This is a genomic window from Bifidobacterium sp. ESL0775, from assembly GCF_029395475.1.
Taxonomy (GTDB): Bacteria; Actinomycetota; Actinomycetes; order Actinomycetales; family Bifidobacteriaceae; genus Bifidobacterium.
On the sequence record NZ_CP113917.1, the window covers coordinates 1,267,920 to 1,325,590 of the forward strand.

Annotated in this window: 45 protein-coding genes (2 of these 45 cut by a window edge); 9 read left to right on the forward strand and 36 right to left on the reverse strand. The window is 56.5% G+C overall.

Going from position 1 to position 57,671, the window contains the following annotated elements; translation table 11 throughout:
* A protein-coding gene (locus OZX73_RS04630) for an alpha/beta hydrolase (protein ID WP_277147993.1) crosses the window boundary here: on the reverse strand, window positions 1-312 show its beginning. Its footprint begins 486 nt before the window's first position; 312 of the gene's 798 nt are visible here — the first part of the coding sequence; its start codon is at window positions 310-312; its stop codon lies off the left edge, out of view.
* A 1,346-nt stretch (window positions 313-1,658) separates the two neighbouring features.
* Between OZX73_RS04630 and OZX73_RS04635 the strand changes: the two genes are divergently transcribed.
* Window positions 1,659-2,789, forward strand: a complete 1,131-nt coding sequence (locus tag OZX73_RS04635) for an IS1249 family transposase (RefSeq protein WP_277147995.1) — start codon at window positions 1,659-1,661, stop codon at window positions 2,787-2,789.
* Here the strand turns inward: OZX73_RS04635 and OZX73_RS04640 are convergent.
* The 12 genes from OZX73_RS04640 to uvrA all read right to left on the reverse strand — a co-directional run bounded on the left by OZX73_RS04640 (window position 2,786) and on the right by uvrA (window position 19,218).
* Entirely contained in the window at window positions 2,786-3,418 is a 633-nt protein-coding gene (locus OZX73_RS04640; RefSeq protein ID WP_277147997.1) for a C39 family peptidase, read from the reverse strand. The genes OZX73_RS04635 and OZX73_RS04640 overlap by 4 nt on opposite strands.
* A 67-nt stretch (window positions 3,419-3,485) precedes the next feature.
* Window positions 3,486-4,370, reverse strand: coding sequence for a hypothetical protein (locus tag OZX73_RS04645; RefSeq protein WP_277147999.1), 885 nt, complete (start codon window positions 4,368-4,370; stop codon window positions 3,486-3,488).
* Window positions 4,371-4,885: 515 nt separating this feature from the next.
* Window positions 4,886-5,767, reverse strand: a complete 882-nt coding sequence (locus OZX73_RS04650) for an HAD hydrolase family protein (protein WP_277148001.1) — start codon at window positions 5,765-5,767, stop codon at window positions 4,886-4,888.
* Window positions 5,768-5,848: 81 nt separating this feature from the next.
* On the reverse strand, window positions 5,849-6,100 hold the full coding sequence (gene secG / locus OZX73_RS04655; RefSeq protein WP_277148003.1) for a preprotein translocase subunit SecG: 252 nt from the start codon (window positions 6,098-6,100) through the stop codon (window positions 5,849-5,851).
* A gap of 75 nt (window positions 6,101-6,175) precedes the next feature.
* On the reverse strand, window positions 6,176-6,979 hold the full coding sequence (gene tpiA, locus OZX73_RS04660) for a triose-phosphate isomerase (RefSeq protein WP_277148006.1): 804 nt from the start codon (window positions 6,977-6,979) through the stop codon (window positions 6,176-6,178).
* 199 nt (window positions 6,980-7,178) lie between these two features.
* Entirely contained in the window at window positions 7,179-8,384 is a 1,206-nt protein-coding gene (locus OZX73_RS04665) for a phosphoglycerate kinase (protein WP_277148008.1), read from the reverse strand.
* Between the two features lie 250 nt (window positions 8,385-8,634).
* The gene (whiA, locus tag OZX73_RS04670) at window positions 8,635-9,588 is read right to left on the reverse strand and encodes a DNA-binding protein WhiA (protein WP_277148010.1); all 954 of its coding nucleotides are present in this window, start codon (window positions 9,586-9,588) and stop codon (window positions 8,635-8,637) included.
* Window positions 9,589-9,794: 206 nt separating this feature from the next.
* Window positions 9,795-10,736, reverse strand: coding sequence for an RNase adapter RapZ (rapZ, locus tag OZX73_RS04675; protein WP_277150928.1), 942 nt, complete (start codon window positions 10,734-10,736; stop codon window positions 9,795-9,797).
* Window positions 10,737-10,774: 38 nt separating this feature from the next.
* A complete protein-coding gene (locus tag OZX73_RS04680) occupies window positions 10,775-11,740 on the reverse strand; it encodes a shikimate dehydrogenase (protein ID WP_277148012.1) in 966 nt (321 codons plus the stop codon).
* 195 nt (window positions 11,741-11,935) lie between these two features.
* Window positions 11,936-13,399 (reverse strand): PrsW family glutamic-type intramembrane protease, encoded by a 1,464-nt coding sequence (locus OZX73_RS04685; RefSeq protein ID WP_277148014.1) that lies wholly within the window; start codon window positions 13,397-13,399, stop codon window positions 11,936-11,938.
* Between the two features lie 185 nt (window positions 13,400-13,584).
* Window positions 13,585-16,239, reverse strand: coding sequence for an excinuclease ABC subunit UvrC (gene uvrC / locus OZX73_RS04690; protein ID WP_348519473.1), 2,655 nt, complete (start codon window positions 16,237-16,239; stop codon window positions 13,585-13,587).
* Between the two features lie 42 nt (window positions 16,240-16,281).
* Window positions 16,282-19,218, reverse strand: a complete 2,937-nt coding sequence (gene uvrA, locus OZX73_RS04695; RefSeq protein WP_277150929.1) for an excinuclease ABC subunit UvrA — start codon at window positions 19,216-19,218, stop codon at window positions 16,282-16,284.
* A 371-nt stretch (window positions 19,219-19,589) separates the two neighbouring features.
* Between uvrA and OZX73_RS04700 the strand changes: the two genes are divergently transcribed.
* The 4 genes from OZX73_RS04700 to OZX73_RS04715 all read left to right on the forward strand — a co-directional run bounded on the left by OZX73_RS04700 (window position 19,590) and on the right by OZX73_RS04715 (window position 24,957).
* Window positions 19,590-21,191, forward strand: coding sequence for an ABC-F family ATP-binding cassette domain-containing protein (locus tag OZX73_RS04700; protein WP_277148019.1), 1,602 nt, complete (start codon window positions 19,590-19,592; stop codon window positions 21,189-21,191).
* A gap of 42 nt (window positions 21,192-21,233) precedes the next feature.
* A complete protein-coding gene (locus tag OZX73_RS04705; RefSeq protein ID WP_348519449.1) occupies window positions 21,234-23,219 on the forward strand; it encodes a bifunctional ADP-dependent NAD(P)H-hydrate dehydratase/NAD(P)H-hydrate epimerase in 1,986 nt (661 codons plus the stop codon).
* 73 nt (window positions 23,220-23,292) lie between these two features.
* The gene (locus OZX73_RS04710; protein ID WP_277148021.1) at window positions 23,293-23,958 is read left to right on the forward strand and encodes an HAD family phosphatase; all 666 of its coding nucleotides are present in this window, start codon (window positions 23,293-23,295) and stop codon (window positions 23,956-23,958) included.
* 75 nt (window positions 23,959-24,033) lie between these two features.
* Complete coding sequence (locus tag OZX73_RS04715) at window positions 24,034-24,957, forward strand: LysR family transcriptional regulator (protein ID WP_277148023.1); 924 nt, start codon at window positions 24,034-24,036, stop codon at window positions 24,955-24,957.
* An 87-nt stretch (window positions 24,958-25,044) separates the two neighbouring features.
* Here the strand turns inward: OZX73_RS04715 and OZX73_RS04720 are convergent, their stop codons facing one another.
* From OZX73_RS04720 to OZX73_RS04735, 4 genes are all read right to left on the reverse strand, one after another.
* Window positions 25,045-25,854: an SdpI family protein gene (locus OZX73_RS04720; RefSeq protein WP_277148025.1), complete on the reverse strand. Its 810-nt coding sequence runs from the start codon at window positions 25,852-25,854 to the stop codon at window positions 25,045-25,047.
* Entirely contained in the window at window positions 25,835-26,212 is a 378-nt protein-coding gene (locus OZX73_RS04725) for a metalloregulator ArsR/SmtB family transcription factor (RefSeq protein ID WP_277148027.1), read from the reverse strand. The genes OZX73_RS04720 and OZX73_RS04725 overlap by 20 nt, the downstream gene beginning before the upstream one ends.
* A 294-nt stretch (window positions 26,213-26,506) precedes the next feature.
* Window positions 26,507-27,268, reverse strand: coding sequence for an SdpI family protein (locus tag OZX73_RS04730; RefSeq protein WP_277148029.1), 762 nt, complete (start codon window positions 27,266-27,268; stop codon window positions 26,507-26,509).
* An 82-nt stretch (window positions 27,269-27,350) separates the two neighbouring features.
* On the reverse strand, window positions 27,351-27,605 hold the full coding sequence (locus OZX73_RS04735; protein ID WP_277148031.1) for a metalloregulator ArsR/SmtB family transcription factor: 255 nt from the start codon (window positions 27,603-27,605) through the stop codon (window positions 27,351-27,353).
* Between the two features lie 224 nt (window positions 27,606-27,829).
* Between OZX73_RS04735 and OZX73_RS04740 the strand changes: the two genes are divergently transcribed.
* A complete protein-coding gene (locus tag OZX73_RS04740; RefSeq protein ID WP_277148033.1) occupies window positions 27,830-28,375 on the forward strand; it encodes a hypothetical protein in 546 nt (181 codons plus the stop codon).
* Window positions 28,372-28,572: a helix-turn-helix transcriptional regulator gene (locus OZX73_RS04745; protein ID WP_277148035.1), complete on the forward strand. Its 201-nt coding sequence runs from the start codon at window positions 28,372-28,374 to the stop codon at window positions 28,570-28,572. The genes OZX73_RS04740 and OZX73_RS04745 overlap by 4 nt, the downstream gene beginning before the upstream one ends.
* Window positions 28,573-28,671: 99 nt before the next feature.
* Here the strand turns inward: OZX73_RS04745 and OZX73_RS04750 are convergent, their stop codons facing one another.
* The 9 genes from OZX73_RS04750 to OZX73_RS04790 form a co-directional block, all read right to left on the reverse strand.
* Complete coding sequence (locus OZX73_RS04750) at window positions 28,672-30,486, reverse strand: AMP-dependent synthetase/ligase (protein ID WP_277148037.1); 1,815 nt, start codon at window positions 30,484-30,486, stop codon at window positions 28,672-28,674.
* 99 nt (window positions 30,487-30,585) lie between these two features.
* Window positions 30,586-31,278: an orotate phosphoribosyltransferase gene (gene pyrE / locus OZX73_RS04755; protein ID WP_277150931.1), complete on the reverse strand. Its 693-nt coding sequence runs from the start codon at window positions 31,276-31,278 to the stop codon at window positions 30,586-30,588.
* Window positions 31,279-31,581: 303 nt separating this feature from the next.
* Window positions 31,582-32,547 (reverse strand): dihydroorotate dehydrogenase, encoded by a 966-nt coding sequence (locus OZX73_RS04760; protein WP_277148039.1) that lies wholly within the window; start codon window positions 32,545-32,547, stop codon window positions 31,582-31,584.
* A gap of 38 nt (window positions 32,548-32,585) precedes the next feature.
* On the reverse strand, window positions 32,586-33,404 hold the full coding sequence (locus tag OZX73_RS04765; protein WP_348519474.1) for a dihydroorotate dehydrogenase electron transfer subunit: 819 nt from the start codon (window positions 33,402-33,404) through the stop codon (window positions 32,586-32,588).
* 68 nt (window positions 33,405-33,472) lie between these two features.
* On the reverse strand, window positions 33,473-34,549 hold the full coding sequence (gene pyrF, locus OZX73_RS04770) for an orotidine-5'-phosphate decarboxylase (protein ID WP_277148042.1): 1,077 nt from the start codon (window positions 34,547-34,549) through the stop codon (window positions 33,473-33,475).
* A 99-nt stretch (window positions 34,550-34,648) separates the two neighbouring features.
* A complete protein-coding gene (locus OZX73_RS04775; RefSeq protein WP_277148044.1) occupies window positions 34,649-36,157 on the reverse strand; it encodes a dihydroorotase in 1,509 nt (502 codons plus the stop codon).
* 126 nt (window positions 36,158-36,283) lie between these two features.
* Entirely contained in the window at window positions 36,284-36,703 is a 420-nt protein-coding gene (locus OZX73_RS04780) for an aspartate carbamoyltransferase regulatory subunit (RefSeq protein WP_277148046.1), read from the reverse strand.
* Complete coding sequence (gene pyrB, locus OZX73_RS04785) at window positions 36,703-37,659, reverse strand: aspartate carbamoyltransferase (RefSeq protein ID WP_277150932.1); 957 nt, start codon at window positions 37,657-37,659, stop codon at window positions 36,703-36,705. The genes OZX73_RS04780 and pyrB overlap by 1 nt, the downstream gene beginning before the upstream one ends.
* A 258-nt stretch (window positions 37,660-37,917) precedes the next feature.
* Window positions 37,918-41,046 (reverse strand): bifunctional [glutamine synthetase] adenylyltransferase/[glutamine synthetase]-adenylyl-L-tyrosine phosphorylase, encoded by a 3,129-nt coding sequence (locus OZX73_RS04790; protein WP_277148048.1) that lies wholly within the window; start codon window positions 41,044-41,046, stop codon window positions 37,918-37,920.
* Between OZX73_RS04790 and OZX73_RS04795 the strand changes: the two genes are divergently transcribed.
* On the forward strand, window positions 40,999-41,619 hold the full coding sequence (locus OZX73_RS04795) for a hypothetical protein (RefSeq protein WP_277148050.1): 621 nt from the start codon (window positions 40,999-41,001) through the stop codon (window positions 41,617-41,619). The two genes, OZX73_RS04790 and OZX73_RS04795, sit on opposite strands and share 48 nt — an antisense overlap.
* Window positions 41,620-41,663: 44 nt before the next feature.
* Here OZX73_RS04795 and metF read toward each other — a convergent pair whose 3' ends face one another.
* The 4 genes from metF to OZX73_RS04815 all read right to left on the reverse strand — a co-directional run bounded on the left by metF (window position 41,664) and on the right by OZX73_RS04815 (window position 47,306).
* The gene (gene metF, locus OZX73_RS04800; RefSeq protein ID WP_277148052.1) at window positions 41,664-42,515 is read right to left on the reverse strand and encodes a methylenetetrahydrofolate reductase [NAD(P)H]; all 852 of its coding nucleotides are present in this window, start codon (window positions 42,513-42,515) and stop codon (window positions 41,664-41,666) included.
* A 78-nt stretch (window positions 42,516-42,593) separates the two neighbouring features.
* Window positions 42,594-44,933 (reverse strand): 5-methyltetrahydropteroyltriglutamate--homocysteine S-methyltransferase, encoded by a 2,340-nt coding sequence (metE, locus tag OZX73_RS04805; protein WP_277148054.1) that lies wholly within the window; start codon window positions 44,931-44,933, stop codon window positions 42,594-42,596.
* Between the two features lie 206 nt (window positions 44,934-45,139).
* Window positions 45,140-46,357 (reverse strand): tRNA (adenine-N1)-methyltransferase, encoded by a 1,218-nt coding sequence (locus OZX73_RS04810; protein WP_277148056.1) that lies wholly within the window; start codon window positions 46,355-46,357, stop codon window positions 45,140-45,142.
* Window positions 46,358-46,433: 76 nt separating this feature from the next.
* Window positions 46,434-47,306: an ATP-binding cassette domain-containing protein gene (locus OZX73_RS04815; RefSeq protein WP_277148058.1), complete on the reverse strand. Its 873-nt coding sequence runs from the start codon at window positions 47,304-47,306 to the stop codon at window positions 46,434-46,436.
* 89 nt (window positions 47,307-47,395) lie between these two features.
* Between OZX73_RS04815 and OZX73_RS04820 the strand changes: the two genes are divergently transcribed.
* A complete protein-coding gene (locus tag OZX73_RS04820; RefSeq protein WP_277148060.1) occupies window positions 47,396-47,572 on the forward strand; it encodes a hypothetical protein in 177 nt (58 codons plus the stop codon).
* Window positions 47,573-47,712: 140 nt separating this feature from the next.
* On the opposite strand, the gene glgA is transcribed toward OZX73_RS04820, so the two are convergent.
* The 6 genes from glgA to OZX73_RS04850 form a co-directional block, all read right to left on the reverse strand.
* Complete coding sequence (gene glgA, locus OZX73_RS04825; RefSeq protein ID WP_277148062.1) at window positions 47,713-48,936, reverse strand: glycogen synthase; 1,224 nt, start codon at window positions 48,934-48,936, stop codon at window positions 47,713-47,715.
* A gap of 57 nt (window positions 48,937-48,993) precedes the next feature.
* Entirely contained in the window at window positions 48,994-49,446 is a 453-nt protein-coding gene (locus OZX73_RS04830; protein ID WP_277148065.1) for a tripartite tricarboxylate transporter TctB family protein, read from the reverse strand.
* Window positions 49,447-49,516: 70 nt separating this feature from the next.
* Window positions 49,517-51,058: a glutamate synthase subunit beta gene (locus OZX73_RS04835; RefSeq protein ID WP_277148067.1), complete on the reverse strand. Its 1,542-nt coding sequence runs from the start codon at window positions 51,056-51,058 to the stop codon at window positions 49,517-49,519.
* Window positions 51,058-55,644 carry a glutamate synthase large subunit gene (gene gltB, locus OZX73_RS04840; RefSeq protein WP_277148069.1) on the reverse strand — a complete coding sequence of 1,529 codons (4,587 nt, stop codon included), beginning with the start codon at window positions 55,642-55,644 and terminating at the stop codon, window positions 51,058-51,060. Before gltB ends, OZX73_RS04835 begins: the two co-directional genes overlap by 1 nt.
* A 175-nt stretch (window positions 55,645-55,819) precedes the next feature.
* The gene (hemW, locus tag OZX73_RS04845) at window positions 55,820-57,274 is read right to left on the reverse strand and encodes a radical SAM family heme chaperone HemW (protein WP_277148071.1); all 1,455 of its coding nucleotides are present in this window, start codon (window positions 57,272-57,274) and stop codon (window positions 55,820-55,822) included.
* Between the two features lie 96 nt (window positions 57,275-57,370).
* On the reverse strand, window positions 57,371-57,671 hold the 3' portion of the coding sequence (locus OZX73_RS04850; RefSeq protein WP_277148074.1) for an ABC transporter permease. 980 nt of this gene lie beyond the right edge of the window; 301 of the gene's 1,281 nt are visible here — the last part of the coding sequence; its start codon lies off the right edge, out of view; its stop codon occupies window positions 57,371-57,373.

The window sequence follows — 57,671 nt, forward strand, 5'->3', positions numbered from 1 at the left end:
TTCACGTGAAAGTGTATCACGAACCAATGCCCCACCCATCGAATTGCCTAGCAAGGCAAAGCGCCTGCTGCCACCAACCAATTCGTTCACGGCATTCGTGAACCATTCTGCAAGCTCAGGAAGTCCTCCAATACCCTGCAAAGCCGGAGTCTGACCGTATCCCGGTAAATCCATATAAATGCGTTGCGTGCCCTCAGGAAACGCGTCGTCAAGCATAATCAGCGAACGATGGTCAACTCCCATGCCGTGGGCGATAATGATGGGCAGCCCCTCCCCTTTAACAACCGTATACGCTTCAGGCTGCGTGACCATGTGATTGCTACTTCCATTAAAAATTTTCAGCGTTCACGCTGTTCTAAAAAGCGCGGAAGCCGGGCCCCATGAAACACAGGGACATCCGGCTTCTGCTTCCAGACCCTCAGCGAGGGAAAAGCATGAATATATTATAACTCACACAGTTGGTTATACCAAATATTTCTCTTTCTTCACTCAGGGCATATAAAGACGAACTGTCACAGCGATATTGAAAAACGCTCTAAATCATTGACGACAAGCCGTTCCGATTCGCATCCCTCTGATGCACCTAGAATCTGATCCGGCAACCACAGTCTGGAATCCGACCCTCCAGGTAATAATTCATAACGGAGCGCTCTCACGAATTATTTTGCATGCAGAGTCTGAATGAAACGTAGCTCATTATGGTCTTGTTTGACGTTTCGTGATTCCATGAAAAGGTGAGTCACTCCATATTGGATTTCCAGTATTGGAAGCAGCGTTTTAAGGCATTTTCTTCGCGCACGTTCCGGCCTCATGGTTTTAAGCAAAGGTTCCGCTGAAATTGAAACATGATGAAGCTTGAGTTCGTTGATCAATGAGATAGATTTTTCATGCTCTCGAGAGTCCATATCATACCAATGGACCTTTTTGCCTTTCAATAACTTGGCTTTTTTAAAATTGAGAACGAATCATCGACTCGTCAAGATTACATATCGACACACCAATAACATATCTGGACGGTCTGGTGTCCTGTGTACGGATGCTTTCATCTCCCCACGCAATTCGTTCCTTTATTGCCATTCGGTCCTCCGCATCGTTGCATTCTCAAGGAAAAAACTGTAGTAGATCGTCAAAAAGTTTCACTTCTCTCCAATTTCAGCAGGCTTCCATCCCGTGCCCGCATATTGCGCTCCAGCTCGTCAAGACTGGTCACCAAATGTGAGTGGAAATCCTTGCCGCTGGGAATTTCTCGTCAGACTGGTCCATGGCGATAAAGGTGTCAATGTTACTGTTATCAATGACCAAATGCCCTCCCTCGGATAACATCATCTCCTTCCACGCTCCCGAAAAACATGTATTTCAACCTGTAACGCCTAATATAGCATCAACTGCAAGCCAAACCGAGAATCTTGATATCAAGGTCTCAAGATTCAACCGTTACTCAAATTTTGAGGGCAGTCAGAGAAAACAAAACCGGGGATACTGGCCAGAATGTGTGTCTGTTTTGGGGTGTGAGGTGTTGTCCCGCATGGCCTGACTGGTGTTTGTGATACGGGGGCGGCGATCTCGGGGTCGGCCAGAATGTGTGTCCGATATCGGGCCGGAGACGTTGCGGCGCAAGGGCTCGCCGGTGTTTGAGATGCCGTGGTTGCATAAGGGGCATGAGAGAACCCTTGTGCGCCGCGTGCGGCGGGAAGATGAAAAGGAACGGGACGACCAGCGCGGGCAGGGCCCGTTGGAGGTGCGTGGGATGCGGCGCGTCGCGCACGCAGGGGCACGACCGCGGGGCCATCGACCTGAAGGCGGGCCTGGACTGGCTGTTCTCCAAACGGTCGCAGGCGGAGTCGGCGGTGCCGGACCGCACGCAGCGCCGGCGCAACCTGACGATGTGGTCGCTGAACCCGCCCACGCCCCTGCCCGCACAGCGGTACGACGTGGTGCACGCCGACGGGATCTGGCTGCACCGGCGGGCCGTCGTCCTGATCGCCATCGCCGGCGGCCATGTGGCCGGCTGGCACGTCGCCCGCAGCGAGAACGGCCGGGCGTGGGCGGCGCTCATGCGCCAGATCCGGGCTCCCAAAGTGCTGGTCTGCGACGGCGGCAACGGCATCGGCAAGGCCATGCGCGCCGTCTGGCCCGGCACCAAAATGCAGCGCTGCCTGTTCCACATCTGCATGAACATCACCACGCTCACCGGCAAGCGGCCCAAGCTCCAGGCCGGCAAGGAGCTGCTCAAGCTGGCCCAACGGCTCAGCCGCGTCAAAAGCGAGGCGATGATGCGCGACTGGCTCGTGGGCTACAACCAGTGGGAACAGGACTACAAGGATTTCCTCGACGAGAAGAGCAGATACGCCGACGGCAGCCTCAACGACGCCCACCAGAGGCTGGCGCGCGCCCGCACCATGATCCGGCGGCGCATCTCCGAACACGTCATGGACACGTTCATCACCATGCAGGAGGAGTGCGCCGAGCCGGTCCCGCCGGACAACAACCTGTGCGAGTCATGGAACCGGCAACTGCGCGACATGCTCCGCGAGCACAACGGCCTGCCCCTCATCCGCGAGATCAAGGCCATCTGCTGGTGGTGCCACATGCACACCGAACACCCCGAAAGCCCGGCATGGCTCGCCCGCCACTGCCTCACCGACCAACAGGTCGAACAGCTCAGCCAACAGGCATGGCAGCGCTCCCCGGAAGGCAGGCTCGCCACCACCGGAGAACCCACCTGGGGCACCGGCATCGACTGGGACGAGTTCCACACCCCGACCCGATACCCCAACCAGGCCGACTAAAAACCAAAACCACCAGAAGACACACAATTTGGCCGGTATCCCCAAAACCGGACCCATGAAATACATGGATATCCGGTTTGAACTTTGTATATTTGCATGAACATTCGTTCGGGAATTTTCAATATCGTTTCGATCAGACTCTGCCGATAAACTGCGGTCGTGGCGTCGTTCATTTGTCTAATAAGTTTAGCCGGTTTATATGAGCGATTATGGTCCAGATGACCGCGAGTAAAGGCTGAATCAAAGACCAACCACCGACCGCGTTTAGTTCGACCGCGAATACCAATGCTGTGACCGTAGTCGGTAAATGGCGGATGACCGTGTCCACATGTCCAAATTAAGCCACCAGAATCGAGAATCTGATTAATTATACTAACGTCATTAGGAACACGGTGAACATCAATTGGATATTGATATGATAATCGCTCAGCTAGGTCATGATAACAACCGTGGCCTGTACAAGCATCGGGTACTTTAGTAGCTACCTTGTCGGCAGCAATTGGTCGATCTAATAGATAGGTTAATATCATCGCCATTGATGATGGGCCGCAGCCACTATCTGTAATTGGGTATTGACCGAATAGTTTATTTGCCCATCGTGGGTCATTCTGTCGATAGTAGACTAACATTAAAATCTATTATATCTAAAAATATCCTAACTGCAAAATACAAATGGTATATTATACTATCGGCGAACTATTTATTTACTAGCTCATCGATGACGATTTTTTCGGCCTCCTTGGGCGTTGGAAAGTAATCAGATTTTGTCTTATGTAGACCGTTATTGTTTGAAGAATGGTTTTGCTTCATATAATCTATGTCAAATTCATCACTATCATGATGAGTGCGTACAATTACTGTACCGCTAGTAGTATTACCATTAAATTCGCAATCAATATCTATACCATCATGACTAACTTCATAGTCACTATCTATTGTGCATTCGTGATATCCAATTTCTTTTGCATGCATATTTATAAGTTTATCCAAATCTTCCCGATCTTGAATGCCAGCTTCGCCAACGGTTTTATAGCCAAGCTCTTTAGCTATATCACTAGCGTAAATACCTTTTTGCCTATCGTCTTTATTTTGCTTATTGTCGGGCTGCTGCGGTTTGGCCGTTGGCTTATTAGCGTTATGCTCAGGTGCTGGGGCTGAATTAGACTGACTCTGCTCTGGTCCTTTGTTTGAGGTCTTGCTATTCCCAAAATAGGCACCTGCTAGAATCACAGCACCTGTTGCGAACGTTGCAATTCCGCCAATGACTAAGCCTTTATGTGACTTTTTGGGCTTATCTTTTTCGGCATCCTTTTTATCCTTGATGCTATTTTTGCTGTCATTCTGGTTATTATCTGTTTTCTTATCTTTGTTGTCATCTGATTCAACTTTTGAGTCAGCTGTTTCTTTTTTAGTCTTGTTGTCAGGTCGTGGTGGCAGGTCTGGTTTTACTGTGTTGTTGACCTTTATGCTAGTGGTCTCCTGAGCTAAATCAGCTAATGATGAATCTCCATTAGGCTGAGAGTTGTCGTAGCTCCAATCCTGCTTGTTTACGTTGTCGTTATCTACTGGACTCTTTTCCATAGACTGTATCCTTTCCCATAATATGTGATAATTAATTTAAACCTAAACACACAATAGATTTGGTATTACTTTTCATTCAAATACAGAGCAAAAAAATAAAGGCTTTGTCGTTCCACTGTCTATTGAGAAACCTATATGTTGTCATCAACGAAACACCTTTCGCCACCATTGCTGAGAAGCATTCCTCTCAAGTCTTTTATCGTCTGCATTGAACGTCGTACATGATGGTATCCTACACAAGAGGTCAGTTTGACGCAACCACTATGCCAAACAAAATATGGCTCATAACCCGACTTCTAACATAGTTAAAAAAGACAGAAGCTGGGTCCTGTAAAACTTGAGAAACATCCGGCTTCTACTTCCAGACCCTCAGCGAGGGAAAGGCATAAATATAGATATTATCCGACAATGAGGTTTAGACCAAATGCGAATCGATTTTCAGCGTCAGAAGTATGCTTTCGTTCGGTGTTTGTCGAAGATTAATAAAGAATTGTTGCGAACCAATCAAAACCTAATTACAAATGCTCTTCAATCCATTGGGCCACACCGTCATCGTTGTTTGATGGGCAGATTTCGTTGGCAATGGCTTTGACCTCGGGCTTGGCGTTGGACACGGCCACGCCACAACCCGCGTGTTCCAACACATCCATATCAATCAAGTCGTCGCCAAACGCAATGGTGTCGCTAGGCGAAATTCCGAAACATTGGCAAGCCAAGTTCATCCCGTTCAACTTCGTGGCTTTCGGATTCATCAACAGCCAGAGGACATCTTCGGAAATCAGCAGGGCCATATCGTCCGGTATCAAAGCTCTTACTTCTTCCTTTTGCACGTCCGTGGGAAACATCATGATCTTTTCGGCTATTCCAGACGGCATATCACTGAAATCGGTTAACTGGTACTCCTGCGAAGGCCAGATGTCGGTCAAAGCGAAATTGGTATAACGGGTGTCATTGAGCTCGATGCCTATCCGAAGATCCGGAATCTTGGCCAACAACCGGAGACAGATTTCCACACAACGCTCAACAGGGACGCCGAACCTCAGGATGTTGCCATTCGTGGTGTTTTGATCGTCACCCAACTCCTGCAACGACGAATATTGGGCGTCAAGATCGACGACACCACCGTTGTGATACGCGCACGCCGAAGCGCCTAGACGATTAACCAAATCGAACGCGGTCAGTGGCGGCCTGGCCGTAGCCACCATCACCGCGTTACCGGCCTTCCTGGCCGCGGCGAAAGCCTGCTCGCTACGTTCAGACAACCAGCGTCCGTCATAGTCATCTCCACGCAGCACGGTCAGATCCAAATCGACCACGAGCAGTTTGTCCCCAGTCGATAGGTCAATATCGGTCATATTGGTTCCTTGATGAAAATCAGATGAAAAAGCCGCGAACAATCAACATATACTCCGCAACCACACAAAAAATGCGTTTCATGAAATTTCTCATGAAACGCATTCTACGAAATATCTAAATGATCACTTGAACAGGTTGAACTTGGTCATCAGGCCCAGAGCGATGATGATGGCGACCCAGAGGAGGGCAATGATGATCGTCCAACGGTTCAGGTTCTTTTCCGCGACGCCGGAGGTGCCCGCGTTCTGGGTGAGGCCGCCGCCGAACATGTCGGAGAGGCCGCCGCCCTTGCCCTTGTGCATGAGAATCAGCAACGTCAACAGGATGCTGAAGATAACAAGGATGATTTGCAGAACCAGCTTGACGATTGCCATTGTCGACACAGTTGAACCTCCAGTTCGAAACACTAGTTATTCAGTATAACGCAAAGTGCGGAAAATGTCCGATTGTCAACGGGAGGCAGTCACGGTTTTCAACGTGAGCCTGCAGATCCTGGCCAGTTCCTCCGCGTCAAGGGAGGCGCCGCCGATGAGGAACCCGTCAACGTCTGGCTGGCTGATGAGTTCGACCGCGTTCTTCGAGGTCACGGAACCGCCGTAAAGGATGCGAACCGCGTCGGAGACCTTGCTGCCGAAGGTCTGATGGAGATCGGTGCGGATGGCCTTGGCCGCGTCCTGGGCGCTTTCAGGGGTCGCCACCAGGCCGGTGCCGATGGCCCAGACCGGTTCGTAGGCGATGACCAGCTTGGCGGCCTCCTCGTCCGAAAGGTCGCGGGTGACGTCATGGACCTGGCCGACGGCGTAATCGAGCTCGATGCCCTTGCGGCGCTCCTCCATGCTCTCGCCCACGCACAGGATCGGCTGCATGCCGGCGGTCAGGACGGCCCGCACCTGGTCGACGATGTTGGCGTCGTCCTCGGGATGGTACTTGCGGCGCTCGGAGTGGCCGACGATGACGTATTTGCAACCAAGCTGGGCGAGCATATCGGCGGAGACATCGCCGGTGAAGGCTCCCTGATTGGTCACGGAAACAGTTTGGGCGCCGTAATTGATTTTGAGGTGGTCGGCGTCCACCAACACCTGGATGCTGCGAAGCGAGGTGAATGAGGGCATCAGCGCGACCTCACAGCGTTTGTAGTCGAAATGGGCGTCACGCAGGAGCCAGGCGAGTTTCTGCACGAAATATGTGGCTTCGAGATGATCGAAATTCATCTTCCAGTTGCCAGCCACCAACGGAATACGCGCAGAGGACATTACTTTCCTTCCATTCACTACGGAGCTTGAGTCCATGGACCAAGGCCTGACATGACCATCTGTCGACGGCCATGAAGGGCCTCAAGTCAAAAAGAATGCGGACATACCAAACGGCATGTCCGCAAACATTCCTGTTAGTAGTGTAGCGCACCTCGGCTACTCAACTCCGAAGCGCTGCACTACCAACAATCTCGTATGATTACTCAAGCACCTTGAGTCCAGGAAGGGTCTTGCCCTCGAGGAACTCGAGGGAGGCGCCGCCACCGGTGGAGATGTGCGAGAAGCCATCCTCCGGGAAGCCGAGGTTGCGCACCGCGGACGCGGAGTCGCCGCCGCCGACGATGGTGAAGGCACCCTTGGCCGTGGCGTCGACCATGCCCTGGGCGACTGCCTTCGTGCCGGCCTGGAACTGCTCGACTTCGAACACACCAGCAGGACCGTTCCACACGACCGTCTTGGAGTCGACAATCTTGTCGTGGAAGAGCTTCTGGGTCTTCGGGCCGATGTCAAGACCCATCATGTCGGAAGGAATCTTGTCGGCGTCGACAACCTTGGGGTCTACGGGCGTATTGCCGTCCGGGAAGCCCTTGTTGACCACGACGTCTACGGGGAGAATGAGCTCGACGCCGTTCTTCTTGGCCTCTTCCATGTAGCCCTTGACGGTCTCGATCTGGTCCTTCTCGAGCAGGGAGGTGCCGACCTCGTAGCCCTTGGCCGCGAGGAACGTGTAAGCCATGCCGCCGCCAATGAGGAGGCGATCGGCCTTCTTCAGCAGGTTCTCGATGACACCGAGCTTGTCAGAGACCTTCGAGCCGCCGAGCACGACGGTGAACGGACGCTCCGGGTTCTCAGTGGCGCGGGACAGCGCCTTGACTTCCTTCTCGATGAGCTTGCCGGCTGCACTCGGCAGATCGGCGGCCACATCGTAGTCGGAACCCTGTGCGCGGTGCACGACGCCGAAGCCGTCGGAGACGAAGACATCGCCCAGAGCGGCGATTTTCTTGGCATAGGCGGCGCGCTCGGCGTCGTCCTTGCTGGTTTCTTCGGGGTTGTAACGGACGTTCTGCAGCAGCACGACGTCGCCGTCCTTCATGGCGGCGACCTTGGCCTGGGCATCTGGGCCGTAAGTGTCCTCAGCCAGCGTCACGTTGACGCCGAGCAGCTCGCCCAGGCGCTTGGCGACAGGCGCCAGCGAAAGCTCGGGAACGACCTTGCCCTTCGGGCGGCCGAGATGGGCCATCAGGATGACCTTCGCGCCATCGGCACGCAGTTCCTTGATCGTCGGCAGAGCGGCGCGGATACGGCCGTCATCGGTGATGGTGGTGCCCTTCAGCGGCACATTGAAATCAGCGCGGACAAGAACCTTCTTGCCTTTCAGATCTCCTAAATCCTTGAGTGTCCTCATTGGTATCCTTTCCTTGAAAAACCACTCCCGGCCGAACTTATCAGCTTTTCGACCGAGAAAAGAGTACAAAGTTGTGACCTATGTCACTTGCCATGGTACATTCCTCGCCCAACAACACAACGGTTTTAGGCAGGGTATAACCCCTAAATACCCTCAAAATTGTGAACGTTAACAGTGTTCATTCAACTAATGAAGAACGCAAATTCGGTTGTCCAAACAGGCTCAGAACAAAATTGATATGAGATTTCGATTATTCGGCTTGCTGCTGCGCCTGAGCCCTTTGTGTCTTGGCGGCCAGCTGGAGCAGGCGGCGGATACGACCGGCGATGGCGTCCTTGGTGATGGGCGGATCGGCCAGGCGCCCAAGCTCCTCCAGGCTCGCGTCGGTGTGCTTGAGTCTCAAATCGCCCGCGGCCTTGAGGTTCTCAGGGATGTCATCACCCAGGATTTCGAAGGCCTGCTTGACCTTCTGGGTCGCCTCGGCGGCGGCCTTGGCGCTGCGGCGCATGTTCGCGTCATCGAAGTTGGCCAGACGGTTCGCTTTGCCCCGGGCCTCGCCGTCGCTGCGCTTTCCTGTCCATTCACGCGCGGAACGTGGGGCGCCCATCAGCATCAGCATCCGTTCGATGGAATCGGAATCCCGAAGCGTGATGCGCTCCGAACTGCGGACCTTGCGCGCCTGGGCCGTGATGCCGAGCCTGCGGGCGGCGCCCTGAAGCGCGGTGACGGTCTCATGCGAAGGGCAGATGATCTCGAGGTAACTTGACTTGCCTGGATCGGAAATCATGCCACGGGCGAGGAACGCACCGCGCCATGCGGCCTTGATCTGGGCGATGTTGCCGCTGACGACCTCAGCTGGCAAACCTTTGACCAAATGCATGCGACGGTCGAGCAAACCGGTCTGCAGGGCCAAAGCGGTGGCCCCGCGCTCGACGAGAAGATCATAACGTTGCACGATGCCATTCGGCGTCTGGCGGGTGACCCTGGTCACTTTAGCTTCGCGCTGAAAATAATGGGAGATGGTCTTTCGCAGCCATTCGGTCGCCTCAAGCGAATCGAATTGTGCACGGATGACGGCCTTGTTGTCAACGGGACGCAGTCCTCCCCCAAACCGCATCATCGTCGCGGCCTGTGCCATCTTCGCGGCCGGCAGATCCGTATCAATGCTTGCCAGCTCGCTTTTGACATCGTTCAGAAGAGCCAAAGCCCAACCTCCTACTTCCCGTTCTTCATATAAGTGTAATTGGTACATTAAACGGAGTCATCTCACGTCATGCCACGGCTATCTGTGATAGCGAATGACTTGGACAAGAATCCATCGTTTTACTTTCTCTTGCCCATTTTTACGTCCATGGCTGGATAACCTTGCGTCCTATGCTTTTGGCGGAACGTTTTCGGGGCTTCTCGCGGTCATTGTCGTGCATGGCGATGCAACTCCCTTGCGGAGACCGTCACCGAAAGCCCATGCGCGCGAAGCCGTTGCGCCAGCTCATTGCCGATGGCGACGGAACGGTGCTGGCCTCCCGTGCAACCGATGGCGATCGTGACGTAATGCTTATCTTCCTGGGCGTAACCTTTGATGGCCACCATGATGGCCTTCTCGTAGGCGTCCAGGAATTCCTTGGCGCTTTCGTTCGAGAGGACGTAATCACTGACGGGTTTGTCCTGACCGGTGAGCTCGCGCAGGCTAGGCACCCAATAGGGATTGGGCAGGAAGCGGACATCGGCGACGAAATCCGCGTCAAGTGGGATGCCGTATTTGAAACCGAAGCTGAAGATGTGCACGGAGACCGTTTTCGCCCCGCTGCCCATCAGGGCCTCGTAAAGCTTCGTCGAAAGCTGGTGGATGCTCAGATTCGAGGTGTCAATGACGGTGTCGGCGTGCTCTTTGAGGTTCGAAAGCAGCTCGCGCTCTTCGCGGATGCCGTCGATGAGACGGTTTCCATGCTGGAGTGGGTGCGGACGACGGACGGACTCGTAACGCCTCACAAGTACCTTGTCGCTGGCGTCGAGGAAAAGGATATGCGTACGCACGCCAAGGTCGTCCAAATGGCTCAGCACCGCCGAAAGATCGTCGAAATAGCTGCGCGAGCGCACGTCGATGACGGCGGCGAGCCGGTGCACCTTCGATCCGGAGGATGTCATCATGTCGACCAAAGGAATAAGGAGTTTCGGAGGCAGGTTATCGACCACATACCAACCCATGTCTTCGACGCAATCCGCTGCGTGGGAACGGCCGGCGCCGCTCATGCCGGTGATGAGCATGACCTCGAATTCCTTGGCGGGCTTGGGCTCATTGTCGGCGGTCTCGGACGATTGGCCGACAGCAGCGGTGGTATGGTTTTTCTCCACCTGGCTGCCGGTGTCCCCCGGGGTTTGTGTTTCCGAACTCACAGTGCCTCCTGTAAGGCGCTTCGCATCGCCTGCTCAAAATCTGCCGTTCCTATGGTATGCGCCCCTGCCGTCATCAGCCTGACCTGAGCGATGGCCTGGTAGAGCAGCATCTCCTCGCCGCCAACAGCCGTTCCGCCGGCACTGCGCCACGCCTGCATGAGCTCGGTCGGACGGGGATCGTAGACCACATCCAGCAAGGTGCGGCCTTCCATATTTTGCGGATTCCCGACGAGGCTTTTCCTCAGCCGTTGCGCTGTTTCGTCGGCTCCGTGGGCCGGTATGGTGTTGATGACGATATCGGCATCGCGAAGCTGAATCGACGCCTCGTCCAGCGGAACCTGTGAATATGCAAGGCCATGACCGTGAGGCGATCCCGCTAATCGCGCCATCGGATCATCCTCGTGCCGATGCCTCGCGCAGACCGTCACTTGGGCGATAGGACCGATATTCGGCACCGCGAGCTCCGTGCAAGCGGCCAACGCCGAAAGCGCGGTGTTGCCATTGCCAAGGATGACGGCTTTGGCTCCTTCATGAGATTCATTCGCCGCTTTATTGATGGAAGTCGTCATAGTCGCAACAGGACCGTCCAACCCCCAGCTATGTGAGAATGCCCGTTCGATGCCCTCGACATCAGTGTTGTAAAGCCTGATATCCGGCTTCGAGAAAGCGTTTTTCCATGAGAAGATGGCGGTGTTGGCCACCCGAAGCGTTTGTGACCACGTATCGTTGGGTACACCATACGGCTGGATCGTCCGCTTCAGCGGCATGGTAAGGCTCAGGCCCGCCCATGATGGGTCCAAGGCTTTCAGAAAGCCATCCAGATCGGCTTCACCCACCTCGACCTTGGTGTAGAGCCAATCCACAAGACCCAACGCGTGATAGGCGGCATTGTGCAGAACGGGAGAAAGGGAGTGCGCTATGGGTTTGCCCAGCACGGCGCAACGGTGCCTCACATCGTTCATCGCTCTCCATTCCTCGTTTCTCATCTCGCTCATTCCTACGGGAACATATCTGATCCTTGGCTCGCCATCATCCCGCCATCATCACCATTGACGGATTACCGGCCGGAAACCGTCTGATTGTCCGCATTCCTGCATGGGACACCAGTTCTGCATGGCGAATGAGCGACAGACACCATGATACAGCCGATTCCGCCTTTATTGTGGATTTCGTCTCGCGGGGAGCACCAACGCCTTGTCCATGGAAATCTCCTTCAAACCAATGGAAATCAAGGGAAGGATGACGGCCCAGCCGGCGATGATCAGCGCGATCAGCTTGTAGTCGCTATAGCTGATGTTCCAATCCCATAAGGTGTGCAAGGCGACGGCGACCCCAAAGAAGACCAAGAACTGCGGCTTCACGAAGCAGGCGGCCGAGAAACGCTTCAGCGCACGTACGGCCAGGACAAGTCCGGCCCCGACCATGGCGGCCCAGATCAAATGGCCGCCGACGGCCGACCATGCCCGTACGAATGCGGTCTTGAGGAATAGGCCGCTGGACTCTTGCACGGCCTGATCGATGATGGCGCCGAAATCCTGCATGGCCGATTTGTCTCCGGACGCCCCGACTTGGATGCCAAAGTAAGCGACGACTTCCAAGATGGGGTCGAGAATGTAACCGGCCGTCTCGATGGCCGCGAAGCCCGCTCCCACCGAAGCGCCGATTAGCAAACCTTGCAATACATTTCGCGCATGGAGTCTATAGACGAAGTAGGCGACGACGGCCATCTTCCCGAGTTCCTCGACGAGGCCGACGGACAACGCGTCGGTCAGGCTGAGGTCGCCGCGGCCGGCCCCTGTGACCTCGTAAAGGACCAAAGTGACCAAGAGCGAGAATATGCCGCCGATGGCGCAGATCTTCATCACCGTGAAGAAGCTGATGTCACGCAGCACGTTCACTTCGAAGAAGAAGACGATGCCGGCGACCGGGACCGCTATGGCCCCGACCATGATGAGGGCGACCAGCGGCTTCTCGTTGTGGAACGAAAGCGTGAGGATACACAGCAAAACGAACGCCAGCACCAGCCACATGAGTACGCGGGAGAACAGCCACGGCTTCACGGCTTCGTTGTTGGCGTCGATGTCGAGGATGTTCGGCGTCGTCCTGGAGGTCCCGCAGGTGAACAGCTCCTCTGCCTGCTGCTTGGTATGCTTCTTGAACACACCGGAGAACAGCGACGAGAGCTTGATGTCGGCGACACCGGCCTCGTCTTCGCCGGCGAACTTGGCCACATAATGCTTGATGGAAATGTTCTGTTTGTCACCGGAAGCGCGTTGTCCGGGCTGGTTGGATTGGAACGGCTGGCGTTGTTGGCCAGGCTGCGTGTATTGTCCCGGATTGGGTTGGCGGCCTTGCGGCGCATAAGGATGCTGGGGATATCGGTAGTTGCCCTGATACGGACCTTGTTGCCCTCGGCCTTGATTTTGAGGCTGGGCTTGGCGACCCATGGAAGGCTGACCAGGCTGTTGGGCGTACGCAGTCGGTTGCGAGAAATGCGGGTTTTGGGTGTTTGGCCCGGATGAATAGGTGTTCGCCGATGGTTGTTGCGAAGACGGAGACGGTGACGAAGGCTGTTGGACGGCCGGCATGGCTGGCGTCGGCTGCGCCTGCTGCCTCGGCACGGCAGGACCTGATACTCCTGTCGTCGACGTCGAGGGCCTGCCTGGATTCGCCGCATGTTGCGGCGCACCACAGTTGGCGCAAAATGCCGCGTCGGGAGGGTTCTGCGACCCACATTTCGGACAGGAACTGGAATTCATGTTTCCACCTTTATCTATCGAAACCAAGCCATACTCGTGCTTCCATCTTACTTGTTCGACGTATCATCCTTGTCAGTGTTCTCGGCTGGATGGAGGGCATTGTATATGGTTTCCGCTTTCTTGTCGCCGATTCCGTTGACGGCTTTGAGATCCTCGACGCTGGCTTTGCGTATGCCCTTCACCGATCCGAAAGCGCGCAGAAGCTTTTTCTGGTAGCTTTCGCCGATGCCCGGGATGTCGTCAAGGGCGGAGCGCAGAGCGCCTTTACGGCGTGACTTGCGATGATAGGTGATGGCGAAGCGGTGGGATTCGTCGCGGACCCGTTGCAGCAAATACATGCCTTCGGACTGGCGTTTGAGGATGAGCGGGTAGTCCTCCCCAGGTATCCAGACCTCTTCAAGTCGCTTGGCCAATCCGCAGACGGCCACATCATTGACGCCGCAGTCCTTCAGGGCCTTGGCCGCGATTTCGACCTGTGGCTTGCCGCCGTCGACCACGATGAGGTTCGGTTTATAGGCGAAGTGACGTGGATGCGTATCCTGCTGGACGACGGCATCAGCGCTGGTCAGGCCATTGGCTTCGGAGTTCGTGCCTTGGTTCGGCGAAGGTTGACTAAGATCATTGTCCGTTCCAGCCAGCCGTTGCGGTTCGCTCTTTGCTGACGACTGGAAGGACATATCGTTGTCTTTTTGAGAAACCTGCACCTCAGCGACGTTTCCCGGCTGAGCCGATTGGCCGCGAGACGCCTCTTCGGCCTGCTCGACGCGTTTCTCGTTGTCCATGCTTTCGCCCGTGTCACCGGCGATATTGCCGTGGCGGAAACGACGGGTTAGAGTCTCGTACATGGCGCTCAGATCGTCAAGTGCGCCCTTGCCGTCCTTGCCGCGGATGGCGAACCGGCGGTATTCGGATTTTTTGGCGATGGCGTCCTCGAAGACCACCATGGAGGCGACCTGGTAGATGCCGCCGATGGTGTTGGAGATATCGTAGCCTTCGATACGCAACGGGGACTCGCTCAATCCCAGCGCCTTGGCCACATCGTTCATCGCCTCTGTTCGGGCGCCGATGTCGCTGATGCGGCTCATCTTGCTGCGCTGCAACGCCTGTTTCGCGTTACTGTTGGCGCGGTCCATCAGCGCCTTTTTCTCACCACGGCTCGGCACACGGATTCTTACCGCTGCCCCACGCAAATCACCAAGCCATTCCTCAAGTTCGCCACACCGAGCGGGCTCTATCGGAACCAACACCTCCCTGGGAACCGGGGAAATCGGTGCCAGCAAATCACTTCTGCCTGTCTGCATCCGACGCTCCCGGCGAATACGCGTCGCTTGGGCACGCGAAAGACTGTCAGTTGCCGTGATGCTTTGGGTCGCGCCCAACGCATCGCGTCGCTCGACAATGTCAACCGCGCTATCTGTGGAGGCCGGAACAGGAGCCGAGCCATCCTCTCGTACCTGGGCATTTGAATCGACGACATTTTTATGAGCATCGGATTCGTCTTGCCGCGTCACGGAATCTTTGGTCACAGCAACGGGCGTACCGGCTTCTGAAGTCGATATGTCCGCTGAGTCCTGCTGTGCCTCCCCATGTTCATCAAGGCCATCCGAATCCTTGGCGACATCGCTGTCCTGTTCCAGCAATTCCTCGCCATTGCTAGGGAGGTTCAACGGCACATTGGCCTGGCTCTCCGTCTCCTCCATCATGTCGGAATAAACCTGCGTGATGAGGTCGGCGATGAGATTGGCGTCATCAATGTCTTCGACACGTTTGACGCTCCAGTTGCGTTCGCCGCGGATGGAGCCGGAACGGACGAAGAACGCATGGACCGAGGCTTCAAGTTCGTCGGATTCCAAGCCGAACACGTCGGCATCCACATCCTGATCAAAAACGACTGCATTCTGCTCAGACACAGTTTTGAGCATGGAAATCTGGTCGCGCAGGCGTGCGGCCTTCTCGAATTCCATGTCGTCGCTGGCCTGCTTCATTTCCTTGGTCAGCCCGGCTATGAACGAAGTGCCATAACGGCCCGTAAGCACACCGACCAGCCGTTCGCACATGCGGCGGTGGTCTTCCTCGCTGATTCGGCCGACGCAAGGCGCCGAGCATTTGCCGATGGAAGCGAGCAGGCATGGCCGATCAGTCATGTGGGCGCGATTGAACACGTTCTTGCTGCAGGTTCGCACGGGGAACGCTCTGAGCAACCTGTCGAGGCTTTTCCGAAGATCCCATGCTTTTGCGTAAGGGCCGAAATATCTGGTGTCAAGACGTTTACGGTTGCGCGTGACCCATACTCTCGGATATTTTTCGCCGAGAGAGACCGCTAGATATGGATAGGTCTTATCATCGCGGAACACGACGTTGAATCGTGGGTCGAATTCCTTAATCCACGTGTATTCGAGGGTGAGCGCCTCGAGTTCGGTGCCGACCACCGTCCATTCGAGGCTGCGGGCGGTCAGCACCATGTTCTGCGTGCGTGGGTGCAGGTCGCTCAACGGCTGGAAATAGTTGGTGAGGCGGTTGCGCAGGTTCTTGGCCTTGCCGACATAGATGACCCTGCCGTCGCCATCGCGCCATTTGTAGACGCCCGGATCGGTGGGAATGTCGCCGGTTGCAGGGCGGAACAGGTCGCGGGTGTCCCCCAGCTTGCGCGTCGTCTTGCGCCAGCCGGTGCTGTCACCGCTCTTTTGCCCGTCCGTCGTTATCGCCATTGCCTACCTTTCGAAATTATCAACCATCAAAACAATTCACTTGAGCATAGGGCCGAGATACTTGCCCGTCCAGCTTTTTTCACATTTGGCCACATGTTCCGGCGTGCCCTGCGTGACGATGGTGCCGCCACCGTCACCGCCTTCAGGGCCGAGGTCGATGATCCAGTCTGCGGATTTGACCACATCGAGGTTGTGCTCGATGACGATGACCGTGTTGCCCTTGTCGACCAGTCCCTGCAAAACCTGAAGCAGCTTGCGAACGTCCTCGAAGTGCAGGCCGGTAGTCGGCTCATCGAGGATATAAACCGTCTTGCCGGTGGAACGGCGCTGCAATTCGGTGGCGAGCTTCACACGCTGGGATTCGCCGCCGGAAAGCGTGGTCGCCGGCTGGCCGAGGCGGATGTAGCCAAGGCCGACATCGACCAAAGTGTCAAGATATCTGGAGATGCCAGTGTATGCCTTGAAGAAATCAGCCGCTTCGGAAATTGGCATATTCAGCACATCGGCCACGGACTTGCCGTTGTACTTCACCTCGAGCGTCTCGCGGTTGTAGCGCTTGCCGTGGCATTCCTCGCATTCCACATAAACATCGGGCAGGAAGTTCATCTCGATCTTGATGGTGCCGTCACCATGGCAGGCCTCGCAGCGCCCGCCCTTGACGTTGAACGAGAAGCGGCCAGGTCCGTAGCCACGAACCTGCGCCTCGGGCGTCTTGGCGAAAAGCTGACGAATCTTGTCCCACACGCCCGTATAGGTGGCGGGATTGCTTCGTGGGGTGCGGCCAATCGGGTTCTGATCAACGTGGATGACCTTGTCGCACTGATCGACACCTTCGACTCGGGTGTGCTTGCCCGGCACGATGCGTGCGCCGTTGAGCTTGTCAGCCAGTGACGGATAGAGAATCGAATTGATGAGCGTCGATTTGCCGGAACCGGAGACACCGGTGATGCAGGTCATCACGCCCAAAGGAATGGAAACATTGATGTTCTTAAGGTTGTTCTCTCGCGCCCCAATGACCTTGAGTTGCTTGTCCTTGTTGGTTTTGCGGCGTTTCTTCGGCACCTCGATCGTCCGACGGCCGGCGATGTAGTCTCCCGTGATGGAACGTGGAGCTTCGACGACATGCGCCGCCGGACCAGAGTAGACGACCTCGCCACCTTTCTCTCCAGCCCCGGGGCCGATATCGACCAGCCAGTCGGCTTTTTCGATGGTCTCCTGGTCATGCTCGACCACAATCAGCGTATTGCCGAGATCGCGCAGATGATGCAACGTCTTGATGAGGCGTTCGTTGTCGCGCTGGTGCAGGCCGATGGAAGGCTCATCGAGCACGTACATCACGCCGACCAAGCCGCTTCCGATCTGGGTGGCCAGGCGGATGCGCTGCGCCTCGCCGCCGGAAAGAGTCTTGGCGGCACGAGACAGCGTCAGATAGTTCAGCCCGACATCATTCATGAACCCGAGCCGCGCACGAATCTCCTTCAAGACCTCGCCGGCGATCAGTGCGGCCGAACCTTCGAGCTTCAGCGAACGAATCCATTTGAGGCTGCGTTCGACCGGCATATCGCAGACATCGGCGATGGATTTGCCGTCGACGGTTACCGCCAAGACCTCGGGACGCAGACGCTTCCCTTGGCAGGTCTGGCATGGCACCTCGCGCATGTAGGACTCGTAATACAGTTTCATCTGGTCGGAGTCAGTCCCGTCGTGCCGGCGCATGAGTGTGCGCACCACGCCTTCGAAGCCGGTGCTGTATTCGCGCAAGCGCCCCCAACGATTGCGATAGGAAACCTTGACCTTGAAATCGTGGCCATACATGATGGCCTGCTGGATTTTCTTCGGCAGGTCCTTCCAAGGGGTGTCGAGGCTGAAGCCCATCTCCTCTCCCAGGCCTTCAAGAACGTGACGATAGTAGTCACCGGTGCCCTTGGTCATGCCCCAAGGCTCGATGGCGTTCTCGTTGAGCGATTTGCTCGGGTCTGGGATGACCAGTTCCGGGTCGATTTCCAACTTGTAGCCGATACCGTCGCAATCGGGGCAGGCGCCATACGGGGCGTTGAAGGAGAAGGTGCGGGGCTCGATCTCATCGAGTTCGAGCTGGTGGCCGTTTGGGCAGGAACGTTTCTCGCTGAACGGTTCGCGGCGGTTCGGATCCTTCTCATCCAGGTCGACGTAATCGATGACCACGATGCCTTTGGCCAATTTCAGCGCGGTCTCGATGGAATCGGTCAAACGCTGGCGGATGCCGTCCTTGATGACCAAGCGGTCGACGACAACCTCGATGGTGTGCTTCTTCTGTTTGGTGAGCTTGATATCGTCGGAAAGCTGGCACATCTTGCCATCGATCAGCGCACGCGAATACCCGTCGCCGCGAAGCAGCTCAAGCAGATCCTCAAACTCGCCTTTACGGCCGCGAACGACCGGCGCCAGAATCTGGAAGCGGGTCTTTTCCGGCTTCTTCATCAGGATATCGACCATCTGCTGCGGCGTCTGGGCACTGACGACCTCACCGCAGACCGGGCAATGCGGGATGCCGGTGCGCGAAAACAGCAGACGCAGATAATCATAGATCTCGGTGATGGTGCCGACTGTGGAACGAGGGTTGCGGTTGGTGGTCTTCTGGTCGATGGAGACGGCCGGGCTCAAGCCTTCGATGAAATCAACGTCAGGTTTGTCCATCTGCCCCAAGAACTGACGGGCGTAAGCGCTCAGCGATTCGACATAGCGACGCTGTCCTTCGGCGAACAGCGTATCGAACGCCAGCGAGGACTTGCCAGAACCCGAAAGCCCAGTGAACACGACCATGCGGTTGCGTGGAATGGCGAGGTCGATGTTCTTCAGGTTGTGCTCGCGAGCGCCTTGGATCGTGATCTTCAGGTCGCTGGGGATATGCGAGATGTCCGCCACGAGCGAATGGTCGGTTTTGCGCAGCGGCGCCTTCGCGATCTCCTGAGACAGGAACGAGTCGCTGTCCATCAGTTTCTGCGCCACCACACTTGCCAACGGATTGCCGGTTTTCCCTGATTTGCGCGCCGTCGATGCTGTTGCCAATGCTTACCTCCGCTTGATGCCGAATGCTCCACTGTAGGATAACCCATCATAGTGGACGGTTCGAACAATTGTTCGAGTATGTGTTTCCACCAATAAACCTTGTATATACGCCATTTACCAACAGCTATCAGGAAACGTATCTTCGCGGGTTCTTGATAAGCGAAACCAGAATCATGCCGTTACCTCAATCACTTCATACCACTTATTCCTTTGGTAAAAGCAGACGTGTCGCTATGATGGCATGTTGGTGTATTTCGCCGCAATTTCGTGATAGCAAACAGGACAGGTAACAAGGTATGGCAATCGAGGCGCAAGGGCTGGAAATTCAGATCGGGGCACGGACGCTGCTCAATCCCACTGATTTTCATGTGAGCAAGGGCGACAAGATCGGCCTGGTCGGACGCAACGGCGCCGGCAAGACCACGCTCACCCGGGTCATCACCGGCGACCTGCTTCCCACAGCCGGCAAGGTTCGTGTTTCCGGCAAGCTCGGCTACCTGCCACAGGACACCCACGCCGACGACCCCGAGCAGAGCGCGCTCGACCGCATGATGAGTGCCCGCGACATCGCCAGCATCATCAAACGCATGCGCAAGGCCGAGAAGGAAATGACCAACGAGAATCCGAAGGTCATGGAAAAGGCGATGGACAAGTACGACAAGGCCATGCAGGCCTTCGACAAGGCCGGCGGCTATGCGGCGCAGTCCGAGGCGATTTCGATGGCGGCGAGTCTCGGCCTTCCCAACGACGTTATGCAGCAACCCATCGGCACGCTTTCCGGCGGCCAGAAACGACGCATCGAACTGGCGCGTATTTTGTTCTCCGACGCCGATACTCTGATCCTCGACGAACCGACCAACCATTTGGACGCGGATTCCATCGAGTGGCTGCGCGGGTACCTCAAGCGGTTCGAGGGCGGATTCCTCGTCATCTCCCACTCCACGGAGCTGCTGGACGAAGTGGTCAACAAGATCTGGCACCTGGACGCGCAGACCGCGCAGATCGACATGTATTCGTTGGGCTGGAAAGCCTATCTGAAACAGCGCGTGGTGGACGAGGAGCGTCGCCGCCGCGAACGTGAGGTGGCCGAGAAGAAGGCCGCGCGCCTGATGAGGCAGGGCATCCGCCTGCACGCCAAGGCCACCAAGGCCGTCGCCGCGCAGAACATGATGCGTCGCGCGGAACGTCTGTTGAGCGAGACCAGCGAGGCCGAACGGCAGGAGAAGGTCGCCGACATTCGCTTCCCGGAACCGGCTCCCTGCGGCAAGACGCCGATCATGGCCAAGGATATTTCCAAGGCATTCGGCTCCAACATTGTGTTCACCGGCATCAATCTTGCCATCGACAAGGGTTCCCGCGTGGTCATTCTGGGCTACAACGGTGCCGGCAAGACCACGACGCTGCGCATCCTGGCCGGTGAGGACAAGCCCGATACCGGCGAGGTCGTATACGGCCACGGATGCAAGATCGGCTATTTCGCGCAGGAACACGACACGTTGGAAATGGACGCGACCGTACTCGAGAATCTGCAGCATGTCGCCCCCGACCTTGACGACACACACGCCCGTTCCATCCTCGGCAGCTTCCTTTTCTCCGGCGATGACGCGTTCAAACCGGCGAAGGTGCTTTCCGGCGGCGAACAGACCAGACTCGCGCTTGCGACATTGGTGACCTCGCGTGCCAATGTGTTGCTACTCGACGAACCGACCAACAACCTCGACCCAGTCTCGCGCGACGAGATTCTCAAGGCCATCGCCAAGTATGAGGGCGCCATTGTGCTGGTCACCCACGACGAGGGCGCAGTCAAGGCACTCAACCCCGAGCGGGTGCTGCTGATGCCGGACGGCGACGAAGATCTGTGGAGCGACGATTATCTGGATTTGGTCGCCGAAGAATAAGGTAACATCGAGCTAACGATTGCGGATAGCAGGAGGTCGGAAATGGACGAAGTGAGGATGACGGAACTGATGCGCAAATCGCTGCTGCAACACCGTGCTTACAGCGTCGAGACTGTGCGTGGAATGGAACGTCCATTGCTCGACAAGGGCGTGCCTCTGATGCGAATGGCGGCCTCGGCGGCGGCAAGGGTCACCACCGAACTGCTCGACGAACACGACATCGATGTCGCCGGGGCGAAAGTCGTGTTGTTGGCTGGCGCCGGAGACAACGGCGGGGACGGCCTTTTCGCGGCGGCGCAGTTGGCTTGTGCCGGTGCCCAGGTCACAGCCATCGCAGTCGGCAAATCGTTGCACTTGCAAGGTCTGCTCGCCTTCACCAGAAGCGGCGGACGCTTGCTGATCATCAATCCGGAAGCGGACATCCCCGGTGTTGCCTCCGGTTTCAGCGCGGGAGAAGCCGGTGAGCGCTTGCAGGCGGCCATCGAACTGACGCAGCAGGCAGATGTGATTCTCGACGCGATGACCGGCATAGGCGTCCAAGGCTCCTTGCGTGGGCCTGCCGCAACCATGGCCAATATCCTTCATCCCACCAATGATGACGGAACCGAACCGGAGAGGCCGCAGTTTGTCGCTAATACCGAACAGGAGCAGAAGCCTCTGGTCATCGCCATCGATACGCCTTCCGGCATCGGTGTGGACGACGGCACCTTGCCCGGCAGCTATATTCCGGCCGATGTCACGGTGATGTTCGGGGCGATGAAACCCTGCGCAATGCTGCCTCCGGCAAGTTTCGCCTGCGGCCGCACTGTTCTGGTCGATTTCGGTTTCGACATTACCTACGCCTACCCCGTCGTTTCCTCGATTGACGAGACTGCCGGCGGTATGATACGTCTGCCGAAACCATCGGATTCCAAGTACTCACGTGGTGTCGTCGGGCTGATCACCGGATCTGCGAAATATCCCGGTGCGGCGGTGCTGAGCTCGGCCGCGGCTATGCGTTCCAATATTGGCATGGTCCGTTATATGGGACCGGTCAACGCATCCGACATGGTACTGCGGAATTCCCCCGAAATCGTTCTCGGCAAAGGGCGCGTTGAGGCTTGGGCCGTCGGTTCCGGCGTTCCGACGGCGGCCGCTTCAGGAACCGATCAGAACCAGAATTCCGGCAAGCACAGTCTGTCCGGCTCTGACGGCCAGCGCGAAGCCATTGCGGCGCTGCTCAAGCACTATGCATTGCCGGATAAGAATGCTTCCGGGACCCGCGACGAGACCGAGATTCCAGTCCATGATCTGGATAACGAAGAAACGTCATACGTATCCAAGCGTACCGGAATTGTATGGGGCAACGCCGATCCGGACGTCGATTACGACAGCGAGCCTTGGACCATGCCGCCGATCTGCGTCGACGCAGGTGCGCTCGATTTGCTTCCCGAACGTGTGCCGGCGCATGTCATCATCACGCCGCACGCCGGTGAGCTCGCGGCATTGCTGCGTTTGCGCGGTGAGGATGTGGACACTGCGGCCATCACCGCAGAGCCTTGGCATTGGGCCAAACGAGCTCATGAACTGACTGGCGCGACCGTGCTGCTCAAGGGTGCGGTAACTATCGTCGTTGGCGACGCCAACGTGGCTGGTCTACCTGCCGGAATTGAAGAAGGAACCGAAAATGCCGACGGCACACGCAAGATGACCACGACCTACATCTCCGGCAGCGGACCCGCATGGCTGGCAACCGCCGGAGCCGGGGACATACTGGCCGGAGTCATGGCCGGAATGCTCGCACAACAGGGCGAGGAAGAGTTGCAACACGGCCCGAACCTCGATATTATGACCGCCGCAAGCGCAAGCTATATCCACGGTTACGCCGCAAGCCTGGCCGCGGAAAGCGACCAGCACGGCTGGGAGCCGCCTGAGATTTTCGATGCGGATGGCACGATCACGCCGGAAGGCAAACCGGGGCATCCGATTGTGGCGACCGATGCCATCGAAGCGTTGCCCCAGGCGTTTGAGGAATTGGTGCGGAAATAGGTTCCAACGAACCGGTCAACTCACGGCCAACGGCATGGAAATACGGAACTGAAACAAGCAAAGAGCAGGAGACATGATGGGCAAAGCAGAAAACATAAACGCCATCAATCGTGAAGCTGTAATCCGTGACGTCATGTTCGACTTTTGTGGCGTGCTGCTCGAACTGAATTATCGGCCATGCCTGCAAGGCCATTTCCCGCAAAAGGTCGTTGATACCTTGTGCGCGGACGAAGATGATACTTACGGGTTCTTCGCCACCGAGGCGCGTATGGACGCGGGTGAGAATTTCGCCGATGTCATCAAGGATTATCGAAAGCAGTACGGCGACGATCTGGCCGACATGTTCAGCTATTACATTGGACATTACGATGATGCCCTACCGAAAATGATCGATGGTATGGAAGAGCTGTTAACTGATTTACGAAAAGCGGGTTATGGCGTGTGGGGGCTGACGAATTGGTCAGGCGAAACCTTCCATTTCGCCTTCGAAAAGTTCCCACAGCTCGAACGCCTATTGCAAGGCACCGTCGTGTCCGGCACCGAAAAGATGCACAAGCCCAACGCGGATATCTTTAATCTTGCCCTGAACCGCTTCGATCTTGATGGGAATCACACCGTTTTCCTTGATGATACGCAAGCCAATGTGGATGGCGCAAAAGCCGTCGGCATCAACGCGATCCGATTCCAAAACGCCAGCGACGCCCGAACAGAGTTGCAACGTCTGGGTGTTAATATCTGAGCCAAAACGGATTTCAATATCAAAAATCGTTATAAGTTAACCTTCCCGATACACACGTTGTTATAAACTTTGGATATGACACTGCTACAGCTGAAATATATCGTCAAGATCGTGGAGTGCGGCTCGATGAACGAGGCCTCACACGAGCTGTATGTCTCCCAGCCCGCACTGAGCTCGTCAGTCAAAGAGCTTGAGCACGAGATGGGCATCGAGATCTTCACCCGCTCGTCGCAAGGCATCGCACTGACCGTCGACGGCGCGGAATTCCTCACTTACGCCCGCCAGGTGCTCGACCAGGCCGAACTCATGGAGGAACGGTACAAGCACGCCAAGCCACGCAAGCAGTTGTGCAGCGTCTCTACCCAGCACTACATGTTCGCCGTCGAGGCATTCGTCGAAATGATCAATTCCATCGAATCCGACGAATACGAATTCACCATCCGCGAGACCCGCACACGCGACATCATCGACCAAGTCGCCAACATGCTTTCCGAAATCGGCATCCTCTATCTCTCCGATTTCAATAAGGACGTCATCGGCAAGCTCCTGCGCGGCAAGCACCTCGAATTCCATCCGCTGTTCCGTGCCGGACTGCACGTCTTCATCTCACGCGACAACCCACTCGCGTCCAAGAAAATGGTGACCATGGACGACCTCAAGCCATACCCGTTCATCCAATACGAACAGGGCGAGGAGGGCAGCTTCTACTTCGCCGAGGAAGCGGTCTGGCCCAAGGACTCCCCCAAACTCATCAACGTCACCGACCGCGCCACGATTTTGAACTTCATCATCGGGCTCAACGGCTACACCATCTGCACCGGCATCGACAACGGCGACCTCAACAATGAAAAGATCGTCACGGTCCCGCTCGACACCGACGAGACCATGCTGGTCGGCTGGATCACCAACGAACGCGCCAACCTCTCCAACGCCGCCGAAAGCTACCTTTCCAAGCTCAAGTCCGTCATCGCCAGCCACGGCTACAAGCTGATCGAATAAGTATTTTCAAACCGATGGAGATTTTTCATAGCCTTTTTCATACCGAGAACTGATTGTCGAAAAATCTCATCTTAATTACGATTGGCATTATTTCTTGTTAATCTTGCCGCCGACATCGCCGTATTTCTTGCCGGCGTAGACGCTGTAGATTGCGAATGCTATCACGATCGCCAAGCCGACAACAAGGACGGCATACAGGTCGACGAAACGGGACGAATGCACAAAGAGACCTGCAACAATCAAGACGATGCCGCCAATGATGAACGCAAAACCGCCGAAACGCTGGCAGCGACGCCAGGACTCACGGCTTTTGAAAGCTCCGGGCATGCGTATGCCGGACCATCCGTTCGGTTTGACGCTCGGCATGACATTGCCGAAAATGATGAGCGCCAAGCCAGCGGTCACGTTCATGATAGGCTCCAACGGTATGCTGGAACCCGTACCTCCCTTGCTGAATGCATCGGAGATAATCCAAATGTTGATGATGTTCATCTCCAAACATACCCAACATCCGCCGCCGATCCAGACTCGCACTGTCGTTTTTGGGCTCATATCCGGATGCGATTGTTTGTACACGGAAAGTCCGAGAGGAATCTCGCACACCAGCCAGAACACACAAAAAATCAACACCATCCAAGCAACAACGAGACCCTCATATTTGCTCCCCCAACGGTCAAGCTCATTCTTACTGTTGTAATGCATCGGTATAGTATCCGGCATATACGGCAAAGCCAGCAGATAGATGATAAGCGGCAACAAAGCGAGAAGCACCAGGGCGAAGTTCCAATTTTTCGCACCGACAAGCACGTCTTTCCAACCAATATGTTGCTTGAGATGTCCAGATTCGTCATCACTGACTTTCTGAACTTCCGTCTGGTTATCTTCGCGTTTTTCCATTCCTCACCGTTTCGGTTGCGCTTTTTTGTGAACCTCGGATAGCGTTCCCCCTTGCTGCTCGCTTCGCTTTGTACCGCGAAGCCTTGGAAACAGCATTGTTGCGCTGTAGCTCTTTCATCCAGACAATGGTGTCGTCAAGGACGGTCAGATTCGGCTCGTACCAGATGGTCGTGCCGTCGCGGCTGTCAGTAACCAGCTCGGCCTCCTTGAGCTTGCGCAGATGATACGAAAGCCTTGATGCCGACAACCCCGTGGCTTCCGCGAGTTCTCCGGCATTCATCACTCGTTGTCTCAGCAGCTGAAGAATCTCGCGTCGAGCCGGATCTGCAAGCGCCGACAATGTAGTCTGCACACCCATTATTCAGTACCTCATTAGATAGAATGTTTCAACTAAATTTGAAATTATCCTAAGATTATCATCTTGTTCCGGAAATACAAAGGGACCATCAACCACAATACGAGTAGAGTCATCAATATAAAAGACCGTTCGGCTTTATGACTTGCTTATTGGCAAACCATCAAGGATCAATTAAAAAGTCCGACTTTATTTCGCTTGGCCAAACAAAAGAGCAATAAAAAAAGGTATGGGATAATATGATGATTATCCCCATACCCACTGTTCTTGGTTAAAAACTCAACTCAAAATACTTTTTCAACGCTTTTTATCGAGCGATCCTCCTATATTCCCGTATTTTTGCGCTGCATATATGCTATAAACGATGCCGATAATCCCTAAAACCACAGCGACTCCAGCAATGATCCAAGAACTCGCCGAGCGAAACACAAGTCCAACAGCAACAAGCACAACGCCACCGGCAATCAGCAATATGCCTCCGACCCTTTGGCAACGGCGCCACGTCTCGCGGCTTTTGTAAGCCCAGGGGGTACGTAGACCAGACCACCCGTTCGGCCTCGAATTGGGCACAATGTTACCCAAAACAATGAACACAAGCCCTGCAACGATATTGGAGATTGAGGAGCCATTAAATGAAGCGTTGCCGATATTACCGTTATTGAAAACTGTCCAAATGTAATAGATGTTCAAAACGTTGATAGTGATCAAGGCACCGCAACCGCCAATGATATAGACCTTCAAAGTAGAGAATGGGTCTTCATCTGTTCGTTTCCTGATCGAACGTACCACCAAAATCTCTGAAAGCATCCATAGCACACAAACGAACAGTGATAAGAGAGGAGATGCGAGCCCTTGAACGTTGCTTCCCCAACTTTCAATCCCAGAATCACCATAACGCATGGGTACTCGATTGGGCATAGACGGCATCGCAATCAAATACACAATCAGGGGCAGCAAGCCTATGACACCAAATACCGCGTTCCATACCATAACCCGTCTGGCGACACTTTGCCTCATATTCGAATTTTCAAACTTTCCATCGTTTACATCCTGAATCATTTCAGTTCCTTTGTTTGTGATTAGATTTCATGTGATTCCAACCAAGGGAATTACATGAATTTACCTTGCGGTTGACGCTTGATTAGAGTTTGTTGAGCCAAACGATAAGATCGTCAAGTACACTCAGATTCGGCTCATACCAAATGGTCGTTCCATCTCGGCTGTCTTCCACGAGCCCAGCCTCACGAAGCTTACGCAAATGATACGAAAGACTTGAAGCAGACAAACCGGTCTCGCCCATCAGGTCACCGGCATTCATGACCTTCTGTCTGAGCAATTGAAGAATCCTTCTGCGCTCTGGGTCAGCAAGTGCTTTCAATGTAGTTTGTAAACTCATCGCCTCTCCTTTCTTGCTAGAAACCATATCTTATATTTCAAATATATTTGAAATATAGAAATAGATTACAATGTTTCTGTTTTTATTTCAACTTATTTTGAAATATATTTCATCAAAATTGACAGTCCTCGACTAACAATGTATAGTTTCTTTTACATAGTAAAGTTTGCTTTACTTGATGTTGTTGGAATTAGGCTATTTCATCGATGCGGTAAAGGAGGAATATGATGAACAACCAGACCGGCACCACTTCTGAGCTACATGCCGAAGCGACCGAATCAAATAAAACAACCGGAAAGAAGACAACCAGCGCCTTCGGTACGAAAACCATTTTCGGAGGCGGCAAAGTCGCTCTTTGGGGCACATCGATTGTCGCGGGAATCGTCATTGGTGTCATATTCGGGGTCATCGCTTTTATCATCCGCAGACCTACACAGCTCAATGATTGGACTTTCATCATATTGATGGCGGTATTGATCGGCGGCTGCAGCGTCGGCTTCTGCTGGGTGACCATCGTCGACAGAACGACCATCACCGGCTCGATTCCCCATCCTGAAGAGAACGTGGAAGACACCTGGCGCACGCAGGCGATGTCCACGGGCCTTATCGGAATGGTGCTTGCCGATACGGTACTGCTCCTACTGGTGGCGTTCTACGACAAGCCGATTCCCAGCGTCGTCGCGGCGTTCGCGCTGCTTGGCATCATGCTCATCGGATTGCTTACCATGGCATGCGCCTACTTCGTCTATCGCAAGAAGGCCATGGCATGAAGAACCACCTGCCGCAACTTCGCCAGCAACACCAGCTGTCGCAGGCCGCTCTCGCTGAGTCTGTTGGCGTGAGCCGTCAAACCATCATCTCCATCGAAAAAGGCCGCTTCGATCCTTCCCTACCGCTTGCCTTCCGTCTAGCCGAACTATTCGATTGCACTATCGAAGACATCTTCAATCCAGGCTCAGAAGAATAACGTTTTATTCTTGTGAATAAGAAACTGCCTTATGAATCGCGAAGCATGAAATGAGCATTTATTTGCGATTCATAAGGCAGTTTTATTTATCAACCCTACTCAGCTCTTCTTCGGCGCGTAGATGACGTTGTCGATGAGATCCTTGTAGTAATCGGTGATGACCTGGCGCTTGGCCTTGAGGCTTGGGGTGAGCATGCCGTTGGCCTCGGTGAATTCGTCGGGGACGATCTCGAACTTGCGGATGGATTCGGCGCGAGAGACCAGCTCGTTGGCCTTGTTGACGGCACGTTCGACCTCGGCGCGGACTATCGGATTCTCGCTGGCCTCCTTCAAATCCTTGACCGGTTCGGCACCTTCGGATTTGAGCCAATCGTTGGTCTCCTGCAAATCCAGCGAGATGATCGCGGCGATGAACGGCTTGCGGTCGCCGACCATGACGCATTGGCTGACCACCGGCGAGGTCATGACGGAGGTCTCGACCTCGGCAGGCGATACGTTCTTGCCACCGGCGGTGATGATGATATCCTTCTTGCGACCGGTCAGCGTCACAAACCCGTCGGAATCGATGGAGCCGAGATCGCCGGTATGCAGCCACCCGTCAACGATCTGTTCCTTGGTGATTTCGGGATGGTTGTGATAACCGACGCACACGGCGCGGCTCTTGATACACAACTCCCCCGTATCGCTGACGCCGACGGACACGCCCTGCAGCGGAATGCCGACAGTACCGATCTTGTAGCCCTTGGTGGGATTGACCATGGCCGGAGCGCAGGTTTCGGTCATGCCGTAGCCCTCAAGCAGCGGCAGGCCGACGCCGTTGAAGAAGTGCGCGATAGTCGCGTTGAGCGGCGCACCACCGGAGACCGCATATTCGACCTTGCCGCCAAAAATCTGCATGATCGTGGAATAGACCAGCTTGTTGTAAACGGCATGACGAATTTGCAGCGCTCGCGGAATCGGCTTACCGGATTGCTGGGCCTTTGACCAGGCGATGGCGGTATCCGTGGCATGCGAGAAGACACGGCCGGCGATGCCAGAACCAGCCTTCTGCGAGGCGGCGTTGTAGATCTTCTCGAAAATACGCGGGACGGCGAGGATGAACGTCGGTTTGAACGTGCGGAAATCGGCCAGAATGGTCTTGAGATTGCTCGACAAGCCAAGTGTTACCGTCCCTGCGAAGCAAACAAGCTGCATGAATCGGGCGAAGACGTGCGCCAACGGCAGGAACAGGAGCAGCCTACGACCGGGCTTGTTGAGGATGTCACCCATGGACTGCACGCCGGAGATGGTGATGAACACGAAATTGGAATGGGTCAGCTCGATGCCTTTCGGTGTTCCAGTGGAACCAGAAGTGTAGACGATGGTTGCCAAATCGCTGCCTTTGACCGCTTTTTCGCGTTGCCAGAATTCCTCGTCGGTGACGCTTTGGCCGAACTTTTCGATGGTCTCGATGGCTCCAGCGGTAATAACATACACATCTTTGAGATCGGCACAGGAATCACGCACGGCGTCAATCTTGTCGCGCTGTCCGTCATCTTCGGCGAAGGCCATCTTGACATTGGAATCGTTGAAAATCATCTGCACCTGGGCAGGCGAATTGGTCTCGTAGACGGGAACCGTGAGCGCACCGATCGACATGATGGCCACATCGAGTGCTGTCCACTGCCATGACGTATGCGCGATAATGGCGACGGAATCACCAGGCTTCACGCCACGGGCGATCAGGCCTTTCGCCAACCCTATGACCTTGTCGCGGAACTGCGTCGCGGTAAATGACTGCCACTTGCCGTCGTCGCCGACATACTCGACCAACGACTCTTCCGGTGTGCGCTTGGCACGGTCGTCAAGCAATGTGAAGATGTTCCGGTCGCTTTCGATCGGTTTTTCTAGCGGCTGTGTGTATTCCTGTTGCATACGGCTCCCTTGTTGACGTAATGCTATTAAAAACTTTACTCCGAGCGTAAGAAATCGGTGTCAAAAGCCGTGGCTGACTAAATACGTCAATGTGTTATCTCATGCGCCATATTTGGCCAAATATGTATCGGCACGTTCCTTGATGTCGTCACCGAGCAATGGCTTGCCGTCGGTGGTGACCATGCGGGAGGCGGCGGCGAAGATCTCGCGGACGTTGGCGATGGAAAGGACGGGGAAACCGAACTCCTGCTCGACCGACTTGACGGCGGACATGTCGGAATCCTTGGTCTTTTCCATACGGTCAACCGAAAGCACCAATCCTACGATATCGACGTTTGCGGCGGATTTGAGCTTCGGGACGACCTCGCGGACAGCGGTGCCGGCGGTCATCACATCATCGACCAGGAGAACCTTCATACCGTCTTTCAGCGGGGTTCCGACAAGGATGCCACCGTCCCCGTGATCCTTCTTCTCCTTGCGATCGAAGGTATAGCCGACCTCCATGCCATGCATGCTGGTCAACGCAATGGCCGTGGAAACTGCCAGCGGGATGCCTTTATAGGCCGGGCCGAAAATCGTGGCGATATCTTTCGGGAGCGTACCGTCGGCCATGGCCGAAGTGATCTTTTCGGCGTAGAAAGCGCCTAACGTGGCGATTTTGCGGCCGTCGTTGAACGCGCCGGCGTTGATGAAGTAAGGCGACTGACGACCAGACTTGAGCATGAAATCACCGAATTTCAGGGCTCCGGATTCGAGCAAGAACTCGGTAAAACGTTCGTCAAACGGGGTCATCCCATTGGCCTCGTTGCGACTATGTTTCTGATTCATGATAATCCCTTTCATTTTCATATTATTCGTTGTACCAACCGATGCCGTTTCTACAATTGCGCCACATATAGGTCACTAGGAACTAATCAGCAGCCCAAAAATGGCGGAAATAAACTGTTTGCGCCATAAACAAGCCGCTAAAAGCCTGTTAGTTGCCTATATATGGCGGAAAAATATTGTTGCACCATAAATAAGCCAGTGAGTGCTGAGCAGTGGTCCATTTATGGCGGAATTGTTCGACTGCAAGCAGCTGAGTGGCGACCACGGTTACCACGTCTGGCCTTTGGCAAGTTTCGTGGCTAGTTCGGGACGAGAATCGAGCAGATCGTCAAGCTCGCGGGCTACGCGCATCGGGGCGGTCGGGTCGAACAGCGCTGCGGCGCCTACCTCGACGGCGTTGGCACCGGCGTAAAGATATTCCAGGGCTTTCTCCCCCGAATCGATGCCGCCGATGCCGATAATCGGGATGTCGGGAATGGCCTGACGAACTCGCCATACGAAGCTCAGGGCGATCGGGAAGATGGCCGGGCCGGAAACGCCGCCGGTACGGTTGGCGATGATGGGCTTGCCGGTGTTGATGTCGATGCGCATGCCGACCAGTGTGTTGATGAGGCTCAGTGCGTCCGCACCAGCGTCGACCGCGGCATGGGCGATCTGAACGATGTCGGTGACGTTCGGGGAAAGCTTGACAATCATCGGCTTATCTGTCAAAGTCCGCAGGTGCTTGATGAGCCGGCTCAGCACCACTGGGTCGGTGCCGACGCTCATACCGCCGTGGCTGACGTTCGGACAGCTGACGTTGATCTCCAGCATGTCGGCAGGCGAATCGGCGAGTTTCTCAACGACCTGCGCGTAATCCTCGTCGCTGTGGCCGGCGACGTTGGTGATGACCATGGCGCCAAGCTTCTTGAGCCGCGTTAGTTCGTCGACAAGGTAGTGGTCGACGCCCGGATTCTGCAGGCCGACGGCGTTGACCATGCTGGACGGGCCTTCGGCGGTACGCGGCGAGGGATTTCCCTCCCACGGAATCGGCGAGACGCCTTTGGTGCAGATGGCACCCATCTGGCTGACGTCGTAATAGTCGCCGCATGCATCAAGCTGGAACGTGCCCGAGGCCGTGCCCACTGGATTCTTCCATTCTACCCCCGCGACGACGGTCTTGTGCCGCCATTCATGGGGTTCAAGGACGTTCATTGCCTTAATCTGTTCGGCCTGTTTCGTTTGTTCGTTCATCGCAGCAGTTCCTTCGTTGATCGTACTCGTCATTGCGTTCACGCCTCCCAGCCCAGTTCTTCGGTGGTGAACACGGGACCGTCCTTGCAGACTTTGAGCCTTCCGCTCGGCGTATCGACCACGCAGGCCACACAAGCTCCGTAGCCACAACCCATGCGGGCTTCGAGGCTCAACTGTGCCGGAATACCGCGTTTGCTGGCCCAGGCTGCGACAGCTCTCATCATCGGCGTCGGCCCGCAGGAGAGGATAATCGACGGCTGGTCGGTGCTACGAAGTTCGTCTTCGATGTCATTCAGCAGATCGACGACGTTGCCTTGGGCATTGACGATGCTGTGAATATGGTCGGCATAAGGAGCCACTAGATCATCGGCGAAACGTACGTCGCGATAACCGAAAACCGAGGTTACTTGTGTACCATCATTGCGTCCACTAAGCGTTTGTGCGGCATACAGCAATGGCGGCACACCAAGACCGCCGCCAACCAATACATAATTTGCGGGCTCGGCGGTATCGAACGGCTTGCCCAACGGCCCGAGAACGTCGATGACATCGCCGGCTTGAAGCAACGAGAACTCTGCCGTCCCTGCTCCGACGATTTGGTAAATCAAGGTCACATCGTCACCCTCGACCTTGGCCACGCCGAATGGACGGGGCAATGTCAAGGTGGCGTTGGCGGGATAAAGGTTGACGAACTGCGCCGGCTGTGCGGTTCGAGCCACGTACGGATCGCGGATAACCAGCTCGTAGATTCCTTCGGACAACATCGAGGCGGCAATCACCTCGTCGGTGCGTCTTCCGGGCTTCCGTCCGGCTTCGGCCGCCTGCCGTTCGACGGTTCCGGTGGTGACAGTAGGCATAAAAGCGGTTGCGCTCATGTCTCTCCTTCTCAAAATTCTGTTGATTATAAGTTTGAACATTGCGATTATCAGTGCAGGGCTTTTCTCAAGTCATCACGCATCGCGATGGCTGCGGCTCGAGCGCTGCGACCCACCAAATCAAGGGCTTCTTCCTTGGCCATATCCTCGCGGTACTCCCCTGATTTCTTCCACGCGCCGATGATGCCACGCGACGAGTTGACGATGGCCCCGCGACCGTTCTTGTCGAACATCTGTGTGGCATCGGCGGATGTACCGCCCTGCGCACCGTAGCCTGGCACAAGGAAGAACGTATGTGGCATGCGTTCACGCAATTCCCGGCCCTGCTCCGGATGGGTCGCTCCGACAACGGCACCAAGTCGTGAATATCCATATTTGCCGATGGAGTCCGCGCCCCAGCCTTCCACGAGGTCGGCCACGTGCTCATAGAGTTTGTCGCCGTCTGCGAGTTCGAGTTCCTGAATCTCTTTGCTGGAGGGATTCGAGGTGCGCACCAGCGCGAATACGTCTTTGTCGGTTTGCTTGGCAGCGTCGGTGAATGGGGTGATGCCGTCAGTTCCGAAGTACGGATTGACCGTGACGGCATCTTCATACCATGGCCGGCCGTTGACGTCGTCTTCGCGTGAATTGATCTGGGTCAAATGCTTGGCATAGGCCGCAGCCGTAGAACCGATATCGCCTCGTTTGATGTCGCCAAGCACATACAGCCCTTGCTTCTGTGCATATTCACAGGTCAAGCGGTAGATATCAAAACCGATGGAACCGTAGGCCTCGTACATGGCGATCTGCGGCTTGACGGCCGGCACGATATCCTTCACTGCGTCGATGATTGCACGATTGAACTCATAAAAACCCATAACAATCTGGGCACCCGAATCGCCTTCCAAAACCTTCTTGGCAACCTTCATTTTGGCGTCTGTACCGTCGGCGTTGTTTATCGAAGCCAGAATTCGCTGATCTTCGGGATTGCTGCTCCTCTCCAATCCCTCAATGAATGACTCGAGATCCTTTTCGTTGAATTCAATCTCCATGGTGCAGGCCTGAGAAGGCACCAGTGCCTGCGTCGGATCCAGCCCGACAATGCTGGGATTGTCTTTGGCTTCGATGGCCTCAATCAGTCGATCCATTGCTTTACCTCGTTTTCTGCATTCGTGGAACTGTTCTGTTATTAATTATCACAGTTATTCTGACTGTTATGTCGAGTCATATACCAGCCAGGATTTCATTTAAACTACCCTTGAACTGTCGTGTTTACTTGTCGGGCTGTCCGGCAACCGGCTAAATACCAGCTTTGAACCGATAATCGTCGCCATCGGCCTGCCGGTAAGCTTCCAGCCATCGAACGGGGTGTTGCGGCCCTTGGAATGGAATTTTGCTGAGTCTACAGTCCATTCGTTGTGGGTATCGATCAACGTCAAATCGACGTATTCCGGGTGTTCGACCTTGCTTAAATCCAGCGTCCGTTTCGTCGCGCACTTTGATGAGGTGTTGAGCAGCATCGCCACGTCCGTCGGCGTGTGGCCCATTAATCGCTCGGGAGCCAAAGCCATGAGCTCAATTAAGCGTTCATCGCTGATGGCTCCGCCTTCGACCAAGACCTTGCGGCAGACGCCGTATGCACATTCCAAGCCGATGATGCCATTGGGAGCATCGACCAGATCTCCCGCTTTCTCGGCGGCCGTGTGCGGGGCGTGGTCGGTGGCGATCATGTCGACGGTTCCGTCCGCAATCGCGGCGACCGTCGCACGCCTGTCAGCCTCACTTCTCAGAGGCGGGTTCATCTTGGCCATCGCGCCATACTTCAGAATGTCCTCATCGCATAGCGCAAGGTAATGCGGTGCTGTCTCACAGGTAATGGGCAACCCCTCGGCTTTCGCTTTGCGAACAGCATCGAACGCTCCGGCTGTGGAGACGTGCTGGAAATGGATATGGGCACCCGTTCGTCGTGCGGCTTCGATATCACGGTCGACTATCGCCAGTTCGGTTTCTGCCGGGATACCGGCGATGCCAAGTTTTCTGCTGACCGCCCCATCGTTGATGGCTCCGGAATCATGATGCTCACAATGTTCCAACACCGGCAATCCCGTCGCCTTCGAGTCGGCAAGAACCGCGTCGAGAATTTCATTGGTGATGGCCGATCCGTCATCAGTGACCGCACGCAACGGGTGCTCCGAAACCGGATTATCCGAGCTTCCACCTGTCTTTGATTCCGCATTATCGGAGTGCGATGAACACTCGGTCGAATCCATGAATCGTGCATAATCTTCCGGCCGACTAGGCAGCTTTCCGGCACGCCCCAGCGAAGCACAAACCGAGAGGTCATAACGAACCGGCAGCTTCACATTGTGCAACTGCTCATAGCGCTGCAAATAATCGAGCGTATTGTAGGCCCCGACCTCCCTGAGCTCTTTGCCGCCGTCGACAACATCCTGAACATTGATGTCACGTCCGTCGGCAGCAGGCAAGGTGTTCGGCATGATGAGCACGCGTGTGTAACCGCCAGCCGCGGCCGCCGCAGACCCGGTGACCATCGTTTCTTTGTCCAGCTGTCCTGGATCGCGGAAGTGCACATGTGGATCGGCGAGTCCCGGTGCGACGATCAGTGACGAGCCGTCAATATCACCGGAAACAACGGCACCTGGCTCGGTAAACGAACGTTCACCGTCGACTTCCGGTACGATGAGGTCGATACGCTCGCCGGTGTCCCACACCGCGATGTCATGAATGGTCAGCATGTGCATTCCGTTCTGTCAATAAACCGCTATTTGCCTGTATCTCCACTTGCTTGATGTTCAATCAAGCTTTTGCCTGCCAGCGCCTAATCCCATCAATCCAACGGAATCCGGCGCAGGGCAAAATCCCTATCGTTCCGCTTCCTCGTCACAATAATCGCAACGGTATTCACGGCGTTCGGCGTTGGCCAGATGGAACCGCTGCTCCAAACCGGTTTCGGAAGTGGTCACACAACGTGGGTTCTTGCAGGTGATGACACCGACAAGGTGCTGTGGCAACTCGGGTTTCGCCTTCTCGACGATCTCGCCGCCACGGACGATGTTGACGGTGGCGTGCGGGGCGATGAAGCCGAGCGCGTCAAGATTCAGATCCTCGACGTCCTCGAGCTTGATGATGTCCTTGGCTCCCAACGCGTGGCTGTCCGCGTTCATGATGAGCGCCAGCTTTGTTGTGGCCGGGTCGACCTTGAGATAATGCAGCACAGTGAGCGCCATGCCCGCGTCCACATGGTCGATGATGATGCCGTTGGTGATGCTTGTGACTTCCATCAGGCCAACACCTCCTTGTTCTCGTCGTAGCCGGGCAGTTTGTCGCCAAGCACCGAGCTTTCCAGCGCCATGCGCATGAGCATGCCGCGACGCACCTGCTCGAAATAGGCGGCGCGCGGGTCGTCGTCGACTTCCTTGGCGATCTCGTTGACGCGTGGCAACGGGTGCAACACGGCCATCGTGGGCTTGGCCAGTTTCATCTTGCCTGCATCCAAAATGTAGGTGTCGCGCAGACGGAGGTAATCGTCCTCGTTGAAGAAGCGTTCCTGCTGGACGCGGGTCATGTAAAGCACGTCAAGGTCGCCGATGACCGCCGACAAATCCTTGGCTTCCACGTAGGAGCAAGTCGAGCTCTGGTCGATGCAGTCAAGCACATACTGCGGGGTCTTGAGCTCATCAGGGCTGATCAGTACAAAGCGGACATTGCCGAAGCGGCAGAGCGTGGTAATCAGCGAATGGACGGTGCGGCCAAACGTCAGATCGCCGCACAGGCCCACGGTCAGGTCGGTGACGCGTCCGAATCGTGCCTGGATTGTGGACAGATCGGCCAACGTCTGGGTGGGGTGCATGTGCCCGCCGTCGCCGGCGTTGATGACCGGCACATCCGACGAGTGCGCCGCGACCAGCGCGGCGCCTTCCTTTGGGTGGCGCATGGCGATGAGATCGGCGTATTGGGAGACTACCTTCACCGTGTCGTGGATGGTCTCACCTTTGGTGGCCGAGGAAAGCTGAGCGCCAGCAAAACCGATGACCTTGCCGCCAAGTCGGAGCATCGCGGTCTCGAAACTCAGGCGCGTGCGCGTACTGGGCTCATAAAACAAAGTGGCCAACACCCGGCCATTGCAGGTGTTCGCCACTTCTTTACGATGGGAATCGATGTATTGCGCTTTGTCAAGCAATACCCGAATCTCGGAAGTCGGTATGTTATCCAACGTCACCACGCTGGAACCGACCAATGATGATCGTCCAATCCCATCAACGGGAATCTTAGGTTTTTGTGTTATCGGCATCGGCTCACCTTTCTTCAACCAAGGTGGCCACTTGGCGTGACCATTGACAAGATACCCGCACGCGGCGACACGAGTGGGGCGCCTCCCATTTCTGAGCATGTCCGGCAAAAGTGACCAAAGCTGATTCCAAGAGCATGATCACTTTTCACGATTCGTAATACAAATAAATCGACTTTATCATCCAAAGCCATGCAACAGCCACAGCTACTGTCCGTAGAACAGCCGCTCCATCACCTCGCGGCACCGGCGCATCACGGCCTGGATATCGTTGCCGAAGTATTGGCCTCGGTTGGCGTCGTAGCCCAGAAACGTCGCCACTCCCCCGAGTCCGTAGAAATCGGACGGAAGCACATCGGCCTGAGAGAGCCGCGCGCCCCACAGATAATTGCCGTTACGAGCCGCTGTGAGCATCTTCCACGCCTTCCGCAATGCGTCCGCATCGTCGGCTTTGATGTATTCCAGATGCTCAAGCTCATCCAGCGCCGTGAGCGTGGAGTTGACACGCAGGCTCTCGTGCTCGCCCGCATGTTCGAGTTGGAGCAATTGCACCGTCCATTCGACGTCGGAAAGCCCGCCGGCACCAAGCTTCAGATGCTGGCTGCGTTTCACGCCGTGCGGCAGACGCTCCGCTTCCATACGTGCCTTGAGCTTGCGGATCTCGCCGATCTCGTCGTCGGTCAACGCCCTGTCCATATAACGCAGCGGATCGGCCAGCTGGGTCAGGAAATCCTCGGCCAATTGCCGGTCTCCGGCGGCGTACCGGGCTCGCAGCAAGGCCTGGCGCTCCCAGGTGCTGTACCACTTGGTGTAGTAGTCGCGGCAGGATTCATAGGAGCGGATGAGCGGGCCGTTCTTGCCTTCCGGACGCAAACCGAAGTCAAGGTCGATCTTGGGCTCAAGGCTTGCGGGACCTTGCAGGATGTTGCGCAGATCATTGACGACGTTGCGCGCAAATTCCGCGGCAGTTTTCTGTTCATCGCCATCGTTGTCATCCGCTACGTTTTGTATCGGACGGTACATCATGATGATGTCGGCGTCGGAACAGAAATTGACCTCACGTCCGCCGTAACGGCCCATGGCGATGACGGCGATGGCCACTGGTGCGGAATCGAGTTTCATCTCAACGCATTGATGGCGAATGGCCCACTGCAGGGCGGCTTCAATGGCCGAATCATAAACGTCGGTCATGCCAGCCAGCCCAACGCCGTCATCAAAGACCTTCGAGGTCCAGCCCAAGCCGATGCGCTCGATCTCATGCCGGCGCATTGCACGGATGGAAGTGGCGAAATCGTTCATGTTTTCGGCGTAGCGCGAGACCGCGGCCTTCGCCCGGACATCGAGGCTCTCGCGGGTGCGGGGCATGAGCATCTCGTCGTCACCGAGCCAGGTCACCGATTCGATGGATTGGTTGAGTGAATCCCCCAAAAGCCGGGAATTCGAAAGAATATGGCACAGCCTGATGAGCGCCTGCGGCGAATCGCGAAGGAACCCAAGATACTGGCTCCCGCCGCCGAAGCGTTCCTCGAGCTTGCGCCATTGCAACAGGCCCATGTCGGGGTTCTGCCCCTGCGCCAGCCATTGCAGGATAGACGGCAGGAGGATCCGGTTGATCTTGGCGGCGCGTGAGACGCCTTCGGTCAGCGCCTCGACATGACGCATCGCGGCATCGGGATCGGCGAAACCAATGGATTCGAAGCGCTCACGGGTGGCCTTATCGCTCAGCGTGACCTGGTCATCATCGAGTTGCGCGTTGATAGGCAGCATGGGCCGATAGTAGATATCGGTGTGGAGGCGACGGACTTCACGCCGCACCTTGTCGTATTTGTCAACCAACTGGTCCGGCAACAAGCCAAACGCGCGGCCCATGCGACGCAAGTCGGGATTATCGTCGATCGCCCGAGGGTCGGCGTTGCGGACGATATCGACCCCGCCCTCATTGGCTTTGCCCAAGTCGGGGAAAAGATGCGTGCGCTTGAGTTCCCACATCTGCGCCCGATGCTCGAGCACGCGTTCGAAACGGTAATCCTCATCCAGTTTCGCGGCCTGCGGACGAGCGACGTAGCCTCCAGCCGAAAGCGCCTGCAACGCACCCAACGTGGAACGGCCGCGCAATGACTCATCGGAACGGCCATGGACCAATTGCAGCATCTGCACAGTGAATTCGACATCGCGCAGCCCGCCCTTGCCAAGCTTGATTTCCCGATCGCGCAGGTCAGGAGCAATGTTGTCTTCGACGCGTCTGCGCATCTTCTGGCAGTCATAGACGAAATTTTCCCGTTTCGACGCCGACCAGACCAACGGCCTAGTCATATCAAGGTAGGCCTTGCCCAATTCCTCGTCGCCGGCGACCACACGTGCCTTGAGCAACGCCTGGAACTCCCAGTTGTTCGCCCATTTGTCGTAATAGACGCGGCAGGAATCGACCGTGCGCACCAGCGGGCCGTCCTTGCCTTCCGGCCGCAACGCTGTGTCGATCTGCCAAAGCGGCGGCATATCCACCCCGGGCATCACCGACTGGCAGATCTTCTGCAATGTGGTGCCGATTTTCGTGCCGATACGCGTCAACGTCACACCGTCGATTTTCTCGTCGGCGCCTTCGGCGGCAAGCGGTTCGACTATATACACCAAATCGCAATCAGAGACGTAATTGAGTTCCTGAGCGCCAAGCTTGCCCATGCCGATAACCGTGAATCCGCAACGTTCGCTGCCTTCAACTTGCGTTTTGGCGATTCCCAGCGCCGCAGAGATGGCGGCATCGGCAAGGTCGGAAAGCCTGGCACTGATTTGCGGTTGTATTTTCACCGGATCCGCCGCAGCCGCGTCCTTGGCCATGATGGCCGCAAGCTGAAGATAATAATTCTCACGCAACGCTTCCACGGCTATTGACATGTTGTTCGTCGGGATTGGAGTGTCCGCTTGACTCGAAACAGCCGTTTTAACGGCATCGCCCATGTGTAAGACACGTTCAGCGCGACTGAATTCGAGGCTTCCACACGGATCGCAGGCCGCTGCGGTTGCCAAATCCGGATGCGTGCGCATCAGCCCGCCCATCGCGTCCGAAACGCCCAAAACCCCGATCAACCGCGAAAGCGCCGTTGGATTATCGACAAACTTTGCGCGGTTTTCCTTCGAAGCCACAATCTCGGCAAGATGCTTCAACGCGATATCAGGGTCGCAGGCCCGCTCAAGCGCGGCGAGCACGTTCTTCCGTTCGGCTTCGTCGAATCCCACGCTTGCCAAAGAAGCGAACAAATCGCCGCTCTCGCCCAAATTCTGCAATCCCGCATGGATAAGCTCGCGATTGCTGATGGTGAAGTCCTCGGAATGTTCCATGGTTCCAATCTACAACAACTCGGTGCATTCAACGCGCACAAGCCAAAATCACACACCTGCTTGAAGGAAGTACCACGCACATTCCCAGTGCGGCAACCAATTTCGCAGCTTTCGCCCCACAACATATCGCAAGATGACAGCAACGTTGGCAGAATATCGATTATCCTGTTAATAACAAAGTTTTATACAGGAGACACATTGGAAACTATCGACATCGTTGTTGCGATTATCGCGGGTATTGCCGGGCTGGCGACTGGGCTTATCGTCGGAGCCATGCCCGCGTTCACCAACAAATTGAATGACTGGCAGAATCATTTGCAAGAATGGGCCGGCATCATCCTGATCGTCGTATTCTTCTTCCTATTGTATTACAAACTCAATATCTCGTCGTGGACGCTCATCATCGCCGCCATAGCCGGGTTCGCTTTGGCGAAACTGCCGCCACTTCACCAATGGCTTGTCATGAAATTCCCGAAGTTGGCGCCAAAAGTGGAAGAGAAACCGAGGCCCAGGCCTGCCGAATACCACACACCGAGAAAGAAGAACGGCAAGAAGCACAAGCACACCCACTGATTCCAGGCTCAGTTTTCACTGAAACCCATCCTGCTGTTCCGATATCATTCCTTGACTTGGAACAATGGCCCGACGTTCGCCCAAATCCGGCGAGCGAGTGTGGGACGATTCATCGTATAGAGGTGGATGCCGTCAACGCCATGCGCAATCAGATCGACAATCTGCTCGGAGGCGTAGACAATGCCGGCCTGCTGCAGGCTTGGCACATCGTCGCCCCACTTGTCGACGAGCCGTTGCACGGCCACGGGGATCTTGGAACCATTGCGTTTGGTCATGTTGTTGATCGAACTGACACTGCGCACCGGCATGATTCCGGCCTCTATCGGCACGTCGACGCCTTTGGAACGCGCCAGGTCGAGGAACCGGTAGAAATCATCGTTGTCATAGAATAGCTGGGTGATCAAGTGGGTGACGCCGGCGTCCACTTTCTTTTTGAGGTTGTCGACATCCTCTTCCAGACATGAGGCCTCAAGGTGGCATTCCGGGTAGCAGGCGCCCATGATCTGCATATCGGGGTCGTGCTCGCGGATATAGGCGGCCAGGTCACTGGCGTGCTCGAATTCCCCGCATGGTTCATTGCCTTCGACATAATCGCCTCTTAACGCCAACACGCCGAAGACGCCGGCCTTGCGGAAGAGGTCCAACGCCTCATCCACCGAAGCCTTGTTGCTGTAAAGGGCGGTCAGGTGGGCCACGACCGGGATGTGATAGTCGTGATTGATGGTACGGGCTATCCTGGCGGTCTTGAGCCGATTGGCATGGCTGCCGTGACGGTAGGTGACGGAGATGAAATCGGGATTCAAACCCTCAAACCCGTCAAGCGCATCATAGATGGTGCCGACCGGGGCGTGCGGTTTGGGTGGAAATACCTCAAGGGAGAAAATAGGCGAATGCATGACTGTCTCCTATGACAAATCGTGTGGCCGGCATCGGTTTGCTTGATGTCGGCCACACGTAGGAAGTACTGATCTTACTTAGTTACGCGAGGCCGGCGAACCATCGGCGAGTTCGGCGCGGACAGTCTTGGCGGCCTCGACCATGTGCTCGAGGCTCGGCCAGGTCTCCTCGTTGCCGCGGGTCTTCAGGCCGCAGTCGGGGTTGATCCAGACGCGGCCGGCGTCGGCCTTCTTCAAGATGGCATGGATGCGGTCGACCAGTTCCTTGGTGGATGGAATACGCGGCGAATGGATGTCGTAGACGCCAGGGCCGACCTCGGTCTCGAAATGAGCGTCGTGGATGGCGTCGAGCACAACCAGATCGCCACGGGAGGCTTCGAACGAGATCACGTCGGCATCCATGTTGTCGATGTCCTTGATGATGTCGTTGAACTCGGAATAGCACATGTGGGTGTGGATCTGCGTGGTCGGTTTGACGGCGGAGTGCACGAGACGGAAGGCGGGAATCGCCCAGTCAAGGTACTTCTTGTGCCAGTCGGAGCGGCGCAGCGGCAGCTTCTCGCGCAGCGCGGCCTCGTCGATCTGGATGACCTTGATACCGGCGGCCTCGAGGTCAAGCACCTCGTCGCGGATGGCCAGCGCCAGCTGCTGGGTCTGCAGCTCGTTGCTGATGTCCTCGCGCGGCCAGGACCAGTTCAGGATGGTCACCGGGCCGGTGAGCATGCCCTTGACGACGTGCTTGGTGCGGCTCTGCGCGTACTTGCTCCAGCGAACGGTAATCGGCTCGGCGCGGGAGACGTCGCCCCAGACAATTGGGGGCTTGACGCAGCGGGTGCCATAGGACTGCACCCACGCGTTCTTGGTGAAGAGGTAACCGTTCAAATGCTGACCGAAGTATTCGACCATGTCGTTGCGTTCGAATTCGCCGTGGACAAGGACGTCAAGGCCAATCTGCTCCTGATGGGCGATGACCTGATCGATTTGTGAGGCGATGAAATTGTCGTAGGTCTTCTGGTCAATCTCGCCCTTGCGAGCCTTGGCACGCATGGAACGAATCTCGCGGGTTTGCGGGAAGGAGCCGATGGTGGTGGTCGGCAGTTCCGGCAGATTCAGTTCCTCATGCTGAACTTTCCTGCGCTCGGCGCGGGCAGGTTGACGCACGAAGTCCTTTTCGGTGAGCGCAGCGAGGCGCTTGGCGACGGCCGGATCTTCTGCCACGCGGCTGCCGTCGAATAAGGCCTGGTTGGCGGCCAGAGCCTGCGAATCCTTGCGGGCGGCGTCATCAGCGTCCGCCAGTTTGACCACATCGACCAACTCGCCGAGCTTCTCGACGGCAAAGGCGAAGTGCTTGCGCACCTCCGGCTTGAGCCCCGTCTCGCCTTCCGTGCTGAACGGCACATGCAGCAACGATGAGGCGGTGGAAACCGCGACGTCACTGGTCTTGGTTTTCAGCGCATCGAGCAGACCAAGGCTTTGCGCGTAGTTGTTGCGCCAGATGTTACGGCCGTTGATGACACCGGCGAAAATCGTGGTGTTCTCGGCGACTCCGTACTTTTCGATGGCTGTGAGGTTCTCGTCGCGTCCTTCGATGAGGTCGAGACCAACGCCGTCGAACTCAAAGAGGTTGACTGTCTCGTAGATGTCGGCGATGTTGCCGAAATAGGTGTTGAGCAGCACCTTGACATTCTTGCCGTCAGCCGCGGAACGGGCTGGCAGAACGGCGGAATAGAGCGCCTTGAAGAGCTCGACGTCACCATCTTCTTTGTCAAGCACCAAATACGGCTCATCGAACTGCACCCATTGCGCGCCAAGCTCGGCGAACTTGCGGAGGATCTGCGCATAGACACCGGAAACCGCGTCGACCAGTCCGCGGTCAAGCTCGAGCTCTTCGGCCTGCGGGTTGCGGGCCAGCTTGAGGAAGGTATACGGGCCGATCAGCACCGGCTTGGTGAGGATGCCTTGGGCCTTGGCCTCGTTGAATTCGTCGAACGGTTTGGTGGAGTTGAGCTTGATCTCGGTCGAAGCGTCAATCTCGGGAACGAGATAATGGTAGTTGGTGGTGAACCACTTCTTCATCGGCAGCGCGGTGACGTCGCCTTCCGGCCCCTGATAACCGCGGCCCATCGCGAACAGGGTGTCCTCGGGATTCTTAAAGGAAAGACGACGATAACGCTGTGGCACCGCGTTGAGCAGGATGGCCGTGTCGAGCATCTGGTCGTAATAGCTGAAATCGTTGCTGGGGATGAGCTCGACTCCCGCATCAGCCTGCAGCTTCCAATGGTCGGCCCGTAGCTGCTTGGCAGTGGAGCGGACATCATCGAGGCTGGACTTGCCCTTCCAGTAGCCTTCGATGACCTTCTTCAATTCTCGGTCGCGCCCGATGCGTGGGAAACCGGAAACCGATGTGAGAGCTGACATAATTCCGCCAGAGATTGACAAACGACTACCGAAATCCTATCAAACAATCCCCGTTCAAAGGCCATCAAGCCACTTAGGGTGTCGTTATAGATTGCGTTTATATACAAATTTAGTATTGCAAAGGCAATGCGCTTAAAAATGCATCGGCGTATAGCACGATGACATTCGATATTCGGACATTCCGATTATCGATTATTGACTGTTGATTACCACTCAACGCTTTCAGGGTCAATCTGATGCAGCTGGTCACCGAGGTCCCTCAAGACTTTGCGCAGCTTGTGGTCGCTGATGTCACGAAGCTCGAGATCCGCCAAGCGGGACTCGCGTTCTTCGTCGGTGAGGGAATCGATGTCGGTGACGGTGTCTTTGGTGGCGCGGTCGCGCTTGTGCAACGCCTCAAAACCTTGAGCCATGGCACGGGTGACGATGAGGAACCCTGTGTGTCCGATCATCTGGTGGTCGGGACGCACGGCGAGGCCTTGCGCCTTCCAGGTGCGCTCGAACGTCTCCTGCACTTCCGGCTCAGTCCAGCAACCCGCCTCACGCAACGCCTCACAGAAACGAGACATCTGCGTGGTCGTAGTGATGTAGACGATGAGCACGCCACCGGGAGCAATGACCCGATAGGCCTGTTCAAGCCGGTTCCATGGGTCGAGCATGTCGAGCACGATACGGTCGAACGGCAAAGTCGAAGACTCATTCGCATTCACAGCAGAATCATTAGACGATTCCGCTAGCGCATTTTTAGCGTCACGGAGGCCTTTCAACGGAGCTGAAGATAGTACCGTATCTTTTTCGGCGGCTTCACCCTGAGATTCAATACTTTCGGAAAGCTTTGCTGCGACGGTATCAAAATCACCGGTCAGTAGATCCCACCAATCCGGGTGTTTACCGTAATACAAAGTCGCGTTGGCCTCGGCTATTTTGGCGAACTCCGGTCGCATCTCGATGGTGGTCAGGTGGCCGGACTCCCCCACGGCGTCAAGCAGATTGAGACTCATCGCTCCGCTGCCGGCACCGGATTCCAGCACATTGAGGCCACTGCGGATATCGCCAAGCTGGATGACCTGCGCGATGTCCTTCGGATACATGATCTGCGCGCCACGGGGCATCGATAGCACGTAGTCCGCGAGACGTGGCCGCATGACCGTGTAATCCCAGCCGCCGATGGCACGCGCCGCCTTCCAAAGTTTCGGTTTATCGTGCCCCGGGGTGCCACCGCTTACTTGCACCTCACGTTTTGAAGTAACGGTAGTGACGACAATGCCTTCGGTGGCACCGATAACGTCATCGTGCAAGATGATGCCATGGTCAGTCTGGGTAGAGCCACCGGCTACGAGTTGGTCGGTGATCTTCTTGCCTTTTCGGTCCGTGAACTGGACCTTTTCACCCGCTTGCAACGCACCGCGTCTTGGCATATCCATGCTCTTTCCATTGATGACATACTCACTGGGACTTATGGTCTCATATCATCTCGATGAAGCAGGAATCGTGCCGAATCTAATTCTCGACGGCGTAGGCCGACCAACGGCCCTGGTCGTGGGTCACCTTGAGCGGCAGACCGAAGATATGGCTCAGGCGTTCGGCGGTGAAGCCATGCTCAAGATCACCAGTGTAGATGATGGTGCCCGGCTGCGGGTCGGCACCGGCCACGTTGTCGGCGTGGGCGTCGGTCTCGTTGCCGGCCATGCGCCCCATGATGGCGACATGGTCGAAACCTTGCGGAATCTCCTCGAGCCGGTGCGTCACCAAAAGAACCGTGCGGTCGGTATCGTGACGGCCAATATCACTCAGCGCACGCAACGCAAGCTCACGGCCACCCAAATCGAGACCGGTGGTCGGTTCGTCAAGAATCAGCAGATCCGGATCGCCCATCAAGGCTCGACAAATCAAGACGCGTGTGCGCTCGCCTTCGGAAAGCTTGAACATCTGCTTGCCTTCGAGGTATTCGATGCCGAACATAGCCATGAATCCGCGGGCCTTGTCGTAATCGGCCTGTGTGAACTGCTCGCGCCAACGGCCAGTGGTGGCGGTGAGCGCCGTCAGGATGACGTCAAGCGGGTCCTCGTCATTGGGGAACGAACGCGACAATTCAGCCGAACTCAAGCCGATACGGTTGCGGTACGAGAAGACGTTGACCTTGCCAAGCCGATTACCGAGAATGTCGACAGTCCCCACCGAGGGGAAACCACGGGTCGCCATCATGGCCACCAAGCTGGATTTTCCGATGCCGTTTGGGCCGAAGAGCACCCATTTCTCGCCTTGCTTGAGATCGAGGTTCACATCGGTCAGAATGACGCGACGGTTCCTACGAAATTCCACATTGCTCAGTTTCAGCGCCGAAACAGCCTCGCCCATCCTTCGTCCCTTCATCGTGGTCACGCGTTTGATTACGCGAATTGTTTCCGTGTTCACAGACTAATCCGGAAACGCCGCCAAACCCGTCATGATTCCATATTTTGATGGAGGCAGACGATGTGTCAGGTAAGGAAGCTGGCCACCAAAAGAATCACGGCAAAGAAATACAGGCAGCAGCCGACGACGATTTTGAGGGTATGGAACGATTTGCTTTTACCGAACGCGGCAGAAAGGCACAGCGCGGTCGCCACTGCAGCGACTACGAAGATACATACGTATAGCACGTACTGGAACATGTCATACCTTTCCTGTCAATTCAGTTTGCAAATCCTGTTCATCGACATCCTGGCACCAAAGGCCATTCAACCGTTGCCGCGATATCAAACTTAACATTCTCATGACAAATGACCAAAACGAATCTTCATGACAATACCTGGCGATAGACGTCCATGGTCTCGTCCGCGATGCGTTCCCAACTGAATTCGTCGCGTGCGCGCCTATAGCCCGCCTCGCCCATTTCCTTGGCGCGTTGCGGGTCAGCCATGAGCTTGTCGATGGCCGCAGCCATGTCACGCACGAAATCATCTGGATGGATGGGGGTGCCGCTGCCGTCATGTTCCTGCTCAATCGGTATCAGATATCCGGTCACACCGTCTAGGACAACTTCGGGAATACCGCCGGTCGCGCTGGCGACCACCGGCAGACCGCAGGCCATGGCCTCAAGGTTGACGATGCCGAGCGGCTCGTAGATGCTCGGGCAAATGAACGCGTCGCAACCGTGCTCCAAGGCGTTGAGTTCCGGACGTGGCAGCATCTCTTCGATCCAGATGATATTGCCTCGTTCCCGCTGAAGCTGCGCGAAATCGGCGCGCACCTCATCTCCAAGCTCCTTCGTATCCGAAGCCCCCGCACACAAAACGACCTGGATATCCTTGCTGATGAGATGAATCGCCTTCAACAGATAGGGCAAGCCCTTTTGGCGGGTGACACGACCGACGAAAAGCAACGTGGGTTTGCTGCGATCGATATGGTAGCGATCGAACACCTTCCAGCCAGGATCGTCGGGACCCGGCATGCTGAAGTCGGCTATGGTTATGCCATTGTGGACAACGCAGATCTTCGCGGGGTCAATCGCGGGATACGCCGTCAGGATGTCCTGTTTCATGCCGTTCGAAACGGCGATGACCCGATCGGCATGGGTGAAGGCGTCACGTTCGGCCCAAGAGCTCAGATTGTATCCGCCGCCCAACTGCTCACGTTTCCAAGGACGGAATGGTTCGAGGCTGTGGGCGGTGACGACGAGCGGAATCTCATGCAATTGCTGCGCAAGCCTGCCAGCCAAGCAGGCGTACCAGGTATGGGCGTGGACGATGTCAGCTTCGACATCATTGGCCATCTGGAGGTCGATGCCGAAGGTCTGCAATGCCAGATTGTCGTGCGCCAGTTCACTGGGTACGTCATAACCGACCACACGCAGAGAACCGTTGGCCACATCGGGAATTTCATCGGGTTTCCTTGGCCCGTCAAACGCGCGCACCGTCACCTCGGCGCGCTCCGCGAGCACCTTGGAAAGCTCCTCGACGTGTACGCCGGCCCCACCGTAGATATGCGGCGGATATTCCCGTGTCAGCAAATCAATCTTCATACGCGCCAATCAACCTTTTCAAACCACCGTCAGCATGGCTCATGGGCAACGATCCAATCAGATGGCCGTGCCGTTGGCGTCGAGGTTCGGGTTGTGCCGATAATTGCCGGCCGTGAAGAACAGGCTCAACACGCCGACGACGAACACGATGGAAACCGTCAGGATAAGCCACATCGGATGCTTGGGAATCCACATGAGGATGGCGAAGGCGATGCCGGAAACAATGATGAGCACCCAGCTCAAGATGCGGAACCACTGGTGCAGCGAATGCGGGGCCTTCATGACCTTCGGATCGCTGTAATTGGGATCGAGGTTCTCCTGCTTCGGGGCGAGGGTCTCGGCCTTCGGCTTCCATTCGGTGCCGCCATTCTCTTCCAAACGACGGCTGCGCTCCTGCAACGAATACTCGTCGATCAACCCACCACGGCCACGGTTCTGCGGCTGGTTCGGTTGCGGCACCCCTTTGCGGTTCTGCCTGGCTTGTGCCCTGCGTTCGGCGCGATTCGGCATCTCGGTTCCTTTCGGCTTTGGATTGCTTCTATACCTCGATTTTAACCCGAACCCTGCCAAGCCCGAGGACTCAGACTTTCGGCAATGCCATCGGCCGTTGCGTCGAGACAATCGGGGCGGGAAGCTCCGTGGTGCCGTTGAGGAATCGATCAACGGCGGAGGCACAGCTTCGGCCTTCCGCTATCGCCCAGACCACAAGGCTTTGCCCACGGCCGGCGTCACCGCAGACGAAGACACCGTCCTGGCTGGTCTCGAATTGCTTGTTGCGGGCCACGTTGCCGTGCCCGTCAAGCTCGACCGGCAGTTGATCGAACAACGTCGAAGTATCGGGATGGAGGAAACCTGTGGAAATCAGGACCAGATCCGCGTCGATGACCCGCTCGGTGCCCGCGACATGCTCGCGTCGGCCGTCTGCCGTGCTCGCGACGTCAACAACCTTCACGCCGGTGACATGGCCGGATTCGTCGGCTACAAACCCGCTGGCCAAACCAGTGTCATCCAGCGTGACGCGCTCGGTTTCGGCGACTTCCTCGACTCCGGTGAAGCTGACCGTATCGGTGTTGTATTCGTAGGTGCCGCCCTCCTCCATCGAGGTGGTGGGCTGGTAGAGGCGCGCGTAGGTGGGCCAGGGCTGGTTGTCGGGGCGAACGCTTGGCTCCTTGGGGTTGATCTGCAGCACGGTGATGCTGGTGGCGCCTTGGCGGATGGCGGTTCCCAGGCAATCCGAACCGGTGTCGCCGCCGCCGATGATGACGACCTTCTTGCCGTTGGCGTCGATGTTGTTGACCGGTTCCTTGCCTTCGCAACGACGGTTGGCGTCGGGCAGGAAGTCCATGGCGAAATGGATGCCGTCGAGCTCGCGGCCCGGGACGTTGATATCGCGCGGCACGCCGGAACCGATGGCGACGACCACCGCGTCGTAACGCGAACGCAGCTCGTCCCAACTCAGGTCCTTGCCGATCTCCATATTGGTGCGGAAGACTGTGCCTTCGGCCTCCATCTGCTCGATGCGACGGTCGATCAGATGCTTGTCGAGTTTGAAGGACGGGATGCCGTAGCGCATGAGGCCGCCGATTTCATCGTCACGCTCGTAGACGACGACGGTGTGGCCGGCACGGGTCAGCTGTTGCGCGCAGGCGAGGCCGGCAGGGCCGGAACCCACGATGGCGATGGTCATGTCGGTCAGGCGTTGAGGCGGCATGGGTTTGACGTAATCGAGCTTCCACGCCTGGTCGATGATGGTCTGCTCGTCGGCTTTGATCATGGTCGGCGGCTGGTGGATGCCAAGCACGCAGGCCTGTTCGCAAGGCGCGGGGCAGATAAGGCCGGTGACCTCCGGGAAATTGTTGGTCATCGAAAGCCGCTGGTAGGCCTCTTCCCATTGGCCTTGGCGTACCAGATCGTTGAAGTCCGGGATGATGTTGCCAAGCGGGCAACCGGTCATGCAGAACGGCGTGCCGCAGTCCATGCAGCGCGCGGCCTGTTCCTTGGTCCAAGGCTCAAAACCTAACTGGGCATGGACGTCTTTCCAATCGTGGATGCGCTCGGCGACAGGGCGATCCTGCGCCTCGTGGCGCGTGCGTACCTTCAGGAATCCTTTGGGGTCGCTCATCAGTCCACTCCCTCCATCACATGCTCGTAGACATCGTCCCACGTTCCGGGGGCGTTGAAATCGACGTGGTTGGCTTTGGCCTCTTCCATGGCCGCGCTCATCGCGACGAACTGCTTGGGCACGACATGCGTGAAGCGCGAACGCGTCTCATCCCAATCATCTAGCAAAGCTTGCGCGAAAGCGGAACCTGTTTCCTCGGCATGCTTCTTGACCATTTGATGAACATGCTGGGCTTCGGCATCATCCAATGGCTCGAAAAGCAACGAACCAGATTTGACGGCTCCCGGATTGACCTTATCCATATCCAGGTCGAGCACATAGGCGTGGCCTCCGGAGAAGCCTGCGCCGAAGTTGCGTCCGGTTGGGCCGAGCACCACGACGGTGCCCCCGGTCATGTATTCGCAGCCATGGTCACCGACGCCTTCCACAACGAACGTCGCTCCCCCGTTACGTACGGCAAAGCGTTCTCCGGCACGTCCGGCGACATACATCTCGCCGCTGGTAGCGCCGAAACCGGTGACGTTGCCGGCGATGACGTTGGTGTGCGGGTCGAAGTTGAGCGCTCCGTCTTCGGGTCGTACAATGACGCGCCCGCCGGAAAGCCCCTTCGCCGCGTAATCGTTGACCTCGCCATAGATGCGCAACGTCTCGCCACGCGGGATGAACGCGCCGATGGACTGGCCGCCGGAACCGCGTAGGGTCATGTCGATGGTGTCGTCTGGCAGACCTTTGGCGCCATAACGCTTGGTGACCTCGTAGCCGACCATCGTGCCGACGGTGCGGTTGACGTTGCGAATCGGCAGGTCGAGACGCACCGGTTCGCGATTGTCTAGTGCGGGCTTGACAAGCTCGACAAGCCTGTTGTCAAGCGCCTTGTCGAGCTCATGGTTTTGCGGGATGGTCTGATGCAGAATCGTCCCAGGTGTGGGCCCGGACTGGGCCAACACGTTGGTCAGGTCGATGCCATTGGACTTCCAGCGTTCCACCGCTTCGTCCTGATCGAGGCACTCGACGTGGCCGACAGCCTCCTCAAGGCTGTGGAAACCGAGCTGCGCCAAGAGCTCACGCACCTCACGGGCGATGAACATGAAGAAGTTGACCACATATTCGGGCTTGCCAGTGTAGCGTGCGCGAAGCTCGGGATCCTGCGTGGCGATGCCTTGCGGACAGGTGTTGAGATTACAGGCGCGCATCATGACGCAGCCTTCGGCCATGAGCGCCGTGGTGGCGAAGCCGAATTCCTCGGCGCCGAGCAACGCGGCGATGACCACGTCACGGCCGGTCTTGAGCTCGCCGTCGCACTGGACGACGATGCGGGAGCGCAGGCCGTTGAGGATCAGCGTCTGCTGGGTCTCGGAAAGGCCGATCTCCCAAGGGGTTCCGGCGTGCTTGATGGCGTTCAACGGGGCCGCGCCCGTGCCGCCGTCAGAGCCGGAGATGAGCACCACGTCGGCATGGCACTTGGCCACGCCTGCCGCAACGGTGCCCACACCGAATTCGGAGACTAGCTTAACATGGATACGCGCCTTGGGATTGGCCATCTTCGCATCGTAAATCAGCTGTTTCAAGTCCTCGATGGAGTAGATGTCGTGATGAGGCGGCGGCGAGATGAGCTCGACGCCTGGCGTGGCGTGGCGCACGGTGGCGATCCACGGCGGTACCTTGGCTCCGGGCAGGTGACCGCCCTCTCCGGGCTTGGCTCCTTGTGCGAGCTTGATTTGCAGGTCGGTGGCGTGTACGAGGTAGTCGCTCGTCACGCCGAAACGAGCGGAGGCGATCTGCTTGATGCGGCTGGAACGCAACGGGTCTTCGATGCGGTCGTCTGATTCGCCGCCCTCGCCGGAATTGGAACGCGCCCCGATGGAGTTCATCGCAATGGCCAGCGTCTCATGCGCTTCCTGCGAGATGGAACCATAGCTCATCGCGCCGGTGGAAAACCGCTTGACGATCTCGCTTTCCGGCTCGACCTCATCGATCGGAATGGGCTTGCGGTTGCCGGTGAATTTCATCAGCCCGCGCAACGTCATCAACCTGTTGGATGTGTCATTGACATGTTCAGAATACTTCTTGAACAAACCGTAGTCTCCGCGCTCGGTTGCCTGTTGCAGAAGGAACACGGATTCGGGGTCGTTCAAGTGGTCCTCGCCGGTTCTCCTCCACTTGTATTGGCCTCCGATGCGCAACCGACGATGCGGGGTCGCCGTCCATTGGTTCGGATAGGCGACGCGATGTCGGATGGCGACTTCCTCGGCGATCTCGTCAAGGCCGATGCCGCCGACACGCGAGGTGGTGCCGGTGAAGTATTTGTCGATGACGTCTTGGTTTAAGCCCACGGCTTCGAAGAGCTGTGCACCTCGATAGCTCATGATGGTGGAAACGCCCATCTTGCTCATGATCTTCAAAACACCCACGGAAAGCGCCTTGCGCAGGTTCTCCACACCGGTTTTGGCATCGACGTCGAGGAAGCCGCCTCGCGCCAGATCCTCGACGGACTCGAAGGCGAGGTACGGGTTCACGCAGGCCGCACCATAGGCAATCAGCAGCGCGACATGATGGATCTCGCGCACGTCGCCGGCCTCGACAGCCATCGAGACCTGCGTACGGGTGTGGGTGCGCAGCAAGTGATGCTGGACGGCGCTGGTCAATAACAGCGAAGGAATCGGACCCCAAGTATGGTTGGACTCACGATCGGAAAGCACGATGAAGTTCTTGCCCTCGGCGATGGCATGGTCGACCTCGTCAAAGATCTCCTCAAGGCGGGCCTCAAGCGCCTTGCCGCCACCAGCGACCTGATAGAGGCCATGGACAACGAACGGTTTGTAATACCCACCGAGCACCTTGGCTCGGTCAAGACGCTTCAGCTGGGCCATCTCGTCGGAATCGATGACCGGGTTCGGAATGACAATCTTCTTGGCGGAAAGTTCCAGGTCCTCCAGCAGGTTGGGTTCAGGGCCGATGGCCGAGGCCAGCGAGGTGACGATCTCCTCGCGTTCCCAGTCCAGCGGCGGGTTGGTGACCTGTGCGAATTTCTGGGTGAAGTAATCGAACAGCATGCGGCTGTTCTTGGAAAGCACCGGCTGCGGCGTGTCGTTGCCCATCGCGCCGATCGGCTCCTTGCCGGTGTTGGCCATCGGCCTCAAAAGAATCTTCAGATCCTCCTGCGTATAGCCGAAGGCGCGTTGACGGCGGACGACGGAAACGTTGGAATGACGGACGTGCTCACGTGCCGGCAGATCGCTCAGGCTCACGGCATTGCCTTCGATCCATTCGCGATAGGGATGTTGCGTGGCGAGCTGGTGCTTGATTTCCTCGTCCGATACGATACGTCCCTCGGCGGTATCGATAAGGAACATCCTGCCCGGCTCAAGGCGCCCTTTGGCGACGATATGCTCCTGCTCGGTTTCCGGCAGCACACCGGCCTCGCTGGCCAATACCACATAGCCATCGTCGGTGACCTGCCAACGTCCGGGACGGAAGCCATTGCGGTCGAGCTGGGCGCCGACCAAAGTTCCATCGGTGAAGACGATGTCCGCCGGTCCGTCCCAAGGCTCGATCAGAGAATTGTTGTATTCGTAGAACGCCCGCACGTCGGCGTCAAGCGTATCGTCCTTCTCCCAGGCCGGCGGCAGCATCATCAGCACCGCGTGCGGCAGGCTGCGCCCGGCCAGATGCAAGAGTTCGAGGCATTCATCGAATGTGCCCGAATCAGAATAACCGGGAGTGGCAATCGGCAACAGCGGCTCGAACTCCCCCAAAAGTTTGCTGCTGAGTTTGCCTTCGCGGGCGGAAAGCCAGTTGCGGTTGCCCTGGATGGTGTTGATCTCGCCGTTGTGCGCTATGAGGCGGAACGGCTGGGCCAGCGGCCAGCTCGGGAACGTGTTGGTGGAGAAACGCGAATGGACGATGGCGATGGTCGTCTTCACTTTCGGATCATTGAGATCCGGGAAGAAACCGGTCAGCTGCATCGTGGTGAGCATGCCCTTGTAGGTGATCGTCCGTGCGGAAAGCGAGGCGAAATAGACACCGGCCTCGTGCTCGGCCCGCTTACGGACACGGAAAGCCTTGCGGTCAAGTTCCAAACCACCCAACGACTCCTGGCCATCATGCTTTGGTGAGGACATGACCAGCATTTCGAACGCTGGCATCGAGGCCAGGGCCTGCAATCCCAGCCCGTCCGGATTAGTCGGCACCGCGCGCCAAGCGAGGACCTCCAAGCCTTCTTGCGCCACGATATCGGCGATCTGACGTTTCTGCTCGCTCGCCGCAGCCAAATCGCGGTCAAGGAACGCAATGCCGGCGACATAATGACCCGCCTCAGGCAAATCCGCCTCAATGACCGAGCGCATGAACTCATCCGGCATGGCCAGCAGGATTCCAGCACCGTCGCCGGTGTTTTCCTCGGCTCCCACGGCCCCGCGGTGGTTCAGGTTGACGAGCACCTCGATGGCGTCGTCGACAATCTTGCGTTCCGGCCGACGATTCAAAGTGGTGACCATGCCGACACCACACGCATCATGCTCCGCCGCTGGGTCGTACATACCTTCCGGGCGATGAACCGTCAAATCGAGTGGGGTCTTAAACGTCACCACAATCACCTCTAACTTCCGATAACCAATACTCAGTTACGAGTGCTCTCATAGATTAGCGGTACGTCATGTCAGGAATGTATCGATGTCCATTTTCAGATAAAATCTTCCACATCGTGGACATCATCACTTTCGATGACCAATAGCTGCAAGAGCTTTCGTCTAATTATTTCGGCTACCAACCGCAGATATCGAGCACCTGTTCGATGACGGTGTCGTTAAGCAATCTCCCACGCAATGTCGGCACGATGCGGTCATCCTGGTGAATCTCGATTAAACCAGAACGCTCGATTTCTTTGAGCCTTGCACGGTCAACGACGTGCCCAGACGCCTGGTCGATTCTCGAAATATCAAGCCCTTCACGTAGACGCAACCCAAGCATCACCGTTTCTTCAAGGTTCTCCTCGTGGGTGATGGCTTCGCTCCCTTGCCACGGGACATTACCGGCGTGCATCGCTTCCGCCCACTTGCGGGGATGGGCGATGTCCCAAGCACGCACTCCAAACTGGTTGGCATCGGATTTGATGCTATTTTCGGACTCAAAATGAGCATTGTCACCTTGATTTCCGGCATCGTCCGGAATCGTCGGCTTTCTTGGCACCAGGTTCGTTCCTGACCCGTTCGCTTCGGCCTTACCTTGATACGTCAGTTCATTCACTACGGCATTCGGAAGATCTCTTTGATCCTCTTTTGTATTACTCTTGGTCTGAACAGTGTCTGTTTTCCGAAATCCATCCTCATCGATATCGCGAGCGCCGGAAACCGCATGTTCCTGCCACGCGCCGACGTTCGAAGTCCGGTAGTGCGAATGCGCCCCAGAACCGATGCCGGTCCAATCGACGTTGCGCCAATAACCCAGATTGTGACGGCTCTCATAGCCAGGCCGTGCCCAGTTAGAGATTTCATACCACTGCAGACCGGCCTGTGCGAAAAGCTCATCGGCGATCTCATATTTGGCCGCTTCGTCGTCATCATCGGGTTTGGCGATGGTACCGGACTTGATTTGCCGGCCCATTTTCGTAGTTGGTTCGACGGTCAACGCGTACGCCGATATATGGTTGATGCCAAGTTCGATGGCGGTCTCCACGGACTTGCGCCAGTCTTCCATGCTTTCGCCGGGCGCCCCGTAAATAAGGTCCACGCTGGAACGCAAACCGACTTTGTTCGCCGCTTTCACTCCTGCGGTGACATTGGCAGGGGTATGCGTACGATCGAGCGTTTTCAACACATGAGGCACGGCCGACTGCATACCGAAGGAGATACGGGTAAACCCGGCCTGCGCCAACGTTTCCAGATATCGTTCGTCCACCGTGTCGGGATTGGCCTCGGTCGTGATTTCCGCGCCGTCATCGATACCCCACGTTTCCTGGACCGCATGGAGCATGCGCCCAAGGTCGATTGCGGGCAACAGTGTCGGTGTCCCTCCCCCGAAGAACACCGTCGAAGCCGCCGGCTCATCAATCCCGTGCCGGTCCTGCCACTCCTTGACAAGTCCTATCTCGTCGGCGGCAAGGTTCGCGTAATTGCCACGCGACGCGCCCCCGCCCATATCGACGGCCGTATAGGTGTTGAAATCGCAGTACCCGCACCTCCGGTAGCAAAACGGCACATGAACATAAACCTCGAACATAGCCTTTACCCTAGCGGCAGCCCCTTCCAGACATATGTCGAGAAGGGACTGCAATCAAGTAGCTACCGGATTTATCGGCATTCAACCAACCTTATCTCAAGAACGACTTCTTTCTTTATGCCGTTTTGGAGAACCGAGGGCGAGGCCGACGCATACGAGTGCGATTGCGAAGAGCGCGACCATGCCGGTGGAGGATGCCCAACCTGCGAGGCTGGACGTGCCGCCCGCATATGTTCCCAAGCCCATGGCCCGGTCGATGGCATCAAGGTACCAGCGTCCGCACAGCAATTTGCCGACGAGCGCCACAGGACCGGTCATCACCGAGGAACCGAACGACCACGCGCCGGAAGTGAACGCGATGGCAAGGCCCACCACGTTTGCCATGCCATTGGCGGCA

Excerpts from the sequence above, each read along its gene's own strand:
- OZX73_RS04710 (WP_277148021.1), top strand. The coding sequence starts at position 23,293 with ATGATGGGCAAAGCAGAAAACATAAACGCCATCAATCGTGAAGCTGTA.
- OZX73_RS04740 (WP_277148033.1), top strand. The coding sequence starts at position 27,830 with ATGATGAACAACCAGACCGGCACCACTTCTGAGCTACATGCCGAAGCG.
- OZX73_RS04730 (WP_277148029.1), bottom strand. The coding sequence starts at position 27,268 with ATGATTCAGGATGTAAACGATGGAAAGTTTGAAAATTCGAATATGAGG.
- OZX73_RS04835 (WP_277148067.1), bottom strand. The coding sequence starts at position 51,058 with ATGAGCGACCCCAAAGGATTCCTGAAGGTACGCACGCGCCACGAGGCG.
- OZX73_RS04705 (WP_348519449.1), top strand. The coding sequence starts at position 21,234 with ATGGACGAAGTGAGGATGACGGAACTGATGCGCAAATCGCTGCTGCAA.
- OZX73_RS04640 (WP_277147997.1), bottom strand. The coding sequence starts at position 3,418 with ATGTTAGTCTACTATCGACAGAATGACCCACGATGGGCAAATAAACTA.
- OZX73_RS04720 (WP_277148025.1), bottom strand. The coding sequence starts at position 25,854 with ATGGAAAAACGCGAAGATAACCAGACGGAAGTTCAGAAAGTCAGTGAT.
- OZX73_RS04775 (WP_277148044.1), bottom strand. The coding sequence starts at position 36,157 with ATGCTGACCATTCATGACATCGCGGTGTGGGACACCGGCGAGCGTATC.
- metE (WP_277148054.1), bottom strand. The coding sequence starts at position 44,933 with ATGTCAGCTCTCACATCGGTTTCCGGTTTCCCACGCATCGGGCGCGAC.
- pyrF (WP_277148042.1), bottom strand. The coding sequence starts at position 34,549 with ATGGATCGACTGATTGAGGCCATCGAAGCCAAAGACAATCCCAGCATT.
- tpiA (WP_277148006.1), bottom strand. The coding sequence starts at position 6,979 with ATGTCCTCTGCGCGTATTCCGTTGGTGGCTGGCAACTGGAAGATGAAT.
- glgA (WP_277148062.1), bottom strand. The coding sequence starts at position 48,936 with ATGAAGATTGATTTGCTGACACGGGAATATCCGCCGCATATCTACGGT.
- OZX73_RS04735 (WP_277148031.1), bottom strand. The coding sequence starts at position 27,605 with ATGAGTTTACAAACTACATTGAAAGCACTTGCTGACCCAGAGCGCAGA.
- secG (WP_277148003.1), bottom strand. The coding sequence starts at position 6,100 with ATGGCAATCGTCAAGCTGGTTCTGCAAATCATCCTTGTTATCTTCAGC.
- OZX73_RS04645 (WP_277147999.1), bottom strand. The coding sequence starts at position 4,370 with ATGGAAAAGAGTCCAGTAGATAACGACAACGTAAACAAGCAGGATTGG.
- OZX73_RS04795 (WP_277148050.1), top strand. The coding sequence starts at position 40,999 with ATGGATAAGCTCGCGATTGCTGATGGTGAAGTCCTCGGAATGTTCCAT.
- OZX73_RS04765 (WP_348519474.1), bottom strand. The coding sequence starts at position 33,404 with ATGCCTACTGTCACCACCGGAACCGTCGAACGGCAGGCGGCCGAAGCC.
- hemW (WP_277148071.1), bottom strand. The coding sequence starts at position 57,274 with ATGTTCGAGGTTTATGTTCATGTGCCGTTTTGCTACCGGAGGTGCGGG.
- OZX73_RS04780 (WP_277148046.1), bottom strand. The coding sequence starts at position 36,703 with ATGGAAGTCACAAGCATCACCAACGGCATCATCATCGACCATGTGGAC.
- OZX73_RS04830 (WP_277148065.1), bottom strand. The coding sequence starts at position 49,446 with ATGCCGAATCGCGCCGAACGCAGGGCACAAGCCAGGCAGAACCGCAAA.
- OZX73_RS04725 (WP_277148027.1), bottom strand. The coding sequence starts at position 26,212 with ATGGGTGTGCAGACTACATTGTCGGCGCTTGCAGATCCGGCTCGACGC.
- OZX73_RS04635 (WP_277147995.1), top strand. The coding sequence starts at position 1,659 with ATGAGAGAACCCTTGTGCGCCGCGTGCGGCGGGAAGATGAAAAGGAAC.
- OZX73_RS04815 (WP_277148058.1), bottom strand. The coding sequence starts at position 47,306 with ATGAAGGGACGAAGGATGGGCGAGGCTGTTTCGGCGCTGAAACTGAGC.
- uvrA (WP_277150929.1), bottom strand. The coding sequence starts at position 19,218 with ATGGACAGCGACTCGTTCCTGTCTCAGGAGATCGCGAAGGCGCCGCTG.
- OZX73_RS04715 (WP_277148023.1), top strand. The coding sequence starts at position 24,034 with ATGACACTGCTACAGCTGAAATATATCGTCAAGATCGTGGAGTGCGGC.
- OZX73_RS04810 (WP_277148056.1), bottom strand. The coding sequence starts at position 46,357 with ATGGATATGCCAAGACGCGGTGCGTTGCAAGCGGGTGAAAAGGTCCAG.
- OZX73_RS04750 (WP_277148037.1), bottom strand. The coding sequence starts at position 30,486 with ATGCAACAGGAATACACACAGCCGCTAGAAAAACCGATCGAAAGCGAC.
- OZX73_RS04745 (WP_277148035.1), top strand. The coding sequence starts at position 28,372 with ATGAAGAACCACCTGCCGCAACTTCGCCAGCAACACCAGCTGTCGCAG.
- OZX73_RS04760 (WP_277148039.1), bottom strand. The coding sequence starts at position 32,547 with ATGAACGAACAAACGAAACAGGCCGAACAGATTAAGGCAATGAACGTC.
- OZX73_RS04790 (WP_277148048.1), bottom strand. The coding sequence starts at position 41,046 with ATGGAACATTCCGAGGACTTCACCATCAGCAATCGCGAGCTTATCCAT.
- OZX73_RS04700 (WP_277148019.1), top strand. The coding sequence starts at position 19,590 with ATGGCAATCGAGGCGCAAGGGCTGGAAATTCAGATCGGGGCACGGACG.
- OZX73_RS04820 (WP_277148060.1), top strand. The coding sequence starts at position 47,396 with ATGGAGGCAGACGATGTGTCAGGTAAGGAAGCTGGCCACCAAAAGAAT.
- OZX73_RS04665 (WP_277148008.1), bottom strand. The coding sequence starts at position 8,384 with ATGAGGACACTCAAGGATTTAGGAGATCTGAAAGGCAAGAAGGTTCTT.
- metF (WP_277148052.1), bottom strand. The coding sequence starts at position 42,515 with ATGCATTCGCCTATTTTCTCCCTTGAGGTATTTCCACCCAAACCGCAC.
- pyrE (WP_277150931.1), bottom strand. The coding sequence starts at position 31,278 with ATGACCCCGTTTGACGAACGTTTTACCGAGTTCTTGCTCGAATCCGGA.
- OZX73_RS04680 (WP_277148012.1), bottom strand. The coding sequence starts at position 11,740 with ATGAACGATGTGAGGCACCGTTGCGCCGTGCTGGGCAAACCCATAGCG.